The sequence below is a fragment of the Pseudomonas sp. GW821-FHT09D08 genome, from assembly GCF_059416305.1.
The window spans coordinates 57,672-113,427 of record NZ_JBWKOX010000012.1 but is presented as its reverse complement, the minus strand read 5'-3'; the positions used below and the strand labels follow the sequence as shown (position 1 = coordinate 113,427).

At 61.6% G+C, this 55,756-nt stretch carries 53 protein-coding genes and 1 pseudogene (2 of these 54 only partly in view); 25 read left to right on the top strand and 29 right to left on the bottom strand.

Annotated elements, in window-relative coordinates:
* Positions 1–499: the 5' end (the start) of a patatin-like phospholipase domain-containing protein gene (locus tag AC07OP_RS20290; protein ID WP_495102284.1), read on the bottom strand. The gene continues 581 nt to the left of window position 1, outside the view; 499 of the gene's 1,080 nt are visible here — the first part of the coding sequence; it begins with the start codon at positions 497–499; its stop codon lies off the left edge, out of view.
* A gap of 194 nt (positions 500–693) precedes the next feature.
* Here AC07OP_RS20290 and AC07OP_RS20285 point away from each other — a divergent pair, with 194 nt between their 5' ends.
* The 4 genes from AC07OP_RS20285 to AC07OP_RS20270 are packed head-to-tail and all read left to right on the top strand — an operon-like array spanning position 694 to position 3,291.
* A complete protein-coding gene (locus tag AC07OP_RS20285; protein ID WP_027603139.1) occupies positions 694–996 on the top strand; it encodes a PepSY domain-containing protein in 303 nt (100 codons plus the stop codon).
* Entirely contained in the window at positions 996–1,307 is a 312-nt protein-coding gene (locus AC07OP_RS20280; RefSeq protein WP_027603140.1) for a PepSY domain-containing protein, read from the top strand. Before AC07OP_RS20285 ends, AC07OP_RS20280 begins: the two co-directional genes overlap by 1 nt.
* Positions 1,307–1,975 carry a response regulator transcription factor gene (locus AC07OP_RS20275; RefSeq protein WP_027603141.1) on the top strand — a complete coding sequence of 223 codons (669 nt, stop codon included), beginning with the start codon at positions 1,307–1,309 and terminating at the stop codon, positions 1,973–1,975. The genes AC07OP_RS20280 and AC07OP_RS20275 overlap by 1 nt, the downstream gene beginning before the upstream one ends.
* Entirely contained in the window at positions 1,972–3,291 is a 1,320-nt protein-coding gene (locus tag AC07OP_RS20270; protein ID WP_115488755.1) for a sensor histidine kinase, read from the top strand. The genes AC07OP_RS20275 and AC07OP_RS20270 overlap by 4 nt, the downstream gene beginning before the upstream one ends.
* A gap of 67 nt (positions 3,292–3,358) precedes the next feature.
* Here the strand turns inward: AC07OP_RS20270 and AC07OP_RS20265 are convergent, their stop codons facing one another.
* Both AC07OP_RS20265 and AC07OP_RS20260 read right to left on the bottom strand, forming a co-directional pair.
* The gene (locus AC07OP_RS20265; RefSeq protein ID WP_371263343.1) at positions 3,359–4,114 is read right to left on the bottom strand and encodes a methyl-accepting chemotaxis protein; all 756 of its coding nucleotides are present in this window, start codon (positions 4,112–4,114) and stop codon (positions 3,359–3,361) included.
* A gap of 102 nt (positions 4,115–4,216) precedes the next feature.
* Positions 4,217–4,363: pseudogene (locus AC07OP_RS20260) on the bottom strand (HAMP domain-containing protein); the annotation flags it as partial.
* A 1,381-nt stretch (positions 4,364–5,744) separates the two neighbouring features.
* Between AC07OP_RS20260 and AC07OP_RS20255 the strand changes: the two are divergent.
* The 5 genes from AC07OP_RS20255 to AC07OP_RS20235 all read left to right on the top strand — a co-directional run bounded on the left by AC07OP_RS20255 (position 5,745) and on the right by AC07OP_RS20235 (position 11,436).
* The gene (locus AC07OP_RS20255) at positions 5,745–7,064 is read left to right on the top strand and encodes a Na+/H+ antiporter family protein (RefSeq protein WP_186296053.1); all 1,320 of its coding nucleotides are present in this window, start codon (positions 5,745–5,747) and stop codon (positions 7,062–7,064) included.
* Positions 7,065–7,125: 61 nt separating this feature from the next.
* Positions 7,126–8,805, top strand: a complete 1,680-nt coding sequence (gene ctpM / locus AC07OP_RS20250; protein WP_495102283.1) for a methyl-accepting chemotaxis protein CtpM — start codon at positions 7,126–7,128, stop codon at positions 8,803–8,805.
* Between the two features lie 101 nt (positions 8,806–8,906).
* Positions 8,907–9,575 (top strand): RraA family protein, encoded by a 669-nt coding sequence (locus AC07OP_RS20245; RefSeq protein ID WP_115488751.1) that lies wholly within the window; start codon positions 8,907–8,909, stop codon positions 9,573–9,575.
* Positions 9,572–10,231 (top strand): RraA family protein, encoded by a 660-nt coding sequence (locus AC07OP_RS20240; RefSeq protein ID WP_027603147.1) that lies wholly within the window; start codon positions 9,572–9,574, stop codon positions 10,229–10,231. Before AC07OP_RS20245 ends, AC07OP_RS20240 begins: the two co-directional genes overlap by 4 nt.
* Entirely contained in the window at positions 10,228–11,436 is a 1,209-nt protein-coding gene (locus AC07OP_RS20235; RefSeq protein ID WP_495102282.1) for a pyridoxal phosphate-dependent aminotransferase, read from the top strand. The genes AC07OP_RS20240 and AC07OP_RS20235 overlap by 4 nt, the downstream gene beginning before the upstream one ends.
* Here AC07OP_RS20235 and trhP read toward each other — a convergent pair.
* Positions 11,433–12,752 (bottom strand): prephenate-dependent tRNA uridine(34) hydroxylase TrhP, encoded by a 1,320-nt coding sequence (trhP, locus tag AC07OP_RS20230; protein ID WP_495102281.1) that lies wholly within the window; start codon positions 12,750–12,752, stop codon positions 11,433–11,435. The genes AC07OP_RS20235 and trhP overlap by 4 nt on opposite strands.
* Before the next feature lie 161 nt (positions 12,753–12,913).
* Here trhP and AC07OP_RS20225 point away from each other — a divergent pair, with 161 nt between their 5' ends.
* Entirely contained in the window at positions 12,914–13,981 is a 1,068-nt protein-coding gene (locus AC07OP_RS20225) for an AI-2E family transporter (protein ID WP_027603150.1), read from the top strand.
* A 3-nt stretch (positions 13,982–13,984) separates the two neighbouring features.
* Here AC07OP_RS20225 and AC07OP_RS20220 read toward each other — a convergent pair whose 3' ends face one another.
* From AC07OP_RS20220 to AC07OP_RS20210, 3 genes are all read right to left on the bottom strand, one after another.
* Positions 13,985–14,167 carry a hypothetical protein gene (locus AC07OP_RS20220; protein WP_027603151.1) on the bottom strand — a complete coding sequence of 61 codons (183 nt, stop codon included), beginning with the start codon at positions 14,165–14,167 and terminating at the stop codon, positions 13,985–13,987.
* Positions 14,168–14,258: 91 nt separating this feature from the next.
* Positions 14,259–14,453: a hypothetical protein gene (locus tag AC07OP_RS20215; RefSeq protein WP_027603152.1), complete on the bottom strand. Its 195-nt coding sequence runs from the start codon at positions 14,451–14,453 to the stop codon at positions 14,259–14,261.
* 233 nt (positions 14,454–14,686) lie between these two features.
* The gene (locus AC07OP_RS20210) at positions 14,687–15,040 is read right to left on the bottom strand and encodes a hypothetical protein (RefSeq protein ID WP_027603153.1); all 354 of its coding nucleotides are present in this window, start codon (positions 15,038–15,040) and stop codon (positions 14,687–14,689) included.
* 156 nt (positions 15,041–15,196) lie between these two features.
* Here AC07OP_RS20210 and AC07OP_RS20205 point away from each other — a divergent pair, with 156 nt between their 5' ends.
* Positions 15,197–16,015 (top strand): shikimate 5-dehydrogenase, encoded by an 819-nt coding sequence (locus AC07OP_RS20205; protein ID WP_115488747.1) that lies wholly within the window; start codon positions 15,197–15,199, stop codon positions 16,013–16,015.
* A gap of 60 nt (positions 16,016–16,075) precedes the next feature.
* Here the strand turns inward: AC07OP_RS20205 and AC07OP_RS20200 are convergent, their stop codons facing one another.
* Positions 16,076–16,726: a YceH family protein gene (locus AC07OP_RS20200; protein WP_115488746.1), complete on the bottom strand. Its 651-nt coding sequence runs from the start codon at positions 16,724–16,726 to the stop codon at positions 16,076–16,078.
* 116 nt (positions 16,727–16,842) lie between these two features.
* On the opposite strand from AC07OP_RS20200, the gene AC07OP_RS20195 reads away from it, so the two are divergent.
* Positions 16,843–17,352, top strand: coding sequence for a DUF1993 domain-containing protein (locus AC07OP_RS20195; protein ID WP_027603156.1), 510 nt, complete (start codon positions 16,843–16,845; stop codon positions 17,350–17,352).
* Positions 17,353–17,416: 64 nt separating this feature from the next.
* Here the strand turns inward: AC07OP_RS20195 and sstT are convergent, their stop codons facing one another.
* A complete protein-coding gene (gene sstT / locus AC07OP_RS20190) occupies positions 17,417–18,637 on the bottom strand; it encodes a serine/threonine transporter SstT (protein WP_027603157.1) in 1,221 nt (406 codons plus the stop codon).
* 232 nt (positions 18,638–18,869) lie between these two features.
* Here sstT and AC07OP_RS20185 point away from each other — a divergent pair, with 232 nt between their 5' ends.
* Positions 18,870–20,027: an MFS transporter gene (locus AC07OP_RS20185; protein WP_065939359.1), complete on the top strand. Its 1,158-nt coding sequence runs from the start codon at positions 18,870–18,872 to the stop codon at positions 20,025–20,027.
* Between the two features lie 4 nt (positions 20,028–20,031).
* On the opposite strand, the gene nhaR is transcribed toward AC07OP_RS20185, so the two are convergent.
* Positions 20,032–20,934, bottom strand: a complete 903-nt coding sequence (gene nhaR / locus AC07OP_RS20180; protein WP_141157237.1) for a transcriptional activator NhaR — start codon at positions 20,932–20,934, stop codon at positions 20,032–20,034.
* 134 nt (positions 20,935–21,068) lie between these two features.
* On the opposite strand from nhaR, the gene AC07OP_RS20175 reads away from it, so the two are divergent.
* The 4 genes from AC07OP_RS20175 to mnmH all read left to right on the top strand — a co-directional run bounded on the left by AC07OP_RS20175 (position 21,069) and on the right by mnmH (position 24,328).
* Complete coding sequence (locus AC07OP_RS20175) at positions 21,069–21,320, top strand: hypothetical protein (protein ID WP_027603160.1); 252 nt, start codon at positions 21,069–21,071, stop codon at positions 21,318–21,320.
* 29 nt (positions 21,321–21,349) lie between these two features.
* Positions 21,350–22,099: a TerC family protein gene (locus AC07OP_RS20170; protein WP_065926954.1), complete on the top strand. Its 750-nt coding sequence runs from the start codon at positions 21,350–21,352 to the stop codon at positions 22,097–22,099.
* 94 nt (positions 22,100–22,193) lie between these two features.
* A complete protein-coding gene (selD, locus tag AC07OP_RS20165; protein ID WP_027603162.1) occupies positions 22,194–23,228 on the top strand; it encodes a selenide, water dikinase SelD in 1,035 nt (344 codons plus the stop codon).
* Positions 23,228–24,328 carry a tRNA 2-selenouridine(34) synthase MnmH gene (mnmH, locus tag AC07OP_RS20160; RefSeq protein WP_495102280.1) on the top strand — a complete coding sequence of 367 codons (1,101 nt, stop codon included), beginning with the start codon at positions 23,228–23,230 and terminating at the stop codon, positions 24,326–24,328. Before selD ends, mnmH begins: the two co-directional genes overlap by 1 nt.
* Here mnmH and AC07OP_RS20155 read toward each other — a convergent pair.
* Positions 24,318–25,373, bottom strand: coding sequence for a permease (locus tag AC07OP_RS20155; protein WP_027603164.1), 1,056 nt, complete (start codon positions 25,371–25,373; stop codon positions 24,318–24,320). The genes mnmH and AC07OP_RS20155 overlap by 11 nt on opposite strands.
* Positions 25,374–25,418: 45 nt before the next feature.
* The gene (locus AC07OP_RS20150) at positions 25,419–26,120 is read right to left on the bottom strand and encodes a histidine phosphatase family protein (protein ID WP_065939354.1); all 702 of its coding nucleotides are present in this window, start codon (positions 26,118–26,120) and stop codon (positions 25,419–25,421) included.
* 253 nt (positions 26,121–26,373) lie between these two features.
* Here AC07OP_RS20150 and AC07OP_RS20145 point away from each other — a divergent pair, with 253 nt between their 5' ends.
* The 3 genes from AC07OP_RS20145 to hemB all read left to right on the top strand — a co-directional run bounded on the left by AC07OP_RS20145 (position 26,374) and on the right by hemB (position 29,008).
* Positions 26,374–27,072, top strand: coding sequence for a glutathione S-transferase N-terminal domain-containing protein (locus AC07OP_RS20145; protein WP_065926958.1), 699 nt, complete (start codon positions 26,374–26,376; stop codon positions 27,070–27,072).
* 3 nt (positions 27,073–27,075) lie between these two features.
* Positions 27,076–27,915, top strand: a complete 840-nt coding sequence (locus AC07OP_RS20140; RefSeq protein ID WP_495102279.1) for a PhzF family phenazine biosynthesis protein — start codon at positions 27,076–27,078, stop codon at positions 27,913–27,915.
* A 118-nt stretch (positions 27,916–28,033) separates the two neighbouring features.
* Complete coding sequence (hemB, locus tag AC07OP_RS20135; RefSeq protein WP_027603168.1) at positions 28,034–29,008, top strand: porphobilinogen synthase; 975 nt, start codon at positions 28,034–28,036, stop codon at positions 29,006–29,008.
* A 106-nt stretch (positions 29,009–29,114) separates the two neighbouring features.
* Here the strand turns inward: hemB and AC07OP_RS20130 are convergent, their stop codons facing one another.
* Together AC07OP_RS20130 and AC07OP_RS20125 are read right to left on the bottom strand one after the other, a co-directional pair.
* The gene (locus AC07OP_RS20130; protein ID WP_259244822.1) at positions 29,115–29,474 is read right to left on the bottom strand and encodes a hypothetical protein; all 360 of its coding nucleotides are present in this window, start codon (positions 29,472–29,474) and stop codon (positions 29,115–29,117) included.
* Positions 29,471–34,270, bottom strand: coding sequence for an RHS repeat-associated core domain-containing protein (locus AC07OP_RS20125; protein WP_495102324.1), 4,800 nt, complete (start codon positions 34,268–34,270; stop codon positions 29,471–29,473). Before AC07OP_RS20125 ends, AC07OP_RS20130 begins: the two co-directional genes overlap by 4 nt.
* Positions 34,271–34,602: 332 nt before the next feature.
* Between AC07OP_RS20125 and AC07OP_RS20120 the strand changes: the two genes are divergently transcribed.
* Positions 34,603–35,688, top strand: coding sequence for a DUF1615 domain-containing protein (locus tag AC07OP_RS20120; RefSeq protein WP_495102278.1), 1,086 nt, complete (start codon positions 34,603–34,605; stop codon positions 35,686–35,688).
* Here the strand turns inward: AC07OP_RS20120 and AC07OP_RS20115 are convergent, their stop codons facing one another.
* The 4 genes from AC07OP_RS20115 to AC07OP_RS20100 all read right to left on the bottom strand — a co-directional run bounded on the left by AC07OP_RS20115 (position 35,689) and on the right by AC07OP_RS20100 (position 39,445).
* The gene (locus AC07OP_RS20115; RefSeq protein WP_495102277.1) at positions 35,689–36,483 is read right to left on the bottom strand and encodes a DUF4349 domain-containing protein; all 795 of its coding nucleotides are present in this window, start codon (positions 36,481–36,483) and stop codon (positions 35,689–35,691) included.
* Between the two features lie 376 nt (positions 36,484–36,859).
* Positions 36,860–38,041: an acetyl-CoA C-acetyltransferase gene (locus tag AC07OP_RS20110; protein ID WP_141157243.1), complete on the bottom strand. Its 1,182-nt coding sequence runs from the start codon at positions 38,039–38,041 to the stop codon at positions 36,860–36,862.
* Between the two features lie 11 nt (positions 38,042–38,052).
* Complete coding sequence (locus AC07OP_RS20105; protein ID WP_027603173.1) at positions 38,053–38,712, bottom strand: CoA transferase subunit B; 660 nt, start codon at positions 38,710–38,712, stop codon at positions 38,053–38,055.
* Between the two features lie 34 nt (positions 38,713–38,746).
* On the bottom strand, positions 38,747–39,445 hold the full coding sequence (locus AC07OP_RS20100; protein WP_032886653.1) for a CoA transferase subunit A: 699 nt from the start codon (positions 39,443–39,445) through the stop codon (positions 38,747–38,749).
* A 133-nt stretch (positions 39,446–39,578) separates the two neighbouring features.
* Here AC07OP_RS20100 and AC07OP_RS20095 point away from each other — a divergent pair, with 133 nt between their 5' ends.
* A complete protein-coding gene (locus tag AC07OP_RS20095; protein ID WP_027603175.1) occupies positions 39,579–40,484 on the top strand; it encodes a LysR family transcriptional regulator in 906 nt (301 codons plus the stop codon).
* Between the two features lie 62 nt (positions 40,485–40,546).
* On the opposite strand, the gene AC07OP_RS20090 is transcribed toward AC07OP_RS20095, so the two are convergent.
* From AC07OP_RS20090 to AC07OP_RS20065, 6 genes are all read right to left on the bottom strand, one after another.
* The gene (locus AC07OP_RS20090; protein ID WP_025854475.1) at positions 40,547–40,876 is read right to left on the bottom strand and encodes a hypothetical protein; all 330 of its coding nucleotides are present in this window, start codon (positions 40,874–40,876) and stop codon (positions 40,547–40,549) included.
* 464 nt (positions 40,877–41,340) lie between these two features.
* On the bottom strand, positions 41,341–42,204 hold the full coding sequence (locus tag AC07OP_RS20085; protein ID WP_495102276.1) for an NAD-dependent protein deacetylase: 864 nt from the start codon (positions 42,202–42,204) through the stop codon (positions 41,341–41,343).
* Between the two features lie 8 nt (positions 42,205–42,212).
* Entirely contained in the window at positions 42,213–42,653 is a 441-nt protein-coding gene (locus tag AC07OP_RS20080; RefSeq protein ID WP_027603177.1) for a CBS domain-containing protein, read from the bottom strand.
* 119 nt (positions 42,654–42,772) lie between these two features.
* Positions 42,773–44,722: a DNA topoisomerase III gene (locus AC07OP_RS20075; RefSeq protein ID WP_495102275.1), complete on the bottom strand. Its 1,950-nt coding sequence runs from the start codon at positions 44,720–44,722 to the stop codon at positions 42,773–42,775.
* A 168-nt stretch (positions 44,723–44,890) separates the two neighbouring features.
* The gene (locus tag AC07OP_RS20070) at positions 44,891–46,513 is read right to left on the bottom strand and encodes an MFS transporter (RefSeq protein ID WP_495102274.1); all 1,623 of its coding nucleotides are present in this window, start codon (positions 46,511–46,513) and stop codon (positions 44,891–44,893) included.
* 113 nt (positions 46,514–46,626) lie between these two features.
* Positions 46,627–48,294 carry a GMC family oxidoreductase gene (locus AC07OP_RS20065; RefSeq protein ID WP_495102273.1) on the bottom strand — a complete coding sequence of 556 codons (1,668 nt, stop codon included), beginning with the start codon at positions 48,292–48,294 and terminating at the stop codon, positions 46,627–46,629.
* A gap of 128 nt (positions 48,295–48,422) precedes the next feature.
* On the opposite strand from AC07OP_RS20065, the gene AC07OP_RS20060 reads away from it, so the two are divergent.
* Entirely contained in the window at positions 48,423–49,319 is an 897-nt protein-coding gene (locus tag AC07OP_RS20060; RefSeq protein WP_495102272.1) for a LysR family transcriptional regulator, read from the top strand.
* A gap of 39 nt (positions 49,320–49,358) precedes the next feature.
* Here AC07OP_RS20060 and AC07OP_RS20055 read toward each other — a convergent pair whose 3' ends face one another.
* From AC07OP_RS20055 to AC07OP_RS20045, 3 genes are read right to left on the bottom strand one after another with little or no spacing between them, the layout of a single operon-like run.
* Entirely contained in the window at positions 49,359–50,456 is a 1,098-nt protein-coding gene (locus tag AC07OP_RS20055) for a DNA alkylation repair protein (RefSeq protein WP_495102271.1), read from the bottom strand.
* 14 nt (positions 50,457–50,470) lie between these two features.
* Positions 50,471–51,817, bottom strand: coding sequence for a glutamine synthetase family protein (locus tag AC07OP_RS20050; RefSeq protein ID WP_141157247.1), 1,347 nt, complete (start codon positions 51,815–51,817; stop codon positions 50,471–50,473).
* 11 nt (positions 51,818–51,828) lie between these two features.
* Positions 51,829–52,386 (bottom strand): helix-turn-helix domain-containing protein, encoded by a 558-nt coding sequence (locus AC07OP_RS20045; RefSeq protein WP_027603184.1) that lies wholly within the window; start codon positions 52,384–52,386, stop codon positions 51,829–51,831.
* Between the two features lie 355 nt (positions 52,387–52,741).
* Between AC07OP_RS20045 and AC07OP_RS20040 the strand changes: the two genes are divergently transcribed.
* Both AC07OP_RS20040 and AC07OP_RS20035 read left to right on the top strand, forming a co-directional pair.
* Complete coding sequence (locus AC07OP_RS20040) at positions 52,742–53,050, top strand: RcnB family protein (RefSeq protein WP_027603185.1); 309 nt, start codon at positions 52,742–52,744, stop codon at positions 53,048–53,050.
* A 76-nt stretch (positions 53,051–53,126) separates the two neighbouring features.
* Complete coding sequence (locus AC07OP_RS20035) at positions 53,127–54,320, top strand: MFS transporter (RefSeq protein WP_027603186.1); 1,194 nt, start codon at positions 53,127–53,129, stop codon at positions 54,318–54,320.
* Here AC07OP_RS20035 and AC07OP_RS20030 read toward each other — a convergent pair.
* Together AC07OP_RS20030 and AC07OP_RS20025 are read right to left on the bottom strand one after the other, a co-directional pair.
* Positions 54,283–54,555, bottom strand: coding sequence for a DUF1652 domain-containing protein (locus AC07OP_RS20030; protein WP_027603187.1), 273 nt, complete (start codon positions 54,553–54,555; stop codon positions 54,283–54,285). The two genes, AC07OP_RS20035 and AC07OP_RS20030, sit on opposite strands and share 38 nt — an antisense overlap.
* Positions 54,556–54,686: 131 nt before the next feature.
* Positions 54,687–55,756, bottom strand: partial view of a PAS domain S-box protein gene (locus tag AC07OP_RS20025; RefSeq protein WP_495102270.1) — the 3' portion only. It continues 427 nt past the right edge of the window; the window shows 1,070 of its 1,497 coding nt (coding positions 428–1,497); its start codon lies off the right edge, out of view; the stop codon is at positions 54,687–54,689.

The window sequence follows — 55,756 nt, the reverse complement described above, 5'->3', positions numbered from 1 at the left end:
CAATCACCGAGGACAGGCCCAAACCCAGGCGCCCGCGGTGGTCATCGGCGAGCAGGCCGTGGCTCTTGACCACCATGATGTTCAGCCGGTAGTCCGGGTTGTCCAGCACCCGCGCATCGCGGCCGGCCAGCAGGTCGTCGAGCATGCGCTGGCAACTGCGGCTGACTTCGGCCATGGTCACGCCTTTGGCAAAGCGTTGTTCGTTGTACAGGCGGCCGAGGTCCAGCAGGCCTTGCACCGGGTCGGGCAGGCAGGCGCTGGCAAACCGCCAGGAACCGATCGATGCGCCGATCAACGCCCGCTCCCGTGGCGCGCGCGGCAGCCAGTCGCCGAACAGCGCCAGGTCCAGGCCCTGGATCCCCAGCGCCTTGGGGCCGCCGGCCGCACCGGGAAGGGTGCCGACATCCGCAGGCTTGAAGCCCTGTTCGCGAATGCGCGCAAAGGCGCGTTTGCCGGCCTTGAGGGTCAGGGCGGGGAACTTGATGTGGATGGCTGTCATACCGGTCTCTGTTGAAGCGAGGTGCAGGCGCAAGCGTGCTCGCGAAAAACGTTAACGATACCGCGTGAATCCTGAATAAGCATCGTAGCCTGTCGCGGCTGCTGGAAATTGCCATGGTGGCAATTCAGTTTCAGTTAAGTTGCAGCCGCTACCGTGGCCGGTGTAGGAAAAACATCGTGTAACGGAGACTCATCATGAAACGCCTCACTGCTCTGGTCGCCGCCGCTATCATCGCCTCCACGGCGACCCAGGCCGGAGCCGTGGACCCCGACAAACCACTGACCGTGCCCGCCACTGTTACAATTGTTGCGTTCGACCAGCTCGAAGCCACAGCCCAGGCCCTGCACCCCGGTTCAACACTGCTGGACACCGACCTGGACGAGGCTTACGGCAAGTATGTCTATGAAGTCGAACTGCAAGATGCCGACGGCATTGAATGGGAGGTCGAATTGGACGCGCTCACCGGGCAGGTTCTCAAGAATCATCAGGATACGTAATGAAGGTAAATTTACGCGCCGGCAGTCGAGTGGCGTTGGTGCTGGTGGTGTTCTGCTCAGGCTTGCAGGCCCGCGACCTCAACCAGGACGAAGCCTTGGCGCTGCGCCAGCAGGGGGTGATCCTGCCTCTGGAGCAACTGTTGCAGCAGGCCATGGCGCGGTATCCCGGCTCGCGCCTGCTGGAAGCCGAGCTTGAGAAAAAGCACGGCCAATATGCCTACGAAGTGGAACTGGTGACCACCGACGGCGTGGTGCGCGAGATCAAACTCGACGCCACCAACGGTGTACTGATCAAAGATGAGGAAGACTGATGCGCCTGCTCCTGGTGGAAGACAACGTACCCCTGGCCGATGAACTGCTGGCCGGCCTGCAGCGCCAGGGTTATGCGGTCGACTGGCTGGCCGACGGCCGTGACGCCGCGTATCAGGGCCGCAGCGAACCCTACGACCTGATCATCCTCGACCTCGGCCTGCCTGGTTTGCCCGGCCTTGAGGTGCTGGCGCAATGGCGCGCCGCCGCGCTGGCCACCCCGGTGTTGATCCTCACCGCCCGCGATTCCTGGGCCGAGCGTATCGAAGGGCTCAAGGCCGGTGCCGACGATTACCTGAGCAAACCCTTTCACCCCGAAGAGCTGCACCTGCGCATCCAGGCACTGCTGCGCCGCTCCCACGGGCAGGCCAACCAACCCACCTTGCAGGCTGCCGGCCTGCACCTGGACGAAGGCCGCCAGTGCGTGCTGCGCGATGGCGACGAGATCCAACTGACCGCCGCAGAATTTCGCCTGTTGCGCTACTTCATGCTGCACCCCGAACAGATCCTCTCGAAAAGCCACCTGGCCGAGCACTTGTACGACGGCGAGACCGAGCGCGACTCCAACGTGCTTGAAGTGCACGTCAACCACCTGCGCCGCAAACTCGGCCGCAGCGTGATCGAAACCCGGCGCGGCCAGGGTTACCGGTTTGGCGCCAGCCCTGCATGAAGTCGATTCAGCGCCGCCTGAGCCTGGGCCTGATCAGCGTGATGGTGATCGTCGGCGTGGTGCTGGCGCAAACCAGCCTGTGGTTGTTCGAGGCCGGTTTGCAACGCTATCTGGAAGCCGGGTTGCGCAACGATGCCGAGAACCTGCTGGTCGCCCTGGTACGCGGGCCCAACGGTGTGCAACTGGATGAACAGCGCCTGTCGCCGGCCTACCAGCGGCCGTTTTCCGGGCATTACTTCCGCATCGATTTTGCCGACACTCACTGGCGCTCCCGTTCGCTGTGGGACCAGGAATTGCCCCGACTGCCGGAGGCCGGGCTCAAGGGCAACCTGCAATTGGGGCCCGAAGGCCAGCAATTGCTGGTGCTGCGTTCGGACTACAAGCGCTTTGGCCAATCGATTTCCATCAGCGTGGCCCAGGACTACACCCCGGTGCGGGAAAGTTTTCGCCTGATGCGTCGGATCGGCCTGGTGCTGGGGCTGGCGGCACTGCTGCTGGTGTTGTTTTTGCAGCGAGTCACCGTACGTCGCGCCTTGCGCCCGCTGGAAAACGCGCGTAACCAGATCGCCCAACTGCAACAAGGCCAACGCTCGCAACTCGACACCCAGGTGCCGCTGGAACTGGAACCGCTGGTCGCCCAGATCAACCACCTGCTGGCCCACACCGAAGACAGCCTCAAGCGCTCGCGCAATGCCCTCGGCAACCTTGGGCATGCGCTGAAAACCCCGCTGGCGGTGCTGTTGAGCGCCGCCTCGAGCGAGGCGCTCAAGGATCACCCCGAACTGAGCAAACTGCTGCGCGAACAATTGGAGCAGGTGCAGCAACGCCTCAACCGTGAACTCAATCGCGCCCGGCTGGCCGGCGAAACCCTGCCGGGTGCCTTGTTCGACTGTGAACAAGAACTGCCCGGCCTGCTCGCCACCTTGAACATGATCCATGGCGAACACCTGGACCTCAGCTACCACGTCGCGCCGGGCCTGCAATTGCCCTGGGACCGCGAGGATTTGCTGGAGCTGCTCGGCAACCTGCTGGACAACGCCTGCAAATGGGCGGATGCCGAGGTGCGCTTGACGGTCGCCGAGACGCCGCACAGTTACCTACTGACCGTGGAAGATGACGGCCCCGGCATTCCGGAGGCTCAACGGGACCAGGTCTTCAGCCGGGGCGCACGCCTGGACGAACAGATCGACGGCCACGGCCTGGGGTTGGGGATCGTGCGCGATATTGCCGAGGTGTGGGGCGGGGTGTTGCAGTTGCAGGAGAGCGAACTGGGCGGGCTCAAGGCGCTGATCGAATTACCCAAGCGCCATGGCTGACACACCGTAGATCAAAATGTGGCAGGGGGCTTTCTGTGGGCCCCCCACATTGGACTGCCTGCGACCCTCAGACGCGGAACTGGTCCATCAACCCCTGCTGCTGATTCGCCAGGCTGTTCAATGCCTGGCTCACCCGCGCCGACTCATTGGCCTGTTCCGACAACGACTCGGTCACATCGCGAATGGTCGCCACATTGTGGTTGATCTCTTCGGCCACCGCGCTTTGCTCTTCGGCGGCGCTGGCGATTTGCAGGTTCATGTCGCTGATGACCGTGACCGCATCGCCGATCTGGCGCAGGGCGGTAACGGCCTCGCCGACCTGTTCGACACTGCCCTGGGCCTGGCGATAGCTGTTGCCCATGGAACCGACAACCTCTTCGGTGCCGCTCTGCAATTGTTCGATCACCAGGCGGGTTTCCTCCACCGACTCCTGGGTCCGCCGTGCCAGGTTGCGTACCTCGTCGGCGACTACGGCAAACCCGCGGCCGGCCTCACCGGCGCGGGCGGCTTCGATTGCCGCGTTGAGCGCCAGCAGGTTGGTTTGCTCGGCGATGCCGCGAATCACTTCGAGCACGGAGCCGATCTTCTCGCTGTTGGCGGACAAGCCTTCGACCTGGGCCATGGCGGTGCTCATATCAGCCGCCAGTTGGCCGATGTTGGTGGTGGTGCGGTCGATCACTGTCAGGCCGTCGCGGGTAGCCTGGTCGGCATCCCGCGCGGCATGGGCCGCCTGGGCGGCGCTGCGGGCCACGTCTTGGGCGGTGGCGCTCATTTCGTGTGAGGCGGTGGCCACCTGGTCGACCTGGCGGTACTGCTGCTCCATGCCGGCGCTGGTTTCAGTCGCGATCGCGGCGGACTGGTCGGCGGTGCCACGGGCGTCCTGCACCGAGCGTTTGACTTCGGCAATGATGGGTTGCAGCTTGTCGAGGAAACGGTTGAACCAGCCGGCGAGCTGGCCCAGTTCGTCCTGTTTGTCATACGCCAGGCGGCGGGTCAGGTCGCCTTCGCCGCTGGCGATGTCTTCAAGCATATGGGCCACGCCGAGGATCGGTCGGGTTACGCTGCGGGCCATCAGCCAGACCAGGATCAGGCCGATCACGGCGGCCAGCAGGCCCAGGCCCAATTCCAGCAGGGTGCCGCGGGTATTATCGGCGTCCATCTGGGTCTTCAGTGCTTCAGCCGGCCCCACCAGGACTTTTTCCGGCACATCCAGCAACACGCCCCATGGCTTGCCGTCGGGAATCGGCGCGAACGGCGCCAGCACCTTGAGCTGATGGTCGGTGCGCAGGCTGCGGGTCTGTGTCCCTCCGGCCAGGGCGCTGATCAATTGCGCGCCGTTTTGCGTATCGACCTGATCCAGGCGTTTGCTCAACTGGCTGGCGTCCGCGCTGTAGCCGGCAAGCAAACCGGTGGGGCTGAGGATGCTGACCTGGGTCTGGCCGTCATACAGCTTCTGGCTGGCCTGCTGGCTCACGGCCTGCAGGCTGTTGAGGTTGATGTCCACCGACAACGAAGCGATCACCTTGCCATTGACCGTCAACGGAAACACGATGCTGGTCATCAGCACGTTTTGCCCGTCGATCACATAAAAGTACGGTTCGATCACACACGGCTTGAGGGTGCTGCGCGGGCAGGTGAACCAGGCGTTGGCCGGTTCGCCGCTGGGGCCGACGCGCGTGTCGGACATGTCGCTTTCCGGCAGTGCCATCGACGTCAGCGTGCCCGGCGTCGGCTGCGACCAGTACAGGGCGAAGCGGCCCTTGTCATTACTGCCCAGTTCGGCCTGGCCGGCGAACAACTCATCCTTGCCATCCAGCGCATTGGCTTCGAATACCAGGGACAGCCCCAGCAGTTCCGGGTTGGCCTGCAGGGCGGCCTTGACCTGGCGGGTCAGGTCTTCGCGGGTGTCAAAGGCGTCGAGGAAGCGTTTTTCGGCTTGCTCACGCAGGAACAGGACCTGGCGGGAAAACCCGTGCCCATATTGGTAGGCGTCCATGAATTGCCGGCGGATGCCCGCGGCCTGCACCTCACCTTGGGCCTCGATGCGAGCCTGGGCCGCTTCATCGAGCATCTGCATGCTGGAAGCCTTGACCTGCTCGGAACTCTGCGCCATGCGGTACAACGACAAACCCACCAGCAGGGTCACGATCCCCAGCAGGCACAGGCCGGCGAGCAGGGTGATTTTCCATTGAATGGAGAGCTGTCTGAGGGACATCGGCACATCCTTACCTGAAAACACATAGAGCCCGGTTATCGGCCGATCTGGCATTTTCTTTATTCAAACGATCAATTTAAACCTGAAAGCGGCGCCGCTTTTTGACATGGGGCGCGACCTGCTGCACAGTGCGCGCCCTCTAATAAGACCTCCTTCAAGCCTGCACGCCGGCTGCCATCCGATGGCCGCCCGGGCGCGGGCATGCCTGTTTTGTATGTTTCTGCTTGAGGTAACCATGATTAACGCAGTCATCGCCGCGGTCGGTACCATGCTGGTGCTCAGCCTGTCCCGCGTGCATGTGGTCATCGCCATCATTGTCGGCGCCCTGGTGGGCGGCCTGACCGGTGGCCTGGGCATCGAGGCCACGCTCAAGGCGTTCAACGGTGGCTTGGGAGGGGGGGCGACCGTGGCCTTGTCCTACGCCTTGCTCGGCGCTTTCGCCGTGGCGATTGCCAAGTCCGGCCTGGCCCACGCCCTGGCGGACAAGGCCTTGTTGCTGGTCGACCGTCAGCAAGCCAGCGGCGGCAACCACGTCAAATGGCTGCTGATCGGCCTGCTGTGGGTGGTCGCGATTGCGTCGCAGAACATCCTGCCGATCCATATCGCGTTTATCCCGTTGCTGGTGCCACCGCTGCTGTATGTGCTGACCAAATTGCAGTTGGACCGCCGCCTGATCGCCTGCGTGATGACCTTCGGCCTGATCACGCCGTACATGTTCCTGCCGGTGGGCTTCGGCAATATCTTCCTCAACCAGATCCTGCTGGCCAACGTGGCCAAGAGCGGCGTGGACATCAGCCAGGTCAACGTCACCCACGCCATGAGCCTGCCGGCGCTGGGCATGGTGGTCGGGCTGCTGGTGGCGGTGTTTATCAGCTACCGCAAGAAGCGCGTGTATGACCTGGAGAAAATCGAACGGGTCGAGCAAGTGGCGGTGCAGTACAACCCGCTGACCCTACTGGTGGCCGGCCTGGCGATTGCCTCGGCGTTCATCATCCAGTTGTGGCTGGACTCCATGATCATCGGTGCCCTGGCCGGGTTCCTGATCTTCTCGGTCTCGGGCATCGTGCGCTGGCGCGACACCGACGACCTGTTTACCGAAGGCATGAAGATGATGGCGATGATCGGCTTCATCATGATCGCCTCGTCAGGCTTTGCCGAAGTGCTCAAGGCTACCGGCGACGTGCGTTCGCTGGTGGAAACCTCGGCGGCGTTCATCGGCCATAGCCGTGGGGTGGGGGCGTTGTTGATGTTGCTGGTGGGGCTGCTGGTGACCATGGGCATCGGTTCGTCGTTTTCCACGGTGCCGATCCTGGCGGCGATTTTCGTGCCGCTGTGTGTGCAACTGGGCTTCAGCCCGCTGGCCATCGTGTGCATCGTCGGTACCGCAGGGGCGCTGGGTGATGCCGGTTCGCCCGCCTCGGACTCCACCCTCGGTCCGACCTCCGGCCTGAATATCGACGGCCAGCATCACCATATCTGGGACACCGTGGTGCCGACGTTCCTGCACTACAACCTCCCATTGCTGGCGTTTGGCTGGTTGGCGGCGATGACGCTCTGATCTACAGATTCACCGGCGCTGGCCGATAACCTCTCAAGTCGCCCAATAAGAGAGAAAAGCCATGCGTCTGAGCCTGAAGGCCAAAGTCCTGTCCCTCGCCGTTGTGCCGGTGTTGCTGTTCGCCGTGGTCATCAGCCTGACCACCGTGTGGATCCTCCAGGGCCAGGCGCGCAACGAGGTGGATGAAACCCGCCAGCGCCTGCTCAACGACGCCAAGGCCACCCTGCAAAGTTATGTGGAAGTGGCCATGACCACCATCAAGCCGCTCTATGACGCGGCCGCCCCCGGCGATACGGCAGCGCGGGCCGAGGTGGTCAAGCTGCTGTCCAACACCAGCTATGGCAAGGACGGTTACTTCTTCGGCTACGACTCCGAGACCATCCGCCTGTTCAAAGGCAACAGCCCCGACGGCGTGGGCAAGAGCTTCAAGGACAACCGTGATCCCAACGGTGTCTACGTCAACCGCGACCTGGTCAAGGTCGGCAAGGACGGCACCCACTACCTGCAATACAGCTCGACCCAGCCCGGCCAGACCGAACTGGTGCCCAAGATGGGCTACACCGAATACTTGCCCAAGTGGGACATGGTCATCGGCACCTCGGTGAACCTGGATGGCATCGAAGCCCAGGTGGCGGTGGTCGAAGCCAAAGTGAAAACACGCATGGAAGGCGTGCTGCTGAGTATCCTCGGCGTGGCCGTGGTGGTGTTGCTGGTGATCGCCGCCGTCGGCATGCTGCTGGCCAACACCATGCTGCGCCCGCTGCATCTGATGAAAGCCAACCTCGACGACATTGCTGCCGGAGAAGGCGATTTGACCCGCCGCCTGGCCATCACCAGCCAGGACGAACTGGGCGACCTGGCCGGCGCGTTCAACCGCTTTGTCGACAAGATCCACGGCCTGGTGCGCCAGATCACTGAAATGACCACCCAACTCACCGGCCTGGTGAGCCAGGTGTCCGACCAGGCCCAGCGCTCGGAGCTGGCCATGGAGCGCCAGCGTCACGAGACCGACCAAGTGGCCACGGCGATCAATCAGATGTCCTCGGCCGCTCAAGAAGTGGCGCGCAGTGCCCAGGGCGCCTCGGTGGCCGCGCAACAGACCGACGCCGAAGGCCAGGCCGCCAAGCGGGTGGTGGACGGCAGCATCGCGCAGATCCATGCGCTGGTGAATGACATCCGCAGCAGCGGTGTGTCCCTCGACAGCCTGCAGCAGGACGTGTCGTCGATTGTCAGTGTGCTGAGCGTGATCCGTTCCATCGCCGAACAGACCAACCTGCTGGCGCTCAACGCGGCGATCGAGGCGGCGCGGGCAGGGGAGGCCGGGCGTGGCTTTGCGGTGGTCGCCGACGAGGTGCGCGCCCTGGCCAGCCGCACGCAAACCAGCACCCAGGAAATCCAGGGCATGATCGACCGCCTGCAAAAAGGCACTGAAGCGGCCGTGGATGCGATGCGCCGCTCCAGCGATGCTGGCGATGGCACCTCGGCCCAGGCCAATGAAGCCGGGGCGTCCCTGGACACCATGGCCCAGTTGATCGGCACCATCAACTCGATGAACGCGCAGATTGCCAGCGCCGCCGAAGAACAGACCGCCGTCGCCGAAGAGATCAACCGCAGCGTGCATCAGATCGCCGTGGCGGTGGACAGCGTGGCCGATGAAACCCAGTTGGGCGCCCAGACGTCGCGCAGTCTGGCGGACCTGGGCCAACGCTTGGGCCAATTGGTCGGCCAGTTCAGGATCTGATTCTCATAGGTTGAGCGTATGGTTATCCACCGTTAATACGAATATACCTATCACCGCCCCTCAGTGAGACTTGAGCCCCACTCACCACAGGGGCTCACCTCATGCCACTTCCCGACCCGCTTCAGCGCCTGGCTGAACTCGACACCAATACGGTCTCCGACGCACTGGATTTCCTGCAACTGCCGGGGGCAGTGGTGGGCATCCGCCCATTGTGGGACTGCCCCAAGGTGGTGGGCCGGGCCAGCACGGTCAAGCTGGCGCCCAAGACTGACGCCGCGCCCGCCGTGCACCTGATTTCCCCGGTGATCGACGCGATCACCACCGACGACCGTGTGCTGGTGATCGCCGGTGGGCTGGAGGGGATCTCCTGCTGGGGCGACATCATCGCCAATGCCGCCGTGGCCAGGCGCATTCGTGGCTCGGTGATCGACGGTTGCAGTCGCGATATCGACGGCAGTGCGTCCATCGGCTACCCGGTCTATGGCCGTGGCGTGACCATGATCAGCGCGCGCAACCGGGTGGTGCAGGTCGATTCCGGCGTCACTGTCAGCGTGGGCGGTGTGAACGTGTCGGAGGACGACTTCGTGATTGCCGACCGCTGCGGCACGGTGTTCATCCCCGCTGCCGTTATCGAGCAGGTGTTGGACCTGGGTGAGCGCATCGCCGCCCGTGAAGCCGGCATGGTCGAGGCCGTGCGCAGCGGCCGCTCGGTGGCCGATGTGATGCACGACAGCCATTTCGAAGCCATCCGCGTGGAGCCTGCCCGATGAACGATCAACACCTTGTCGCCCTGTTTGCCGGGCTCGATACACCGGGTGTGTCGGATGCCATGGATAAACTCGGGATTGCCGGCCAATGCCTGGGCATCGCACCGCTGGATAACTACCGGGGCACCGTGGTGGGCCCGGCGTTTACCGTGCAATACGTCCCGGCGAGTATGCCGCCGGGCTCGGTCGGTGACTTTATCGAAGACGTGCTGCCGGGGGATGTGGTGGTTATCGCCAACGCCGGGCGCAGCGATTGCACGGTGTGGGGTGACATCATGACCCAGTACGCAGGCAGCCGGGGCATTGCCGCTACGGTGATCGACGGGGTGTGCCGGGATGTCAGCAAAGCCCTCGGCGATGGCTATCCGTTGTTCACCAAGGGCCGCTATATGCGTACCGGCAAGGACCGTGTGGAAGTGCTGGCGGTGAACCAGCCGGTGGCGATCAGCGGCGCGCGTGTGTGTGCAAGGGACATCGTGGTGGCCGACGCCAATGGCGTACTGGTGGTGCCGCGTGCCCGTGCCGAGGAGGTCGCGCGTACGGCCCGGCAGATCGAGGCGGTGGAAGCCCGGATCCGCGCGCAGATCGAGGCCGGCAGGACACTCAGGCAGGCGCGTGAGTCTTTGGGCTATCACACCTTGCAGAGGAAGGACGCATGACCATTGAACGCCTGAACACGCGCCTGGCCCAGGCCCGACCGTCTGCCACCTACCGTATCATCGACCGCGTGGCCGCACGCCGCGCCGAGGGCGCAAGCATCATCTCGTTGTGTGCCGGGGAGCCGGATTTCGACACCCCGGAACACATCCGCCAGGCAGGTATCGATGCGATCCGCAACGGCCATACGCGTTACACCCAGGTCGCCGGAGTGCGAGCGTTGCGTGAAGCCGTGGCGCAGAAGTTCCGTCGCGAAAACGGCTTGGACGTCACCTGGCAGGACACCCTGGTCAGCAACGGCGGCAAGCATGTGATCTACAACGCCCTGGCCGCCACCTTGAATGCAGGCGACGAGGTGATCGTGCCCGCGCCTTATTGGGTCAGCTACCCGGAAATGGTCGAATTGTGCGGCGGTACCGCAAGGATTTTGCCGTGCGCCGCCCAGCAGGGGTTCAAGCTGACCGCGGCGGCGCTGGAGCAGGCGATCACCCCCCGCACGCGCTGGCTGATCCTCAACTCACCGTCCAACCCGACCGGCGCCGTGTACAGCCGGCTGGAGTTGCAGGCCCTGGCGCAGGTGCTGTTGAAACATCCCCATGTGCTGGTGCTGGCGGACGATATCTACGAGCACTTGCTGTTCGACGGGCAAACCTTCCACACCCTGGCGCAAGTCGAGCCGCGCCTGGCGCCACGGGTGCTGACCATGAATGGCGTGTCCAAGGCCTATGCCATGACCGGCTGGCGCATCGGCTTCGCCACCGGCCCGCGCTGGTTGCTGGCCGCCATGGAAAAACTCCAGGGCCAGCAGACGTCGGGGGCCAGTGCGATTTCCCAGCAGGCCGCGATTGCTGCATTGACCGGCCCGCAGGACTTTATCCAGCAGTCACGGGCGGTATTCGAGCAGCGCCGTGACCTGGTGGTGGCCTTGCTGAACGCCAGCCCGGGGCTGGAATGCATGAACCCGGACGGTGCGTTCTATGCCTTTGCGTCCTGCGCCGGCCTGCTGGGCCGCACCACGCCGGCCGGCAAGCGGCTGCATACCGACGAAGACGTGGCCGATGCCTTGCTCGACGAAGCCCATGTGGCCGTGGTGCCCGGCAGTGCGTTCGGGCTGGCGCCGTACCTGCGCATCGCCTACGCGTTGGACGACGCCTCGTTGCGCCAGGCCTGCGAGGCGATCCACCTGTTCTGTGCTGCGACCCGTTAGACGTCGCGCATCAGCAAACCGAAGCGCAGGTCCATTTCGGTCGGCAGGGGCACATACACCGTGTGTCCATCTCCCGGCGCCACATCGATGGCTTCGCCCTTGGCGTTGTGCAGGCTGGCCAGGTCAAAGTGGAAGTTGCCGGCTGGGGTCATCAGCTCCAGGTGATGACCCACGGCAAAGCGGTTCTTCACCTTGACCTCAGCCAGTTCGCCGCGGCGCTCGCCGGTCAACTCGCCGACAAACTGCTGGCGCTCGGACACTGAGCTGCCGTTCTGGTAATTCTGGTATTCGTCGTGCACGTGGCGGCGCAGGAAACCTTCGGTGTAGCCGCGTTGGGCCAGGGATTCCAGATCGGTCATCAGGTTGCGGTCAAACGCACGGCCGGCCACGGCATCATCGATTGCCTGGCGGTACACCTGGGTCGTGCGGGCGCAGTAGAAATGCGATTTAGTGCGGCCTTCGATCTTCAGCGAATGCACGCCCATGTGGGTCAGGCGCTCCACATGCTGCACGGCGCGCAGGTCCTTGGCGTTCATGATGTAGGTGCCGTGTTCATCCTCGAAGGCGGGCATCTGTTCGTCGGGGCGGTTGGCTTCCTGCAGGAGGAACACCTGGTTGGTGGGCGCGCCGATCCCCAGTGTGGGTTCCGGTTGATACACCTGGACTATATCGCCCGTGGCGTTTTCCATCGCCGGGGTGGCCTGGTATTTCCAGCGGCAGGCATTGGTGCAGGTGCCCTGGTTGGCGTCACGTTTATTCATGTAGCCCGAGAGCAGGCAGCGCCCGGAATAGGCCATGCACAAGGCACCGTGGACGAACACTTCCAGCTCCATGGCCGGCACCTGCTGGCGAATCTCGCCGATTTCTTCCAGGGACAGCTCCCGCGACAGGATCACCCGGAAAATCCCTTGCTGCTGCCAGAACTCGACGCTGGCCCAGTTCACCGTATTGGCCTGCACCGACAGATGGATCGGCATCATCGGGAAGTGCCGGCGCACCAGCATGATCAGGCCCGGGTCGGACATGATCAGCGCATCCGGGCCCATGGCGATCACCGGGGCGAGGTCCTTGAGGAAGGTCTTGAGCTTGGCATTGTGTGGCGCGATGTTTACCACCACGTAGAACCGCTTGCCCAGCGCGTGGGCTTCCTGAATGCCGAGCGCGAGGTTGGCGTGGTCGAACTCGTTGTTGCGCACCCGCAGGCTGTAACGCGGCTGGCCGGCGTAGACCGCATCGGCACCGTAGGCGAAGGCGTAGCGCATGTTTTTCAGGGTGCCGGCGGGGGCGAGCAGTTCGGGGGCAAGGACGAGAGGCATGGGGATCGGATCGCAAAAGGCCGCGAGCGTAGCCCAACATGTGCCGGGCTTTATTGATCTGGGTCTACGCTTACCTCAACAAAGATGGCACTCCCGGGATTTGCGGTGGACTAAGCAGCTGGACGCACACGCGCGGCCTGCTTTTCTGACATGGATCGGACATGAATCAAACCAACCTGCAATTCAAGACCCTGCTGCTCCTGCTGGCCCTGGTGACCGTCGCCTTTATCTGGATATTGCTGCCGTTCTACGGTGCAGTGTTCTGGGCGGTGATCCTCGGCATCATCTTTGCGCCGATGCAACGTCGCCTGCAGCAGCGCTTCGGCTGGAACCGCAACCTGACGTCCCTGGCCACCTTGATGGTGTGCCTGGTGATCGCGATCCTGCCGGTGATCATTACCAGCGCGTTGCTGGTGCAAGAGGGCGCCACGCTGTACAAAAACGTCGAGAGCGGCAAGCTGGACGTGGCCGGCTATATCGAGCAGTTCAAGAACTTCCTGCCGCCGTACTTCCAGCACCTGCTGGACCGCTTCGGCATGGGCAACCTGGAAGGGCTGCGCGAGAAGATCGTCAAGAGTGCGATGCAGGGCAGCCAGTTCTTTGCGACCCAGGCGTTCAGCTTCGGCCAGGGCACGTTTGATTTCCTGGTGAGTTTTTTCATCATGCTGTACCTGCTGTTTTTCCTGCTGCGGGACGGCCCGGAACTGGTGCGCAAGGTCCGTACGGCGGTGCCGCTGGCCGAGCCGCAGAAGCGTCGGTTGCAGCTCAAGTTCAATCGGGTGGTGCGCGCCACGGTCAAGGGCAATGTGCTGGTGGCCGTGACCCAGGGGGCGCTGGGTGGTTTGATCTTCTGGTTCCTGGACATTCCCAGTGCGTTGCTCTGGGCGGTGCTGATGGCGTTTCTGTCACTGCTGCCGGCCGTGGGCGCGGGCATTGTGTGGGGGCCGGTGGCCGCCTACTTCCTGTTGAGCGGTTCGATCTGGCAGGGTGTGGTGCTGGGCCTGTTCGGCGTGTTTGTGATCGGCCTGGTGGACAATGTGTTGCGCCCGATCCTGGTGGGCAAGGACACCAAGATGCCGGACTACCTGATCCTGATCTCGACCCTGGGCGGCCTGTCGGTATTCGGCCTCAACGGGTTCGTGATCGGGCCGCTGGTGGCGGCGCTGTTCATGTCCAGCTGGGCGTTGTTTGTCGAGAGCAAGCCGCGGGTCAAGTTGCCGTTGCCTTGAGTCTCAGGCGTGCAGGCGGAAGTTCGAGGCTTGCTGCAGTTGTTTTTCGGCGTCAGACAGGGACGTGAGCGGGCCGCTGATGGCTTCGCCGTCGCGCACCACGTACCAGCACGCCAGCAAACCCAGCTCTCGAAGCGGGGCAGGGACGGCGCTGCCGATGACGGACATGATTTGAACAGTGGGCATAAGGACCTCCAATCGCTATGGAGGTCACCTTACGGGGCACAGGCGCTCAGGAAAAATCATCTGGCTCGATAGTCGACATCAACAAAAGGCTTCAGTCGACCACTTGATCGAGCATGCTCACCACTTCCTGCTCATTAAGCAGGCCTTTGTGCACCAGGTTTTCCGCCAGCAGCGCGAGGAACTTGGCGCTGCGGTGGCCTTCCAGGTGCTTGAGCTCCGTGAGCGCGCTGTAGACCTTGCTGGACGTACACAGGCCAGCGGTGCGGTGCGGATTTTGTGTGGGCATGGTCAGTCGTCCTTGTTGTTATGGAGTGGACAGGATTGATAGTGGGAGTGTGGCGTGACACAAACATGACAGCGTGAGCCCCGTTCGGGCAAGTAGACTTTCGACCTTAAGCATGTGGGATTGCAGCCCGGCCATTGTCCTCAGAGCGACCTTGGCAGGATAAATCCGGACGTTACCCACAAGAAAAGGCCCCGCGGGTGGGCGAGGCCTGTTGCATAGCTGACGGTTGAGACTTACCAGCCGCGGCGGTAATAGCCGTGGGGCGGGCCATAGTAGCCGCGCGGTGGGCCGTAGTAGACCGGCGCAGGGCGGTAATAGACCTCCTGCTGTACGTACACCGGTGGCGGTGGTGCGTAGTAGACGGGCGGCGGCGCGGCATACACCGGCTGCGGTTGCACGTAGACCGGCTGCTGCACATAGACCTCACGGGGCTGGCTGGCCACCACGGAGCCCACTACGGCGGCGCCGACCAGGGCACCCAAGACGGCTGGGCCACCCCATCCACCACCATGGGCGGAGGCTTGGCCTGCCATAGCGAGTGCACCTACCAGCAAGGCGATCTTGGGGATTGTACGAATCATGGTCATTCCTCGGTTAGCCCCTGCGCTTGTGGTCTGCAATCAATAGACTCAAGTAATGTCGCGGGGATACTTTTAAGACAACGTATTTCTGAAAAACAGCACGGCCGCTAGGTAAAGGTTGTGTAAGGTCTGTACCGATTTGCTTACTCAAAGGAGTTATCCATGCAGATGCACCCCAACAAGGACACCCAACTGTGCATGTCGCTGTCGGCCCGCCCTGGGAATTTTGGCTTGCGTTTTCATAACCACCTGTACGAACAGCTGGGGCTGAACTTCTACTATAAAGCCTTCAGCAGCCAGGATTTACCCGGCGCGATAGGTGGTATCCGCGCGTTGGGCATCCGGGGTTGCGGGGTGTCCATGCCCTTCAAGGAGGCCGCCATTGCCTTAGTGGACGAACTGGACGATTCGGTTCAAGCCATTGACTCCCTGAACACTATCGTCAATACCAATGGCCATCTCAAGGCCTACAACACCGACTACATCGCCGTCGAACAATTGCTCAAGACACACGCCGTGCCGCAGGATTCGACCTTCGCCTTGCGTGGCAGCGGCGGTATGGCCAAGGCCGTGGCGAGCGCCTTGCGGGATGGCGGTTACGCCAATGGTGTGATCGTGGCGCGTAACGAAGCGGCAGGCCGGGCGTTGGCGCAGAACCTGGGGTATGAGTGGCAGGCGGAACTGGGCGATTTGCGCCCACAGATGCTGATCAACGTCACCCCCATCGGCATGACCGGCGGGGCCGAGGCGGATGCCCTGGCGTTCGACGCGGATGCCGTGGATGCCGCGCACACTGTCTTCGATGTGGTGGCGATCCCCGCCGAAACGCCACTGATCGTGCGTGGACGGGCCAAAGGCAAGCGGGTGATCACTGGGCTGGAGGTGATTGCGATCCAGGCGTTGGAGCAATTCGTGCTGTACACCGGCGTGCGACCTACGGATGAACAGTTCCAGGCGGCAGTAGCCTTCGCCCGCAACTGAAGGCCGCTGCGGCTCTAAATGTGGGAGGGAGCAAGCCCCCTCCCACACTGGTTGACCGTGTCAGGCCTGTTCCAGCTGCGCCAATCGCTCTTCCAGAGCTGCAATTCGTGCTTCAAGCTCTTCGATACGATCCAGCGAGACTGCGCCGGCAGAGCGCTCCACCGGGCTTCCCCGCGCCGCGATAATCACCTCGATGTCCGCCGGATCCCCCAGCGCATGGGTATAGCGATCTTCCCGCTGCCCTGCCTGGCGCGGCACCAGCAGCGCCAGCCCGCGGGCGATCAGGCGCTCCAACTGATGCACCACCTGCTCGGCATCCTCGAAGTCATGCATGCGCCCGCTGCGGGTCAGCAGTTCGTTGACCGTCTGAGGCCCACGCAAGAACATCAGCCCGGTCAGGATCACCTGGGCCGGCACCAGTTCCAGCGCCTTGTCCACGCGATGCTCCCAGCGGTCGGCGCGGCTGCCCATCACCAGGCGCGTGAAGCCTTGGCCTTCCAGCGCACGCAGACTCTGGCCAACCTGGCCCTGGCTCAGGTTCATCACCGGCTCGCGGCTGGTCTTCTGGTTGCAGGCCAGGACCAGGGCGTTGAGGGTCAGGGGATAGGTTTCCGGGTTGGTCGCCTGTTTTTCGATCAGGCAACCCAGGACGCGAATTTCCGTGCTGTTCAGGCGCGGCTCAGGGGTGTCGGTGTCGTGCTCGTCGGTCATCGCGCTTTCCCTATGCAGTGAACGCACTAGCCTAAGCCGGAAAAAATAAAAGACAAGCGCCTGGCGTGTCTATAATCGCCGCTGGTTCCAACCCTGCCATTACCCATGAGACTGCCATGACTATTTCCCTGTACGCCGCCTCCATCCCCGTCTTCAAGCAAATGCTCAGCGCCCTGAGCGATGTGCTGAACAAAGCCGAAGCCCACGCCACCGCCAGGAACATCGAACCCAACGCCTTGCTGCAAGCGCGGCTGTTCCCGGACATGTTCCAACTGGTGCGCCAGGTGCAGATCGCCGTCGACTTCGCCAAGGGCGTTTCCGCACGCCTGGCTGAGATCGAAGTGCCGAAATACGAAGATACCGAAGTCACCTTCGCCGACCTGCAAGCGCTGATCGCCAAGGTGCTGGCGTTTGTCGACACCATCAAGCCCGAGCAAGTCGACGGCAAGGAAGGCATCGAGATCATTACCCGCCCCGGCACGCCGAAAGAGAAGCGCTTCAGCGGCCAGTCCTACCTGCTGACCTACGGCCTGCCGCAGTTCTTCTTCCACGTCACCACCGCATACGCCTTGCTGCGTCACAACGGTGTGGAAGTGGGCAAGCGTGACTACATGGGCGCTTTCTAAGGCTCGAAAAAAAGCCCGGGGTGGTTCATTCCTGAACCACCCCGGGCTTTTTTACGCCTGGCGCTTAAGCCGACTGCTCTTCCTTGCCCAGGCACGCGGCCGCGGTAAACAGCACATCGGTGGACGAATTGAGCGCGGTTTCCGCCGAATCCTGCAACACGCCGATGATGAAGCCTACGGCCACCACCTGCATGGCGATTTCGCTGGGGATACCGAACAGGCTGCATGCCAGGGGAATCAGCAGCAGCGAGCCGCCGGCCACACCCGACGCGCCGCAGGCACAGATCGCCGCGACCACGCTGAGCAGCACGGCGGTCGGCAGGTCCACGGCAATGCCGAGGGTGTGCACGGCCGCCAGGGTCAACACGGTGATGGTGATCGCAGCACCGGCCATGTTGATCGTGGCACCCAGTGGAATCGACACCGAGTAGGTGTCTTCATGCAGGCCCAGGCGTTTGCTCAAGGCCAGGTTCACCGGGATATTCGCCGCCGAACTGCGGGTGAAAAACGCGGTGATGCCGCTTTCGCGCAGGCACATCAGCACCAGCGGGAACGGGTTGCGGCGCAGTTTCCAGAACACGATGGCCGGGTTGACCACCAGTGCCACGAACAGCATGCAGCCGATCAGCACCACCAGCAGGTGGGCGTAGCCGAGCAGGGCGCCGAAGCCCGAAGTGGCGAGTGTCGAGGCCACCAGGCCGAAGATACCCAGCGGGGCGAAGCGGATCACCACGCGCACGATCAGGGTCACGCCGTTGGACAGGTCGTCGAGCACCGTGCGGGTGGTTTCGCCGGCATGGCGAATGGCAATGCCCATGCCGATGGCCCAGGCCAGGATGCCGATGAAGTTGGCGTTCATCAGTGCGCTGATGGGGTTGTCCACCACGCTCAACAGCAGGCTTTGCAAGACCTCGCCGATGCCGCCGGGAGCGCTCACGGTGGCGTCATGGGTAGCGAGCACCAGCGATGAGGGAAACCACATGCTGGCAATCACCGCCACCACGGCGGCGGCAAAGGTGCCCAGCAGGTACAGGAACAGGATCGGCTTGATATGGGTTTCCTGGCCGTGTTTATGGTTGGCGATCGACGCCATCACCAGCACAAACACCAGGATCGGCGCCACGGCCTTGAGCGCGGCAACAAATACCTTGCCGATAAACCCGGTGGCCTTGGCCGCCTCCGGCAAGAGCAGGGCCAGCAGGATGCCGGCGATCAAGCCGATGACGATTTGCGTGACCAGGCTGATGCGGGCCAGGCGTTGGAAAAGGGAAGGGGCAGCAGTCATATGAAGGTTGTCTCTAGTTTTTTTAAGGGCACAGCAATGCAGGCGGAAAGGGCTGTAGGAAGCGGGGCGCGAAGTCTAGCATGCCGCTGGACCTGTCCCGGCCGCTGCGGCATTGGGTCGCCGGGGCTTCGCAAAAGCCGGACATACTCTGTTAAGATTCTGCCCTCTCACCTTTCCTCTCCGTCAGCGGGCCCTTCGGGCTGTCGTTGATGTCGCCGTTTCTGGAGTTTTCATGCTGTTTCCCATCCTGCTGCTGTCGGCCGCCGGTTTTACCGTGCTGACCACAGAATTCGTTATCGTCGGCCTGTTGCCGTCCATTGCCCGGGACCTCAACGTCAGCGTGTCCCAGGCCGGCCTGCTGGTGACCTTGTTTGCGTTTACCGTGGCGGCCTTTGGTCCGTTTCTGACGGCTTACTGCGCCCGTTTCCCCCGCAAGCGTCTGTTTATCAGCATCCTGCTCCTGTTCGGCGTGGCCAATACCGTGGCCGCATTGGCGCCGAATATCTGGGTGATGGCGTTGGCGCGCTTGATCCCGGCCCTGGGCCTGCCGGTGTTCTGGGCCCTGGCCAGTGAAACGGCGGTGGATATTGTCGGTCCCGAATACGCTGGGCGCGCCATCGAAAAGATCGGCTTCGGCATCGTCTGCGCCACGGTGTTCGGGATTCCAGTGGGCACGCTGATTTCCGATATGTTCGGCTGGCGCGCCGCGTTTGCGATCCTCGCCGTGGTCGCACTGGCCAAGGCCTTGCTGCTGTTTATCTACCTGCCGGTGACCCAACCGAAGAACGACCAGGTGTCGTTGCGCTCGCAGTTCAAGATCCTGCGCAACCCGCTGATGCAAGGCCATATCCTGTTGTCGGTCCTGGTATTCAGCGGCATGTTCACGGCGTATACCTACCTGGCGGATATCCTTGAGCGCCTGGCCGGTTTCGACGGCACGCTGGTGGGCTGGTGCCTGATGGGCTTTGGCGCAGTGGGGCTGATCGGCAACGCCTTGGGCGGGCGTGCGGTGGACCGTCACCCGCTGATCGCTTCCATGGTGTTCTGCGGTTTCATGATCGCCGGCATGGTCGCGCTGGTACCGGCGATCCATTCCACGGTCGGCCTGGCGGCGGCGATGGCGGTGTGGGGCGTGACCCAGGCGGCGCTGTTCCTGGTCAGCCATGTGCGGTTGATGAAGGCCGCACCTCATGCCCCGGCGTTTGCGGCGTCGTTGAATATCGCCGGGGCCAACCTGGGCATTGGCCTGGGGGCCATGGTCGGCGGGCATGTGATCGACACCCTCGGCCTCGGCAGCCTGGGCTTTGCCGCTTCCGGATTTATCCTGGTGTCGATCCTGCTGGCGCTGTGGCTGATGACCGCCAGGCAAGCGGTCGCGTCCAACGCCTGAACGCTCAGGGCAGGGCGGTAAACAACTCTCGCCGTGCACCTTCGGTAATCGCCACGATGCCGGGGTGCTTGACCTTGCGTTCCACCGAGATCGCGTAGAACGACTCGGTGACGGCATCGGTCTGGCCAATCAACGCCACGCCGTACTGGCGCACTACTTCATCGGCGATCACGCTGGGCGCGATAAAGATCCCGCTGCCGGATTGGCCAAAGGCCTGCATCAAGGCGCTGTCATCGAACTCGCCGATGATCCTGGGTTGGATCTGCTGCTCGGCAAACCAACGTTGCAGGCGGCTGCGCACCACGGTTTCCGCGCCGGGAATCAACAGGGGCGCGCCGTGCAGGCACTGTGGGAAGTCACCGGCGTACCTGTCAGCCAATGCCTGGGTGGCGAAAAAACTGATGCCACATTCCCCCAGTTTCTGGCTGTAGCCCTTGATATCCAGGTGCGAGGGCATGGGGCTGTCGGAGATCACCAGGTCCAGGCGCTGGATCGCCAGGTCGGCCAATAAACGCTCGAGTTTGTCTTCACGGCAGGTAATGCGCAGGGGCTCGCTCAATTCCATGGTCGGCGCGATCAGCCGGTACACGATGGACTTGGGCACCACATCCGCCACACCGACCCGAAACAGGATCTGTTGCTCATTGGGCTGCGCGCGCAGCATCGCCTCCAGTTCATTGCCGGTCTGGAACATCTGTTCGGCATAGGGCAGGGCCTGGCGCCCGGCTTCGGTGAGTTCAAGCTGGCGGCCTACCCGCTGAAACAGCGCAATCCCGTAGGTTTGCTCCAGCAGGCTGATCTGCCCGCTGATGGTCTGGGGCGTGAGGTTCAACTGCTCGCAGGCGCGCACGATGCTACCGGTCTTGGCCACTACCCAGAAGTAATGCAACTGTCGGTAATTGAGCATGATGATCGTCACTTCGTAAAAACCGAAGTATACGCGAGAAAAATACGAATTTTCCTGAACTGTTTGCCTGCATAGAATGCCTCGCTATCGCGGGGCCACTATTTGGACCCAATGGTTCTAACGAGGAAGACATGATGAAACTCAATTCCCTGGGCGCGGCATCGTTGCTTGCGCTTTCATTGGTGATGATCAGCGGTTGCGATCAGGTCGAAAAAAGCGCGCAACAGGTCATGGGCAAAGCCACCGAGTCGGCCAAGCAAGCCATCGATGACACCCAGAAAGCGGCCGAGCAGGCATTGAGTGAAGCGACAAACGGCCTGATCAATCCACAGAAAAAGGACGATCAGGAAGAAAACGAGTCTGAATCGAACACCAAAGAAACCTAATCTCCCCAGCACAACGTCAGGACTGACCTATGGATTACCTTTTACAACTGGCCGCCAGCCCTACCGCCTGGATTGCCCTGGCCACCTTGATCGTGATGGAAATCGTGCTGGGCATCGATAACCTGATCTTTATCTCGATCCTCACCAACAAATTGCCCGAGAAGCATCGGGCCAAGGCACGACGCATCGGTATCAGCATGGCGCTGGTGTTGCGCCTGGGCCTGTTGAGTACCATTGCGTTTATCGTGCAATTGACCACCCCGGTGTTCGAAGTGCTCGGCCAGGCGTTCTCGTGGAAGGACATGATCCTGATCGCCGGTGGCCTGTTCCTGGTCTGGAAGGCCACCACCGAGATCCATCACAGCATGGACCCTGAGCCCGAAGAGAAGACCAGTACCGGCAATGTCGTGGCCATCGGCTTTGCCGCAGCCATCGGGCAGATCCTGTTGCTTGACCTGGTGTTCTCCATCGACAGCATCATTACCGCCGTGGGCATGACCGAGCACTTGCCGATCATGATCATCGCCGTGGTGACCTCGGTGATCGTGATGCTGGTGGCGGCCGAGCCGTTGGCCAAGTTCATCAATGACAACCCGACCGTGGTGATGCTGGCCCTGGGCTTCTTGATCATGATCGGCATGACGCTGATCGCCGAAGGCTTCGGTGCCCATGTGCCTAAAGGCTACGTTTACGCGGCCATGGCCTTCTCGGCCGCCATCGAGTGCCTGAACATCGCTCGGCGCAACCGTCACAAGCGTCTGCTCGCTGCCCGGCAGTAACGCTGCAACCCCAAAGGCCGGCTGTGCTCACAAGAGCCCAGCCGGCCTTTTGCTGTCTGTTAGAATCCGCCCACTTGATAGCTTGAGGTCCACCATGAACGAGCCGATTCGCCTTACCCAGTACAGCCACGGCGCGGGTTGTGGCTGCAAGATTTCGCCCCAGGTGCTGGAAGTGATCCTGGCGGGCAGCGGTGCGCAGAACCTTGACCCCAACCTGTGGGTGGGCAACGCCTCCCGCGACGACGCGGCGGTGTATGCCATCGACGATGAGCGTGGCGTGGTCTCTACCACTGACTTTTTCATGCCGATTGTCGATGATCCCTTCGATTTCGGCCGCATCGCCGCCACCAATGCCATCAGTGACATCTACGCCATGGGCGGCGACCCGTTGATGGCCATCGCCATTCTTGGCTGGCCGGTGAACGTGCTGGCGCCGGAGATCGCCCGTGAAGTGATTCGTGGCGGCCGCTCGGTGTGCGACGAAGCCGGCATTCCGTTGGCGGGCGGGCACTCCATTGACGCGCCCGAGCCGATCTTCGGCCTGGCCGTCACCGGCATCGTGCAAAAGCGCCATATGAAGCGCAACGACACCGCCACTGTGGGCTGCCGTCTGTACCTGACCAAACCGTTGGGCATCGGCATCCTCACCACCGCCGAAAAGAAGGGCAAGTTGCGTGAGGCGGATATCGGCCTGGCCCGTGACTGGATGTGCACCCTCAACAAACCCGGCAGCCGTTTCGGTAAGCTGGCCGGTGTGACGGCAATGACGGATGTCACCGGTTTCGGTCTGTTGGGCCATTTGGTGGAGATGGCGGACGGCAGCGCTGTGACCGCACGTATCGAATACGACAAAGTCCCACGTCTGCCCGGGATCGAGGACTACCTGGACCAGGGCTGCATGCCGGGTGGCACCTTGCGCAACTTCGACAGCTACTCGAGCAAGGTCGGGCGTCTGCAGGAATTGCACAAACGCGTGCTGTGTGACCCGCAGACCAGCGGTGGCCTGCTGATCGCGGTCACCCCTGAAGGCGACGCCGAGTTCCGCGCGACGGCGGCTGAATTGGGCTTGAGCCTTGAGCCGATCGGCCAATTGGTTGAGCGACAGACCCACGCGGTAGAGGTGGTTTGATGGCAACTGACATCACCGATTACCGCGACATTTTCCTCAACGACCGGCCGATGATGGATACCCGCGCGCCGGTCGAGTTCGCCAAGGGCGCGTTCCCTGGCGTGATCAACCTGCCGTTGATGACCGATGACGAGCGTCAGCGCGTCGGCACCTGCTACAAGCAGCAGGGCCAGCAAGCCGCGATTGTGCTGGGGCATGAGTTGGTGTCGGGGGCGATCAAGGCTGAGCGTATCGAACAATGGGCACGGTTTGCCCAGGCCAATCCTGATGGTTACTTGTATTGCTTCCGGGGCGGGCTGCGTTCGCAGATCGTGCAGCAATGGTTGAAGACCGAAGCCGGCATCGAGTACCCGCGGGTCGGCGGTGGCTACAAGGCCATGCGGACCTTCCTGCTGGATACCCTTGACCAGGCGGCAGCTCAATGTGATTTCGTGTTGCTGGGCGGCATGACCGGCACCGGCAAGACCGAGGTGCTGGGCCAGTTGCGCAACGCCCTGGACCTGGAAGGCCATGCCAACCACCGCGGTTCCAGCTTCGGCAAACGCGCCACGGCGCAACCCTCCACTATCGACTTCGAAAACCGCCTGGCGGTGGACCTGCTGAAAAAACGCGCGGGCGGTATCGAGCAATTCGTGGTCGAGGATGAAAGCCGCATGATCGGCAGCTGTGCGCTGCCGTTGCCGTTGCACAAGGGCATGCAGACCTTTCCGATGGTGTGGCTGGAAGACAGCGTCGAAGGCCGTGTCGAGCGCATCCTGCGCGATTACGTGATTGACCTTTGTGCAGAATTTATCGCGGTGTTTGGTGAACAGGGCCAGGCGTTGTTTGCCGAACGCCTGACCCAGGGCCTGGCCAATATCCACAAGCGCCTGGGCGGCGAGCGTTTCCAGCGGTTGCAGGCGATCATGCAGGATGCCCTGGCGGAACAGCTGCGCAGCGGCGCCGTGGACCTGCATCGCGCCTGGATTGAAGGGCTGTTGCGCGAGTATTACGACCCGATGTACGCCTTCCAGCGTGAAAACAAAGGCGCACGCATCGAGTTTGCGGGAGAGCAGGGCGCAGTCACGGCCTATCTGCGCGAGCGCGCCCTCAGAGGATAAGCGCGCCGATCAACCCGCACACCACGCCCACCAGCATGGTCAGCCCGGCCACCGTCACCAGTACCCGCGCATCGAAATCCTTGCGCAGCATCAACAGCGACGGCAGGCTCACGCTGGGCAGGGTCATCAGCAAGGCCACGGCCGGGCCGGTGCCCATGCCCAGGGTCATCATGGTTTGTACGATGGGGATCTCTGCCGCTGTAGGAATCACAAACAGCGTGCCGACAATCGCCAGGGGCACCAGCCACACCAGGCTGTTGGCCATGGCGCCGTCCACGTGGGGGAACAGCCACACCCGTGCGGCACCGAGCACCAGCACCGCCAGGATATAGATCGGTATGGTGCTCCAGAACAGCTGCCACAGGGTACGCAGCCAGCGACTGAAGAAGGGTTGTGCTTCGACCTGGCTGGCCTCGGCCACCGCGTCCAAGGCAACTTCCGGCACTTGGTCCGGCCGTGCGATGCGCTGTGCCACCAGTGACACGCCGACCACCAGCACAATGCCCGCCACCAGCCGCAAGGCGGTAAAGCCCCAGCCCAGCACAAAGCCCATGAACACCAGCGTGGCCGGGTTCAGCACCGGGTTGGCAATCCAGAAGGCCAGTGCCGCGCCCACCGACACCTGCTGGCGGCGCATGCCAGCAGCGACGGGCGCCGCGCAGCAACTGCACATCATCCCCGGCAAGGCAAACAGCCCGCCGCGCAAGGTCGAGCCGAGGCCGGCACGGCCAAACAGGCGCAGCAACCAGTCGCGGGGGATAAGCACTTGCAGCAGCGAGCCGAGGATCACCGCCAGTACGGCAGCTTTCCAGATCGCCAGGAAATACACCTGGGCGTAGGCCAGCGCTGCTGCCAATGGCGAGCTTTGTTGATCGTTGAGGATCGAGGCGCCGATGCTGTGGTTGTCCGCGGCAACAAACGCCTTGAAGTAGTAGGGCGACCACTTCACGTAGTAGAGGCCGACACAGGCTACCAGTAGGAAGAGGGCAGGTTTCCACCAGAACGACCAGCCCCGGACGGGCTGGGTGGAGGCGAGGTTGGGCATGGGGGAGGGTCCGCAGATGAGTCAATAGCGGTGCATCATACGCCCTCAGCTATCGGCACTCACCTGTGTTGGCTGCGGGCAGGTTTCTTCACCGTCGTTCAGGCCCTGCTTGTAGTTGCGGCTGAGCAGCGAGGCTTTGCCGTTGTGCCAGGTCAGCGTCAGTACGTACAGCGTGTCGTAGTCGCTGCCGGACCAGTCGTCGGTAATCGTATGTTTTTCGCCGGAGGCCTCACTGGCCACCTTGTTGATCAACTCCGGCAGGTAGCCGTGGGACCACGCGGTGTAGATGGTGGCATTGTGGTATTTGTCTTCCACCAGTTCGTCGGCCAGGTCGCTGGTGTCGTTGGCCGAGAACTTGATGTTCACCGGCAGGCCCAGCTTGATGGCGCTGGGGCTGATGGTCATCAACGGGCGAATATAGCTGTAGGAGTTGTCCAGCTCACCTTCCTCGACATTGCGCGTCGGGTTGGCGGCAAACACGAAGTTGGCCTTGCCGAATTTTTCCGGCAGCAGGGTGGCCAGGTTCATTGCTCGGTTCAACCCCTGGCAATTGAGTTGGCCCAGGCCGCCGGCCGGTTTCTCGGCGTGGCGCAGGAACACCAGGGTTTGCACGCCATCCACCGGTTGGGCACGGCTTTCCCGGGCGTCGAGGGCGGCAACCATGGCGCCGCTCACCAGCAAAAGGGGCAACAGGATGTAGGCGTAGTGTTTCAGTCGTTGCACAAGGCGCAGAGGCTTGATCGTCATTATGGGTTCGAGTCTTCGTGCGTCACGTTAAGGCGGACAAGCCTGGCCCCAATGACGCCTGGGGCGTCCTGCGGGTGTTCCGTGTCGGTATAGCGAGGTGCCTCCATTCACCGTTTGAGCGCACTTAAGAGTGCACGCGGGCGTATTGGTTCGCCCACGGGGGATAATAGCCCGCTGATGTTGCGCATTGATGACCCATGCAGGACGTGGGACAGATGATTATCATGGGGGCTTTCCGCCAGGGAGTTTCCCGATGAACCCGATCGCCGCGTTCCCGATCAACAGCAAATGGCCCGCCCGGCATCCGGAGCGCCTGCAACTGTACTCGTTGCCCACGCCCAACGGGGTAAAAGTCTCGATCATGCTCGAAGAGCTGGGCCTGCCTTATGAGGCGCACAAGGTCAGTTTCGAGACCCAGGACCAGTTTTCCCCCGAGTTCCTGTCCCTGAATCCCAACAACAAAATCCCCGCGATCATCGACCCCGACGGCCCGGCGGGTCAGCCGTTGGCGCTGTTCGAGTCAGGCGCAATCCTGATCTACCTGGCGGAAAAATCCAGCCAGTTGCTTTCCGAAGATCCGGCGACACGTTATGAAACGATTCAATGGCTGATGTTCCAGATGGGGGGCATCGGTCCGATGTTTGGCCAACTGGGTTTCTTCAATAAGTTCGCCGGCAAGGACTACGAAGACAAGCGCCCCCGCGACCGTTACGCCGCCGAATCCCGTCGTCTGCTGGACGTGCTGGAAAAACGCCTGCTCGGCCGCACCTGGATCATGGGCGACGACTACAGCATCGCCGACATCGCCACCTTCCCCTGGATTCGCAACCTGATCGGTTTCTATGAGTCGGGCGATCTGGTCGGCATTGCCGACTTCCCTAACGTACTGCGCGCGCTGGACGGCTTTGTCGCCCGGCCGGCGGTCATCCGTGGCCTGAATATTCCGAGCTGACACATGCCGACTTTCGATTTCAAACAACTGGATGTATTCAGCAGCGTGTCGCTCAAGGGCAATCCGCTGGCCGTCGTGCTGGGCGCCGACAGCCTCAGCGACCAACAGATGGCTGACTTCGCCAAATGGACAAACCTCAGTGAAACCACGTTTTTGCTGACACCGCGCGATGTTCGGGCGGACTACCGGGTGAGGATCTTCACGACCTTGCAGGAGCTGCCATTCGCCGGGCACCCGACGCTGGGCAGTTGCCATGCGTGGCTCAAGGCGGGTGGGGTGCCCCAAGGCGAAGAGATTATCCAGGAGTGTGAAATCGGCCTGGTGCGTATTCGGCGTCAAGGCGATGAACTGGCGTTTATTGCACCGCCGTTGATGCGCGCCGGCGCTGTGGACTCCGCGTTGCTGGAGCGCGTTCGCCTGGGGTTGGGCCTGGTGCCGGGGGCCATTGTGCGCAGCCAGTGGGTCGACAATGGCGCGGGGTGGCTCGCGGTGATGCTGGCTGACCGTGATCAGGTCCTGGCCTTGCAGCCGGACTATTCGCAGCTGCTTGGGCTGGCCGTCGGCGTGATTGCTCCTTGCAACCCGGCTGACGACGTGGACGCGCAGTTTGAGGTGCGTGCCTTTGTCGCAGGCGACGGGGCCCAGGAAGACCCGGCCACCGGCAGCCTGAATGCCGGCGTCGCGCAATGGCTGCTCAGCGAAGGACTCGCGCCTGAGTGCTACGTGGTCAGCCAGGGCACGGCCATGGGGCGTGCGGGGCGTATTCGCGTCGAGCGCCAGGGTGATGAAATCTGGGTCGGCGGCGCCGTTGCGGTGTGCATCGAAGGGCGTCTACAGCTCTAGATCAATACATTATTACGGCCCCGGCAATACACTGTTGGCCCCTGGGCATTTGTGCTGCCGGGGCCTTGGGGCATAAGCTTTCGCCCCAAAGATTTCCCGCCACTTTTTCAGGACAGCCATGACCAGCCAGTTCCCCCAAGCCCGCCCACGCCGCCTGCGCCGCTCCCCGGAGCTGCGTGGCTTGTTCCAGGAAACCGAGTTCACCCTCAACGACCTGGTGCTGCCGATTTTCGTCGAAGAAGACATCGACGACTTCGTGCCGATCACCAGCATGCCCGGCGTGCAACGCATCCCGGAAAAGAAGCTGGCTGCCGAGATCGAGCGCTATGCCCGTGCCGGTATCAAGTCGGTGATGACCTTCGGCGTGTCCCACCACCTGGACGCCAACGGCAGCGACACCTGGAAGGAACGCGGCCTGGTCTCGCGGATGTCCTCGATCATCAAGGACGCGGTGCCGGACATGATCGTAATGTCCGACACCTGCTTCTGCGAATACACCGACCACGGCCACTGCGGCGTGATGCACGGTGCCCATGTCGACAACGATGCGACCCTGGTCAACCTCGGCAAGCAGGCCGTTGCCGCTGCCCGCGCCGGGGCCGACGTGATCGCCCCCTCGGCCGCCATGGACGGCCAGGTCCAGGCCATCCGCCGTGCGCTGGATGAGGCCGGCTTCACCCATATCCCGATCATGGCCTACTCCACCAAATTCGCCTCGGCCCTCTACGGCCCCTTCCGCGAAGCCGGCGGCAGCGCGCTCAAGGGCGACCGCAAAAGCTACCAGATGAACCCGATGAACCGCCGCGAAGCCGTGCGCGAATCGCTGCTGGACGAACAGGAAGGCGCGGACGCACTGATGGTCAAGCCGGCCGGTGCCTACCTCGACATCATCCGCGACATCCGCGAAGCCTCGCGCCTGCCGGTGGCGGCGTACCAGGTCAGCGGCGAATACGCGATGATCAAGTTCGGCGCCCAGGCGGGAGCGATCGATGAGGATCGGGTTGTGCGGGAAACGTTGGGGTCGATCAAGCGTGCGGGGGCGGATTTGATCTTTACTTACTTTGCTATGGACTTGGCGTTGGCTGGGATCTAAGGGCAGTGCAAACCCTGTGGTGAGCGTGCTCGCCACAGGGGAGTGTGGTTTATCTGGGAGGCGGTGATTTGTTTTTAGATAACGCTTTAACGACCGGCCAATCGTTTCAATTTCTGAACGCTGCTTCGCTTTTATAAGTGTTGAGACATTTTAGTAACACTGTCATAAAGTGTCTTTTGTCAATTATGTCGTCCTCGAAATAGGTGTCGAACAAGTAAAAAACAGATTCGAAGTCTTCGTCTGTCGACAGATAATGCTCGATCGTTTCTATGAACCAAAGCTGCTCATCTTCTCGGTATGATAAAAACTCCGGCTTGGTTAAAATATCAAAAAGCTCTGAAAGCTCAGTTTCATCATTGATGTTTTTTGATGCTATGGTTTCTTCTCGCTCTAAATTTTTTGTATTTTCTATACAGTAAGTGAATAGCAGGCCTCTCAATATTTCCAAGTCTGGTTTCTTTTTCATTCTTCGAACTCCGTATAAGCAGTGATTGGTTTTCCGTCTCTGTTTAAATGCACAACGGCTTTTGACTGCTTTCCATATATAAGTCCCTCTCTTTTATACCCCTCACCGACAATTTTTCCCATGTCCATTGGTTTTGGGGATTGCGCTCTGCCATTCAGTTTGAATATTAAAATAGCTCGTTCAATTGCATTGAATTGATCTCTGTGACTAAGAAAGTGCGTAGCTGCGCTTGGTGGTCTGGGTTGTCCCGCGTTTCTCCCTCTATCGAAGGTCTCGATTTCGCCGGTGGTGGGGTTCCTAGCTGTTTCTACTCGTTCAAGTTGAGATATTAATGATGTTTGAGCTCCGTGTTTTTCTAGGAAGTGCGCTCCCGGAATTGACGTTTCCAACTCCGATAGATGTCGGTGAATATTTGACTCCGCAAGCTCATCAATTCTTGCCTGTCGTTCCGCACGTGTTAGTTGCGGTAAAGCGGGTTCTCCGTGATTGACACTTTCCGTGGGCGTCGGAACGCTCGTGCTTGGCTTACATCCATCCCCACCTGGGCATGTGCTCAAGCCTAACGGATCCACCCATCCCGTAGGATTGGGCACGTATTGGTAGGCGTTGATCCCACCTGCCAACTTCACCGGATCAGGCGTCAGGTAGCGACCAACATCCGGATTGTAGTAGCGATGACGGTTGTAGTGCAGTCCGCTTTCCTGATCAAAGTACTGGCCCTGAAAACGCAGCGGGTTGTCGATTTTGCCTTTGTCGAGACGGCTGATCTGGCCGTAGGCGCGGTAGTGGGCGGACCAGACGATTTCGCCCTCTGGGTCTGTCAGTTCCTGCGGTGTGCCGAGGTGGTCGAGTTGGTAGTGGAAGGCTTTGGTGTCTTGCGGTCCAAAGCCTTCCAACAGAACCAGAGGGCGGAAACTGTCCGGTTCATAGAGATAACTGCGATGGCGATCCGCATGGTGTTCGGCAATCAGCCTGTCGCTTTGCCAGAAAAACTCCGTCGTGATGCCGTCCACGGTTTTGCTGATGCGCCGCCCAAACGGGTCGTAGCGGTAACTGGCGGTTTGACCGTTGGGTTGGGTGATGCCGATCAGCCGATGCTGGCAGTCGTAGCGGTATTCGGTGATCAGCGCGTGCCCACGGCCACGCCGTTCGCGGATGAGGTTGCCGAAGGCGTCATAGTCGTAGTGGCGGTCGCCCTGGATCATCAGGCGGTTGCCGGCGACGATGTCGGGGCCGGGGCGGTCTTGCATCAGCAGGTTGCCGGCGCGGGTGTGGCCGAAGCGTTCCTGCAGGTCTTGGGAATGGTCGGCGCGGGTGAGGCGGCCTAACGGGTCGTAGTGGTAGTGGTGTTCGCCTTTGCGCGTGTCGAGCAGGCGGGTGAGGTTGCCGGTTTTGTCGTAGTCGTATTGGCGTTGGTAGAGGTGGTCCTGTTGCTGGGTGATCGCGTGGGCGTGCAGGCGGTGTTGGTCGTCGTAATGGTAATGGCTGAGGAGTTGGCCTTGTTGGCGTTGGTGTTCCTGGCCGGCTTTGAACAGATGAGAGGTCAGCAGCGTGCCGTTTAACTCGACGGTGGCGAGGTGGCCGCCTTTCGCATGATTAAAAACCAGCCGGTTGTTATCGGGCAGGCGCAGGTGTTGAAGCTGGCCGCAGGCGTCGTAGCCGTAGCGCAAGGTGCCCCAGCCCTGGTGTTCGGCGGTGAGGCGGTTTTGTGGGTCGTATTCGTAGGCCAGCGCCCAGTGGCCGTCGTCGACGCTGAGGAGGTTGCCCTGGCGGTCGTAGGCATATTCAACAAGGCTGCCGTCGGGCAGGGTTTTTCGTACGAGGCGTCCGGCGTGATCGCGCTCGTAGCGAGTAATGAGCTGACTGCCATCGTCACCGTGTTCGGTCTTTTCCTGCAGGTTGCCATTGAGGTCGTAGACGTAGGCGGTGCGCTGCCCGTCAAAGCCGACTTCCTGCTGGATCAGGCCATTGGTGTGGTAATCAAGTCGGTAGGTCTCGCCGACTTCGTTTTCGATCTCGGTCAGCAATAACCGCACGTTGTCGTAGCGGTACTTGACCTGAGTGCCATCAGCGTTGATGCGCCGACTGATCAGGTGCAACCCGTCGGCGTATTCGTAGCGGATGACGTGGCCCAGTTCGTCGCGTTCTGCGGTGATTTTGCCGTAGGGGTTGTAGCTGTATTCCCGACATGCACCGCCTGGTAATACGACGCGAACCAACCGACCCACGCTGTCCCACTGATACTGGGTCAGCGCGCCATGCTCATCCTCGCGCGCCACCTGCCGGCCAAGATCGTCATAGCGATAACGCTTGATCCCGCCATTCGGCAGTTGCTCTTCAAGCAACTGTCCGCGCTCATTCCACACCAGCCGCTGACAACTGTGATCCGGGTACCAAACCCCAACCAGTTGCCCGTATTGGTCGTAGCTGTAATCCGTAACATGACCATCGGGATCGATCTTGCGGATGACATCGCCCTGGTCATTACGCTCGTACTTCCAGACCGCCTCACCACGGCGCATAACCCGTACGAAACCATTGTCATGCTCGTAGGACGTCGGCTCATCATCCCCGGGAAACAACGCCACCAAACGTCCGGCTTCGTCGTACTGATACGCCGTCACCGCCCCCAGCGGATCCTGCTCAACCGTCAGTCGGCCTTTGGCATCGTAGGATTTGAAATGCTGGGCACCGTCCGGATCAATCCGCTGCACCAGCCGCGCCCGGTCGTCATGGACGTACACTTCCTGGCTACCATCGGCGTTATGCAGCGTGACCCGACCGTCGTCCCCCCAGGCATACCGCGTATCCATCTGGGAAAAACTGGCCCAATGCCGGACACATCGCGCGGCCTTGCCAGCCCGTTCCCACGCCCAGAAGAAACTCGCCCCACCGGCCAAGCCCCGCTCAAGAATGACGTGCTGATCGTCGTAGCGATAAACCTCGCTTTCGCCGACGGCATTGGTCGCCGAAACCAACCGTCCCAGGTCGTCATAGGCGTAGGAAACAACGGTCTGCTCGGTCACCCACTCGAAGGGTTCATGCCCCTTGGCGCGCTGGACCTGATAGTCCACCGCCACGATGTGGCCAAATGCATAGCGCAGGAACAGCGAACGCCCGACACCGTTATCCAGCCGCTCAATCCGCCCCAAATAATCTCGGGAAATCCGCAGCCGGTTGTCATACGCATCGCTGATGGAGACCAACACCCCGTCGCGAAAGTGATAGAACCGTGATGCCTGGGCCAACACCAATTCATCTGGCGACGTACCTAAATAGATCGCTGCTTCGGCCAAACTATTGGTGATGGCGGGTCGAGCAACAGTCGGCAGTGGAAACCCAATCGAGCGGTTCTCATGGTCCGTCCACACCACCGAATCGCCCGACACATCAAGCCGATGCGCCAGCGAATGACTCCAGCCAAACCCCAACCCGTCATCCACTTCCACCGCACTGGTGCGATACAGCCGGGTCCACTCGAATGGCAAGATCCCATCCAACGTGCCGTCGGTGAGGGTGAGCAATTCCTCCCCGGTAACCATCGACACGGGGCAGCCGTTGGTGACGGTATTATCCGAAGCCGCCGCCGCATCCCCGTTCGGGTTCTTCCCTGAAACCGGCACATCATCGACAGGCTCCTGCCTGACCAACACGGTCTTCTGTGTCTTGTTACGAACCGCCGACACCGGGTTCGAAACCACATGCTCCCCAACCTTCAACGGCGCAACCGGCACAGTCTTGATCGCTGTCGCGGGGCCACCGAGCAGCAAAGGCTTCACCGCTTCGACATGCGGCTCCAACCCCGGCTCTACAAGCTGCCTGGCCAGCAACTCCAACAACTCCCGCGCGCGCTTGGATTTGATAGCGCTCAGCACTTGAGCCCCCAGCCGCGCCACCACCCCCATCGCCCCCAATACACGAATCAACAGCAAATTGATCAGGACCTCGCCAGTGATCTCACCCCACAGTTCATTCATCTGCGGCGGTGGCAGCAGGCGCATCCAACTGACCATCGCCGACAGGTAGATAAACAGCAGCGGCTCATCGCTGAGCACCAGCAAACCGTTGGCAATCGTGTCGTTGCCGAGCTTCAACAGTTCATCGAGTTCGGCCTGGGAGAGGTAGACCAACAGCTTTTCGCTGTTGGGCTTGAGGTCTGCCAGCAGGTCATACAGCTGCGTAACGTTGTCCCACAAATTGAAGAGGGCTTTTCCAAGACCGCTGAAAAACGCTGCTTCCAGCATTCGGCGCCGATCGAGGGGCTTGGCTTCGGCATAGTCTTTCCACTGATCCTGGAAAGTGCGGGCCCACTCTTCACGCAGGCGCGCCTCCAACCCCGCGATCACCGACTGATAAGACCCATACAGCGCCTGGACGTGATCCCTGGAAACGTTGGGGTAGAAACTGATTCGGTACGGCTGGTTGCGATCACACTCGGTGATTTCGAGAAGGCCGCTGGGGCCGATGGTCTTGTGGATCGGCTCGCCCAACGGGCCGCCATTGGGATCGACGCGCTGCAGCATCACCGGCGTGTCGCCGATGGGCACGAAGCGCGTGCTTTGGAACATATGCACCAGCGTCAGGGTGCCATTGGCCGGGCACGTGGCGACGGTGCTGCTGGGGATGATTGAGCGATTGATCGGCGCGACCAGCGCTACCTCATCGCCGACCTTGAAGACCTGCTCGACCTCCAGCGCCGAGAAGCGCCAGAAGCTTTGCGCCCAGTCATCGAACGTATTCAGGCATTCGCGAAAGTCACGGAAGACGCTTTCAACGTCGACCGTCTTCACATCCATCGGGGTCAGGGCCAGCCTGCCGATGGCCGGGTTCAAGACGCCGCCCCTTCAACCGGGGCTTTAACGAAAACAACCATCTGCAATCCCTCGCACTGTGTATTCAGGCGAGGGACTTTGCAGCGGTTTTCAGGCTGGGGCTGTAGAGCTTATCTTGCCGTTACGTGGGAGCTTTCAGCGGCTATCGTCCCTTTTTGGCGACGTATCAAAAAGCCTTCAGCGCTGCGCGAACGCCAGGTCCAACCTTGGCCGGCGACAAGGCGAATCGTCGAACCCGCGTTAGACTTACCGGTCCATATCCGCAACGCCTGGCCCATCGTCCTCAAGGAAGCCCCATGTCCCCACGCTGCCTGATCCTCTGCCTCACCTCATTGGTGGTGCTGGCCGGCTGTTCCACGTCACGCGGCCCGCAGCAACCAGCGCGCAGCGAAGCCGAGGTGAAGGCCGAGATCGTGCGTTTGCTCCCGGCGAAGGTTCCAGACCGCAACGGCTGGGCCCAGGACATCTACACCGCCTTTGACACTCAAAAGATCTACCCCAGTACCGAGAATATCTGTGCCGTATTGGCGGTGACCGAGCAGGAATCCACCTATCAGGTCGACCCGCCCGTGCCCAACATGGGCAAGATCGCCCAGGATGAAATCCTGCGCCGTGCCGCCAAGGTGCATGTGCCCGCTTTTGTGGTGCGCAGCGCCCTGCAGCTGCGCTCGCCTACCGGCAAGTCCTATGCCGACCGTTTGAGTGCCGCGCGCACGGAGAAGGACTTGAGTGGCATCTTCGATGATTTCATCAGCATGGTGCCGTTGGGGAATACGCTGTTTGGCGGTTTCAATCCGGTGCACACCGCCGGTCCCATGCAGGTCAGTATCGACTTCGCCCAGAAACAGGCGCGGGGTTATCCCTACACGGTGGATGGCACGATTCGTCGGGAAGTCTTCACCCGGCGCGGCGGCATGTACTTCGGTATCGCCCATTTGCTCGGCTATCCGGTGAGCTATGACCAGCCGTTGTATCGCTTTGCCGACTTCAATGCGGGGTGGTACGCCAGCCGTAATGCGGCGTTCCAGGCGGCGGTCAGCCGCGCGTCGGGCACTGAGTTGGCGCTGGACGGGGATTTGATTCGCTACGGCTCATTGCTGCCCGGCACCACCGAACTGGCGGTGCGCTCATTGGGCGCGAAGCTGGACATGCGCAACCCCAGCATTCGCAGCCAGCTGGAACAGGGCGAACAGCTGGATTTTGAAGACACCACCCTCTACAAACGCGTGTTTGCCCTGGCCGACCAGGCCGCCGGCAAGCCGATGCCCCGTGCGATCCTGCCGGGCATCGTGCTCAAAAGCCCGAAGATCACCCGCAACCTGACCACGGCGTGGTTTGCCAAGCGCGTGGATGAGCGGTACCAGCGCTGCATGAAGCGCTGATCAGCTGCGGCGCCTGACAAATGTGCGCCACAGCCACACCCACAACCACACCACCGGAAACGCCAGGATCACGAACGGCAGCACATAGCTGGCGCGTTCCAGGGCGTCTGCGGTGCCGTCCACCAGGTTGGTCCCCAGGTTGCTGAACATCCGGCTGAAGCGTGACGGTTGGTTGGCGCCGTCGGCAGAGCGGAAGTTGAGGGTGACGCGGTTGGTATCCAGGCGACGCTGCTGGCCGGCGGCAACCTGGGCGAGTTCCTGCAGTTCGTTTTCAATGCCCGCCTGCTCCTTGCTCAAGGCAATCAGGTCGCTGACGCTGATGTCCTTGCGCTTGGCAAGTTCATCGAGGCGCTGTTGCTGGGCTTGCAGGCGATCCTGGCGGCGACGCACATCGGCGACCGCGTCGGCCAGGTCTTCGGCGGTGGTGATGCGCTGGCCGAGTTTGCCGCCTTCAGCGGCCATGGCGACCATCGGTTCGACCCCGGTGGGCGCGATCCGCAGGATGATCTCGCCGCCGTTGCTGTCTTCGGTGATGCCCAGGATATTGCACGCGCCAAACCGCGCCGACTCACAGGCCTCGCGGGTGGCCTGCATGCGCGGCGCGAGCAGGGCGCCGGGCAGGGCCAGGGTCAGTTCGTGCTCATAGGCCAGTTGCGCACCGGCCCGGCCTTGTTCGCCATTGATCACCGTGGCGCGGGAGTGGTCCTTGGGTGAACAGCCGAGCAGGGCCAGGCCGGCCAACAGGATCAACAGGGGCGCGCGAAGCGATTGAAGGGTGCCGTCCGGATGGCGCATTGCAGTTCCTTGAGGTGTGCGGGGGACATTGGTGGCGATTAAAGCGGGTCCGGAGAATTAACGCAAAGTATCGTGCAGGATTTGCAGGGCTGATGGTGGTCGCGGAGTGGATTACCGTGCGCCTAAAGAAGAACGCGGTGTATCTGACACTCTGTAGAGGCTGGTTTTGGGGCTGCTTCGCAGCCCAACGCGGGACAAGCCCGCTCGCCACAAAAGCCCTTTCTGCCGGGGGAGGCAGCGTTTAGACAAAGTTGTGTTGATACCCATGCTCATCGGGGGCAAGCCCCCACATTTGGACTGTGTTTCTTCAGGGAAACCGCATAAAGAAAAGGCCTGGCTTTTCGTGGAGCCGGGCCTTTTCCGTGTTGCTCTTTTATCAGCTGCGTTCGAGGGCCAGGGCTACGCCCTGGCCGCCACCGATGCACAGGGTCGCCAGGCCTTTCCTGGCATCGCGCTTGATCATTTCGTGCAGCAGGGTGACCAGCACGCGGCAGCCTGACGCGCCGATGGGGTGGCCGATGGCGATGGCGCCGCCGTTGACGTTGACCTTGTCCGCATCCCACTCCAGCTCTTTACCTACCGCCAGGGATTGCGCGGCAAAGGCTTCGTTGGCTTCGATCAGGTCCAGGTCGGCCAGGCTCCAACCGGCTTTGTCCAGGCAGCGGCGGGTGGCTGAGACCGGGCCGATGCCCATGATTGCTGGGTCGACGCCCGCGTTGGCGTAGCTGGCGATACGGGCCAATACCGGCAAGCCGAGGGCCTTGGCCTTGTCGGCACTCATCAGCAGCACCGCAGCGGCGCCGTCATTCAGGCTGGAAGCATTACCGGCGGTGACGCTGCCGTCTTTCTTGAACGCCGGCTTGAGCTTGGCCAGGGATTCGGCGGTGGTGCCGGCGCGAGGTTGCTCATCGACGGCGAAGGCAATCGGGTCGCCCTTGCGCTGGGGAATCAGGATCGGCGTGATCTCATCGACAAAACGCCCGGCCTCGATGGCGGCGGTGGCTTTCTGCTGGGACGCGGCGGCGAAAGCATCCTGGGCTTCACGGCTGATGCCGTATTTGTCCACGAGGTTCTCGGCGGTGATGCCCATGTGATAGTCGTTGAACGCATCCCACAGGCCGTCGGTGATCATGCTGTCGATCATCTTGGCATGGCCCATGCGCAAGCCCGTGCGCGCAGCAGGCAGTACGTACGGTGCCAGGCTCATGTTCTCCATGCCGCCGGCGATGATGACCTCGGCGTCACCGCAACGGATGGCCTGGGCGCCCAGGTGCAGGGCTTTCAGGCCCGAGCCGCAGACCTTGTTCAGGGTCAGGCTCGGCACGGCGTGGGGCAGTCCGGCGAGGATCGAGGCCTGGCGTGCAGGGTTCTGGCCGGAACCCGCGGTGAGTACCTGGCCGAGGATGACTTCATCCACTTCGGCTGGGTCCAGACCGGTCTGCTCCAGCAGGCGACGGATCACGGCGGCGCCCAGCTCCGGTGCTGGAATGGTGGCCAGTGAACCTTGAAAGCTGCCCACGGCGGTGCGGGTGGCAGCAACAATCACGACGTCTTGCATGGAATCTGTCCTCACTGGAAGTGCATTTCTGGAACGTGGTCCGGGACGATCAGTTTACCGGCGGTCTTGCTCACAATCTCTTCAACGCTGACGCCAGGTGCGCGTTCCTTGAGGACAAAAGCGCCATTTTCGATTTCCAGGTACGCCAGGTCCGTCAGTACACGCTTGATGCAGTTGGCACCGGTCAGCGGCAGGCTGCATTGGCTGAGCAACTTGGACTCACCGTCCTTGGAGGCGTGGGTCATGATCACGATGATGTTTTCCGCACCGGCCACCAGGTCCATGGCGCCGCCCATGCCCTTGACCAGTTTGCCGGGGATCATCCATGAGGCGATGTTGCCGTGTACGTCCACTTCAAAGGCGCCAAGCACGGTGAGGTCGACGTGGCCGCCGCGAATCATCGCGAAGGATTCGGCGGAGGAGAAGATCGAGGCGCCGATGCGCGCCGTCACGGTCTGTTTGCCGGCATTGATCATGTCGGCATCGATGGTGTCTTCGGTAGGAAACGGGCCCATGCCGAGCAGGCCGTTTTCCGACTGCAGCATGACTTCCATGCCTTCGGGGATGTAGTTGGCAACCAGGGTCGGAATGCCGATGCCCAGGTTGACGTAGAAACCGTCCTGCATTTCGCGGGCGACGCGTTGAGCCATTTGTTCGCGGGTAAGAGCCATTTTAGGAGTCCTTATTGTTCGGGCTGGGAGCGGATTATTTGCGCACGGTGCGCTGTTCGATGCGCTTCTCGAACGTGCCGCAGATGATCCGGTCGACGTAGATGCCAGGGGTGTGGATCTGCGCCGGGTCCAGCTCGCCCGGTTCGACGATTTCCTCGACTTCGACCACGGTGATCTTGCCGGCGGTGGCGGCCAGCGGGTTGAAGTTCTGGGCGGTGTGGCGATAGATGACGTTGCCGAAGTGGTCGGCTTTCCAGCCTTTGACGATGGCGAAGTCGCCGGTGATGGATTCTTCCATCAGGTACGGGCGACCGTTGAATTCGCGGGTTTCCTTGCCTTCTGCAACCGGAGTACCGACGCCGGTGGCGGTGAAGAAGGCGGGGATACCGGCGCCGCCTGCGCGCATTTTTTCCGCCAGGGTGCCTTGGGGGGTGAGGACCACTTCGATTTCGCCGCTGAGCAATTGTTTCTCGAACAGGGCGTTTTCACCGACGTAGGAAGCGATCACCTTGCTGATCTGCTTTTCTTCCAGCAGCACGCCCAGGCCAAAGCCGTCGACGCCGCAGTTATTGGAAACCACGGTGAGGTCACGGGTGCCTTTGCGCTTGATCTCATTGATGAGGTTTTCCGGAATACCGCACAGGCCGAAACCACCGGAGAGCACGGTCATGCCGTCTTCCAGGCCTGCCAGTGCTTCCTCGTAGGACGCCACGCGTTTATCGAAACCTGCCATATGCACCTCTTTTATTGTTTGTGGGCCAGCCAATGAATCGAGTGTTGCGCCGACGGATTGATTTGTTAAGTTGTTTTTTAAGGTTGATTGATTTAGAAAACAGCATAGTCAACCCGCCGCCCGGAGTAGCGCCATGACCGTTAAACAGATGCGTGCCTTTCTGGCCGTGGCCCAAAGCCTGAGTTTTGCCGCCGCATGCGAGCGCCTGCACCTCTCTCAATCGGCGTTGAGCCTGACCATCAAGGGCTTGGAGGAAGGGCTGGGCGGGCGCTTGTTCAGCCGCAATACGCGCAACGTGGCCCTCACGCCCGAGGGCGAATCCCTGCTGCCCCTGGCCCGTCGGCTGATGGCCGATTGGGACAATGCCGAGGACGAACTGCGTCAGCTGTTCACCCTGCAACGCGGGCGGGTGACCGTGGCGGCGATGCCGTCGTTTGCCGGCAACCTGCTGCCGCCGATCCTGAAGATATTCCGCGCCCGTTACCCCCAGGTGAACGTGACGGTGCATGACTTGATCAACGAGCAAGTGCTGGAGATGGTTCGCGACCGCCATGTGGAACTGGGCGTCGCGTTTGAACCCTCGGAAGGCTCGTCGCTGGCCTTTACGCCGTTGTACCTGGACCGCTTCATTGCGGTGGTGCCCGGTGATTCACTGCTGGCACAGTGTGCCGAGGTCGACTGGAAAACCTTGCTGGAGCATCCGTTTATCACGTTGCAGCGGCCTTCCACGGTGCGGGTGATGCTGGAGGAGCACCTGGGGGCCTTGAAGATGAAGTTGCCGGTGGCCTTGGAAAGCCATCAATTGGCAACCGTGGGCAAGATGGTCGCCAGCGGCCTGGGTGTCAGCGCCGTACCGGCCTTGTGTGCGCAGCAGATGCAGGAGGCGGGGGCGCATTGCATCACCTTGACCGATCCGGTGATCGAGCGGCCGATTGGCGTGCTGACCAAGCCTGGGCATGAACTGTCAGCGGCGGCGCAGGTGTTGTTTGATATTTTTCGGGATGAGGCGGGGAAGGGCAGGTTTCCGGCGGTGTTATAAAACAGGTATTAAAAAGCCCGCTCGAATAAACCAGCGGGCTTAAATTTAAAGGTGCACTGTTATCAGCAGTATCTATCAATCACTTTAACTTGCGATTGGCCTTTGAGGTTCTGCCATTCGGTATTAAGTGTGTGGAATACTTGCTCGATAAAGTTGCGATCGGCCGCGGCCTTCTTGCCGACATAACCCTGGCCACGGCGGTACATCTTCAGGCGCGCCGCCAGTTCACGGTTATTGCGGTCGAACTCGGCTTCTTCGGTGTGGGGCGCCAGGCAGTCGATTTGCACTTCGCCCGATTTGCCAATCCAAAGGATATGGTCGTCGAGTGTGTCTTTCTGCGCTGCGAACATCTCAGCCAATTCATCGATAGTTGGTTGGTTGTTCAGATTCATGTGTAAGCCCCTTGACCAGTTGGCGATCTATCAGTTGATTCCGTTAAAACTGCTTAGTTGTCTCCGGCTTGGAAAACCGGGCGTCAGTGACGGTCTGCCGAATACGGGCAGGGTCTTGAACCTGATGCATGTAGTCTTGCTGATGAACTGCTACGCAATGGTTTCATAACGAAGACAAGCCGCATTTGAGCGCCTTGTACCGATCCTTTCGGGTCGGTCAGCTTCATCAATCTGCCTTGTGGGCAGTGCACATCCGGAAAAAACAGCTCGGCGGTCAGACGAGCTTGTTCAAAACGCTTGTTACCAACGCTCCCGATCCGGGAGACGTCTAGATCATGCAAGGACAAAAAGGTTACGTCAACGCTTATGTAGTGATTATTTTTGATCACTACATAATTCGTCGTGGCTATGGGGAGATACGGCAAATACGTGACTCGAGCGTCATTTTTTGCGCTGGACGGTCGCTATGGCTGAGGTGGGGTTGACTGCAGGCGGTCTGCCAACAAGGGCAGAAGCTGTTCGCACGAGGTTTCGATCTTTACCTGCAACAGCTCATCACCCCGGGTCTTGCCCAGGTTGATGGCGAGTACCGGTTTGCCCTGTTCGATCATTGCCTTGCACAGGCGAAATGCGGAGTAAGCCATCAGCGATGAACCTACCACCAGCAGCCCCTCGGCATGCGCTACCGCCGCCATCGCCCTGGCCGCCGTCGCCGGTGCGACGTTCTCGCCAAAAAACACCACGTCCGGTTTCAGTCGCTCACCCTGGCAATGGGGGCAGCGGGGGACCTGGAAGCGCTCTTCAAACGCGGGATCAAGCAGGGTGTCACCATCAGGCGCCTGTACCGCATGGACTTGGGCCAGGTACGGGTTATCGATTTCCATCTGGCGCTGGATCAGGTCGCGGGTGCTGTGCAACTGGCAATCCAGGCACAGCACCCGGTGCAGGCTGCCGTGCAGTTCAATCACGTCATGGCTGCCGGCCTGGTCATGCAAGGTGTCGACGTTTTGCGTGATCAGGCCGCTGATGTGCTGGCGTTGTTGCAAGGTCGCCAGTGCCCGGTGAGCGTTGTTCGGCTGGGCGATACGTACCCTCGGCCACCCCAGCATCGCCCGTGCCCAATAGCGCCGCCGCGCCTGGGCGGTGGCGAGGAACTCCTGGTACATCATCGGCGCCTTGCCCCGGCGCACGCCTTCGCTGTCGCGGTAGTCGGGGATTCCCGAGGACGTGCTGATGCCCGCACCGGTCAATACCAGGAAGCGCCGTTCGGACATGGCGCGGTGCAGGGTGTCGAGGTGGTCCTGTTGATGTTCCAGGGTGTCGAGCATGGGGTCCCCTATTCGCCGCGGATGTACTGCTCCAACTGCTTGATCAGGTCTGCCTGTTCGGCGATGGCTTCCTTGACCAGGTCACCGATGGAGAGCAGGCCCAGCAGTTTGCCGTCTTCGACCACCGGCAGGTGGCGCAGGTGACTGTCGGTCATGATGTTCATGCACGCTTCGACACTTTTATGGGTATCGACGGTTATCACCGGCGAACTCATGACCTCATGGACCTTTGTAGTGACCGACGACAGGCCCTTGAGCATGATTTTGCGTGCGTAATCGCGTTCGCTGATGATCCCTACCACCGTGCCTTCCTTGACCACCGGCAAGGCGCCGACGTTTTTCTCCGACATCCGCACCAGCGCCTCAAACACAGTGTGGTCCCATTGGATGGTGTGGACGTCCTGGTTTTTCTGGTCCTTGGCTTTGAGCAATTGTGCGACGGTTTTCATGGCGGCCACTCCGGTGTTGTTGTTATCCCCTACAGAATCCTAGACGGCACTCGCCGGGGCAAGGTCCAATGCGGCGTTAAACCCGTCGAAAAACGTCATTCGCCGGTTTTTTTCGCCTTTCACCCGGTTTTTTTCGGTTTCCTGGCGCGCTCTGGGCCAGTGGCGGTCTTGCGAGGGGCCGCCTTGCGCTTCTTTTTCCACGGCGCAGCACCTCGGCCTGCCGGGCTGGCCGGCCCGGTGATGGTCATGCGCATGCCGTTGCAACGCGCCACTTGCTTGCTCATCCACGCCGCTTGCTTGGCGACGAATTCTTCCAGGCTCATCTCGCCGCTTTGCACCATGTCCAGCGCCTGCTCCCAGATCGCGGTGGTGCCGGGGTCGGCAATGGCGCGGGGTACCGCGTCGATCAGGCTGAAGGCTGCCGGGGTGGCCGACAGCGCCTTGCCGTTCTTCACCAGGTAACCGCGGTCGAGCAACCCCTGGATAATCCCCGCACGGGTGGCTTCGGTGCCGATGCCGGTGGTGTCCTTGAGCTTTTGCTTGAGCAGCGGGTCTTCCACCAGCTTGGCGACGTTTTTCATCGCCTTGATCAGGTCGCCCTCGGTGAAGGGCTTGGGTGGTTGGGTCCACAGGTCCTTGAGGTTGACCTTGGCCACGGCGTAATCCTGGCCCTGCACCAGTGTCGGCAAGGCCTGGGGTGCCGGTGCTTCACGGCCCTTCGCCGGAGCCAGGGCTTCGGGCAAGGCACGTTTCCAGCCTGGTTCGATCACCACTTTGCCCACCGCACGCAACGCCTGGCCCGCACAGTCGAAATCTGCCTGGGTGCGATCGTATTCATGGTTGGGCAGGAACTGCGCCAGGTAGCGCGCGCGAATCAAGGTGTAGACCGCACGGTGCTTTCCGGTGAGTTGGCCGACGTCCTTGCCGGCGCCGGTGGGAATGATGCCGTGGTGCGCGCTGACCTTGGCATCGTTCCAGGCCCGTGAGCGGCGTTGGGGATCGATATGGGGCATCAGCTCATGGACTGCCGCATCCCCACGGCCCAATGCGGCGAGAATCTTCGGCGCCTCGCTGTGCTGGCTCAATGGCAGGTAACCACAGTCACTGCGGGGGTAGGTGATGACCTTGTGGGTTTCGTAGAGGGACTGGGCGATATCCAGGGTTTCCTGGGCGCCGAGGCCGAGCTTCTTCGAGCAGATTTCCTGCAGGGTGCCGAGGTCGAAAGGCAGGGGGGCCACCTCGCGCATGCGTTCGGTGCGCAGCTTGATCAGGCGTGCGCTGGCGGCGTTGGTCATGGCGTCGGCAGCGTCCCGGGCCAATTGCGGGTTAAGGCAGCGGCCTTGGTCGTCACAGGCATCCTCGGTCGCGCGCCATTGTGCGGTAAACGTCATGGATTGGTGGCGCAGGTCCACATCAATGGCCCAGTACGCCACGGGCACGAAGTCGGCGATGCTGCGGTCGCGGTCCACCACCAGGCGCAAGGTCGGTGTTTGCACCCGGCCCACCGGCAGCACGCCCTGATAGCCGGATTGGCGCCCCAGCAGGGTAAACAGGCGACTCATGTTCATGCCGATCAGCCAGTCGGCGCGGGAGCGGCCCAGGGCCGAGTGGTACAGGCTGAAGGTTTCGGCGCCGGGCTTGAGCGCCGCCAGGGCCTTGCGGATGGAGGCATCGTCCAGCGCCGACAGCCACAGCCGCTGGATCGGCCCGCGATAGCGGCAATGCTCGACCAGTTCGCGGGCGATCATCTCGCCTTCACGGTCGGCGTCGGTGGCGATCACCAGTTCCTGGGCTTCCCCCAGCAGGCGCTTGACGGCCTTGAACTGGCTGGCGGTCTTGGGCTTGACCAGCATCTTCCATTTTTCCGGGACGATCGGCAGGTCGGCCAGTACCCAGCGTTTGTATTTGGCGTCGTAGGCGTCGGGCGGGGCGGTTTCCAGCAGGTGGCCGATGCACCAGGTGACGGTGACCCCATTGCCCAACCAGCAACCGTCGCCGCGGCGACTGGCGCCGAGCACGGCCGCAATATCCTTGGCCTGGGAGGGTTTTTCACAGAGGTACAGCCGCATGGTCAGCCCATTCGTTACACAGTTGAATGCAGAGCAGGATGGGCAAAAGAAGGGAATTGAGCAACTGTTATCTGTATGGATGTACAGTTTAAAGTTTCAAGCTGCAAGCTTCAAGAAAGAGCCGATTGGCTTTTACTTGGCGCTTGCAGCCTGCCCCTTGAAGCTTATTCAGTTGTTATCGATATCCACGTGCCGCGTTTCCTTGAGGCAGAACATCCCCACGATCAGGCTCACCCCCGTCACCACCACCGGGTACCACAAGCCATAGAAGATATCCCCGGTGTACACCACCAGCGCAAACGACACGGTCGGCAGGAACCCGCCAAACCAGCCGTTACCGATGTGGTAGGGCAGGGACATCGAGGTGTAGCGGATACGCGTTGGAAACAGCTCCACCATCAGCGCCGCCAGCGGGCCATAGCACATGGCGGCGATCAGGATCAGTACCACGATCAGCACCACCACCATCACCTTATTGACCTGTGCCACATCCGCCGAAGTCGGGTAGCCGGCCAGGGCCACTGCACCGCGCAGCGCTGCCTCGTCGAAGCCGTCGATGCGCACTTCACCCACGCTGACCTGCACCGGGCTGCCGGCCGGGGCGGCGGCACTGCTGTACGGCAGGCCTTGCTTGACCAGGAAGGTCTTGACCTTGTCGCACGGGCTGTCAAATTTCGCCTTGCCTACCGGATCGAACTGGAAGGTACAGGTGGCCGGGTCGGCCAGCACGGTGATCGGTGCCTGGCGGCTGGCCTGGTCCATCGCCGGGTTGGTGTAGTGCGCCAGGCCTTTGAAGATCGGGAAGTACAGTGCTGTGGCCAGCAGCAGGCCGAGCATCAGCACCGGCTTGCGACCCACCTTGTCGGACAGCCAGCCAAAGAAGATAAAGAACGGCGCGCCGATCACCACGCTGATAATCAGCAGCATATTGGCCAGGGCAGGGTCCATCCGCAGGAACTGCGTGAGGAAGAACAACACGTAAAACTGCGCCGCGTAGAAGGTCACCGCCTGGCCGCCGTTGATGCTGAACAAGGCGATCAACACGACCTTGAGGTTTTCCCACTTGCCGAAGGATTCACGGATGGGCGCCTTGCTGGCCTTGCCTTCCTCTTTCATCTTCAGGAACGCCGGCGATTCATGCAGGCTCATGCGGATCCAGGTGGAGATGCCCAGCAGCACGATGGAGAACAGGAACGGTATACGCCAGCCCCAGACTTCGAACTGATCGCCGGTGAAGTACCGGCATGCCAGCACCACCAGCAACGACAGCAGCAAACCGAGGGTCGCGGTGGATTGAATCCAGCTGGTGTTGAGGCCGCGTTTGCCGGCCGGCGCATGCTCGGCCACATAGGTGGCCGCACCGCCGTACTCGCCGCCCAATGCCAGGCCTTGCAGCATGCGCAGCACGATCAGGATGATCGGCGCCGCGATGCCGATGCTGGCGTAGGTTGGCAGCAGGCCGACGCAGAAGGTCGCCACGCCCATCAGGATAATGGTCACCAGGAACGTGTACTTGCGCCCGATCATGTCGCCCAGGCGGCCGAACACCAGCGCACCGAACGGGCGTACCACAAAGCCGGCCGCAAAGGCCATCAAGGCAAAGATAAACGCCGTGGTGTCGTTGACCCCGGCAAAGAACTGCTTGCTGATCACCGCCGCCAGGGCGCCGTAGAGGAAAAAGTCATACCACTCGAACACCGTCCCCAGGGACGAGGCGAAGATGACTTTTCTTGATTCGTTACCGGTGCTCGCGTTGGTGGCCGAGCCCAGGGTTTGAGCATGTTCTGACATCGGGAAGCCCTCACAGTGATTATTTATTGTTGTTCCACTGTCGGCGCCAGGCTCAGCGCCGCTATTTCTCAGTTCCTTGCAGGAGCGAGCTTGCTCGCGAACGTTGTCAACAATTACGCGGGAAACCCGGAGGGCAGCGGCGCTTTTGCGTTTTTCGCGAGCAAGCTCGCTCCTACAGTGTTCGGCGAAAGGATCAGCTGCGCGGCTTTTTCCGCGATCATCAGCGTCGGTGAACAGGTATTGCCGGAGGTAATGCGCGGCATGACCGAGGCATCGGCGATACGCAGGTCGGGCACGCCATGCACGCGCAACTGGGCGTCGACCACCGCGTCTTTATCGCTGCCCATGCGGCAGGTGCCGACCGGATGGAAGATCGTCGTGCCGATACGCGCAGCGGCTTCGTGCAGTTGTTCTTCGGTTTGCAGCGAATCACCCGGCAGGTATTCCACCGGCTTGAACTGGCTCAGGGCCGGTGCGGCGACGATGCGTCGGGTCAGGCGAATCGCGTCGGCGGCCACCCGCAGGTCCTCCGGGTGGCTGAGGTAGTTGGGCCGGATCAGCGGCGCATCCGCCGGATTGGCCGAGCGGATATCGATGCGGCCACGGCTTTGCGGGCGCAGGTCGCAGACCGAGGCGGTAAACGCCGGGAACCCATGCAGTGGTTCACCAAAGCGCTCCAGGGACAGCGGCTGCACGTGGTATTCGAGGTTGGCCGAGGTCTGTTCCGGGCCCGAACGGGCAAATGCGCCGAGCTGGCTGGGCGCCATCGACAGCGGACCGCTGCGGTCGTACAGGTAGCGCAGGCCCATGCCCATCTTGCCCCATACGGTACCGGCGATCTGGTTCAGGGTGCGGGCGTTTTCCAGCTTGTAGATCAGCCGCAGCTGCAGGTGATCCTGCAGGTTGCCGCCGACGCCTGGCAGTTCATGCCGCACGTCGATACCCAGCGGCTTGAGCACGCTGGACGGGCCGATGCCCGAGCGTTGCAGGATGCCCGGCGAGCCGACGGCGCCGGCGCACAGCACGATTTCCTTGCGCGCCTTCCAGCTCACTGGCTGGCCGTTTTGACGCCCGATCACGGCCGAGGCGCGGCCGTTTTCCAGGACCACGCGGTCTACCTCGACCTCGGTTAGCACGGTGAGATTGGGCCGCTGGCGGATCGGCTTGAGAAACGCCTTGGCCGCGTTCCAGCGCACCCCGGCCTTCTGGTTGACCTGGAAGTAGCCGCAGCCTTCGTTATCGCCCTGGTTGAAGTCGCTGATCGTGGCAATGCCGCTTTGCGCTGCGGCGTCCCGAAAGGCGTCCAGGATCGGCCAATGCAGCCGCTGCTGCTCGACTCGCCATTCGCCGCCGTCACTGTGGAATTCCGAGCTGCCGGCAAAGTGGTTTTCGCTCTGCTTGAACAGTGGCAGCACGTCTTTCCAGGCCCAGCCACCGTTGCCTGCCGCCGCCCAGCCATCGTAGTCCTGGGCCTGGCCGCGCATGTAGATCATGCCGTTGATGGACGAGCAGCCGCCGAGCACCTTGCCCCGTGGGTAACTCAACGCACGGCCTTGCAGGCCTTCCTGTGCTTCGGTCTTGAAGCACCAGTCGGTGCGCGGGTTACCGATACAGAACAGGTAGCCGACGGGGATATGGATCCAGGGGTAGTTGTCGCGGCCACCGGCTTCAAGCAGCAGCACGCGGTGGGCGGGGTTGGCGGACAGTCGATTGGCGAGCAGGCAGCCTGCGGGGCCGGCGCCTACTACCACATAATCGTATTCAGCAGCTGCAATGGGCATCTGAGGTCTCGCTTGTTTTTCTTATTGGCTCCATCCTAGTTGTTAGTTTTCGTCTTAAAAATGTTAGTTTTTACCCAGCTGCTGTGCGTTTTTAAACAGCGCTATCCGGGCCATGCAATGGAGGCGACATGTTCGACTGGAATGACCTGCGGTATTTTCTGGAGTTGCAGCGCAGCGGCCGCCTGCTCACCGCCGCGCAGCGCCTGAAAACCACGCACGCCACGGTGGCCCGGCATATCGAAGCCATCGAGAAGAGCCTCGGCACCGCGCTGTTCGTACAGCACGCCCAGGGCTACGAACTGACCCCCGCCGGCGAAGCCCTGCTCAAACACGCCGAGGCCATGGAAAACGTCGCGCTGCTGGCCGAGGACGAATTGACCCACGCCGCTGCACCCCTGGGCAAGATCCGCCTCGGGGTGGCCGAAGGGTTGGGGGTGATGTTCCTCGCCGGCCGCATGGGCGGGCTGTTCGAGCGCTATCCCGGATTGGAAGTGGAACTGGTGGCGGTGCCGCGCTTCGTCAGCATCCTCAACCGCGAGGCGGAAATCAGCATCCACCTCGAACGCCCCAGCGTCGATCAACTGGTCACGCGCAAACTCACCGATTACCGCCTGGCGCTCTATGCCAGCCGCGCTTACCTGGACCGCAATCCCCCTATCGAAAAACGCGAAGACCTCGCCGCCCACGCCTGGATCGACTACGTCGATGACCTGCTGTTCAGCCAGGAGCTGAAGTTCCTCAGCAGTTTCTGCCGTAACCCCAAGGTGGTGTTCCACAGCACCAGCGTCATCGCCCAGCACCAGGCCGCACGCTCCGGATTGGGGATTGCGGTGTTGCCGTGCTTCATGGCGTCGGGCGACCCGCAGCTGGTGCCGTTGCTGCCGGGGGAGGGGATCCAGCGCAGCTACTGGATCAGCTCGCGCCGGGAGTTGCACAAGTCGGTGCGGTTGCGGGTGCTGTGGGATTACGTGGTGGAATTGTGCGCGCGGGAGCAGCCACTGTTGCTCGGCGAATCCAACGGATGAAACCCTTCCACAGTGATCTGTGGTGTGGGTGACATCGGGTTAATCGCGCAATTCGAATTCGGCACTGCCCAATCGCTCTCCATTCACCAGCACATGCACCGCATGCCTGCCGGGATAGTGCTTGCGCGTGGTCAACGCGCGAATATGCTGCTCGCGGCGGATGCTCTGCCGTTCACCCGCGCCCAGCGTAAATGCCTTGAGCTTGAACACCTTGGTCGCGCTGTGCCCGGCGCTTTTGACGTAATCGATGGCATAGTCCACCACCAGTTTCTGTGCAGTGGCAGCGGTGGATTCCAGGCTGAATGACAGGTTGATCCGCTCGCCCAGGGTAATCACCGCCGGCGTCACGCTCAGGTGATGGAGCTTCACCTCGGCCTTGGCGCCTGCGCCCATGATCGTCAGCGCGCGTGTGTTGCCCTGCTTGATCAGGCTGCGCAGCGCATGGCGGGCGATCCAGGCGGTGTGCGGGTTATCCAGGTTCCAGCCTTCGATCAGGCTGAGCACCCAATCCGGGTGGTCCTTGGTGATGTCGTTGAGGTGGTTGGCCACGGATTTGCGTACGTAGAGGCTGCTGTCGGCCTTGAGGTTGTCGAGGATCGACGCGCACAGCTCGGGGTTGGCCTGCACCTTGGCCAGGCGAAACGACCACGGCAGGCGCGGGCGCGAGCCTTCGCTGGCGAGGCGGCGCACGTGATCGTTGTCATCCAGCGACCAGGTTTGCATGACCGCCAGGGTGCGTTCGAAGTCGTGGAGCAAGAAGGGTCTTATGGCGAACTCAGCCGAGCCGAAGGGGGTGAAGTATTTGAGCGCGGCCATGGAGCGCTTGAAGTCATCCAGGCCGTAGCTCGCCACGTAGTGCGGCAGGCACAGGCTGACAAACCCGCTGTTCAGGCGCGGGGCCAGGGCGTAGAGCAGCTTGAGGGTCTGGGCATAGTCCAGCGGGATCACTGCGTGCAGGCTTTCGCTGACTCGCGCCACACGTTGCATTACCGATAACTCGGCGAGCCCGGCCTTGGCGTGCTGGAGAAACCCCTTGGCGTCGAACGCCGGGTACACCGCCGTCATCTCGCTGGCGATGTGTTCCAGGCGTTCGACGTTGAAGATGTCCTTGAGGGCCGGGGCGCTTTGGTCGGTCATCGGTTATTCCGTCGTTAGAGAAACCAGCGGTATTCCCGCGCATGGATTTCTTGTTGAAAGGCCAGGTGATCCTGGCGTTTGTTCTCGCAGTACACGTCGACAAATTCGGCGCCCAGCTTATCGCGCACTACCGGCTGATGCTGCATGGCGCGCACGGCATCGAGCATTTCCACAGGGAAATCGGTGCCGCTATTGCGGTCCTCGTTCAGTGGCGCGATAGGTTCTTGCCTGGCTTCAAGGCCATGTTCAAGGCCGACCAGGATCGCCGCCAGCACCAGATACGGGTTGGCGTCGGCACTGGCCAGGCGATGTTCGATCCTCAGGTTGCGCGGGTCGGAGTCGGGAATGCGCACGCACGCATCGCGGTCTTCAAACCCCCAGCAGGCGCGGGTGGCCGCGTTGACCGTACCGCCCAGGCGGCGGAAGGCGTTGTGGTTGGGCGAGAAGATCGGCATGCAGTGGGGCAGCAATTCCAGGCAACCGGCCACGGCGTGGCGCAGGGGTTGCTGCTGGTGCGCCGCGAGCACATTGTTGCCCGCACCGTCGTACAGGCTGACATGCACATGCATGCCGCTGCCGGGAAATTGCAGGTAAGGCTTGGCCATGAAGCTGGCGCGGTAGCCGTGCTTGAGCGCCACGCCGCGGGTGCTGCGACAGAACAGGGCTGCCCAGTCGGCGGCGCGCAGGCCGTCGTCGAGGTGGCCGAAATTGATCTCGAACTGGCCGGGGCCGAGTTCGGCGGTGATCACCGTGATGTCGATGCCCTGGTCCTTGGCGGTCTGCGCCATGTCGTCCAGCACCTCGCTGAAGCGCGACAGCCGTTCGATATGCAGGTTGGGCTGGTCGTCGGTGTCATCGCTGAGCGGGTCGCGGGCGAATTGCGGCAGGCCGTTGTCGAGTTTTTTGTCGAACAGGTAGAACTCCAGTTCGAAGGCCACCACCGGGTGAATGCCTTTGTGGTGCAGGCGCTCCAGCACCTTGGCCAGGACTTCGCGAGGTTCGAATTCGATCGGCGCTTCGGTGCCGTCCGAGGTGATCAACATCTGTCCCAGCGGTTGCGACTCCCAGCTCACCGGCTTGAGCGTGCCCGGTACCAGGCGGCGGTTGGCATCCGGGTCGCCGTCGTGGAAGCAGTAGTCGCCGATCTTGAACAGCCCGCCCTGAACCCCCAGCAGCACGGCGTTCTGCGGCAGCTTCAAGGGGCTGCCGGCGGCGACTTTTTCCAGCATCTCGATGGGGTAGCGCTTGCCGTAGAAATGCCCGGGAATGTCCAGGGCGATCAGGTCGACATAGCGCACGTCGGGATGGTTCTGGCGAAAGGTCCGTACTTCGGCCAGTAACGTGGAGGCTTGGCTTTTCACGGGTGTTGCTCCTAGTTGTAAACCCACAGCACGCGGGCGGGCAGGTCGGTGAGGTTGGCGTAGCGGCAGTGGGCGAAACTGGCCAGGTGGAAGCTGTCACCGGGGCCGAGGGTGACTGAATCGGCCTCGCCCTCTACCCACAGGGTCAATTCCCCTTCCAGCACAAAACCGGCCTGCTCGGCGCGGTCGCTCATGGTTTGTTCACCGCTGTTGGCACCGGGTGCCAGCAGGCTATCGAGCATCGAGAAGGCGCCATTCATGCTGGGGGACACCAGGATGTCGGTGATGCCGTTGGCGTAATACACCGTGCGGCGTTCGTTGGGACGGGTGACCCAGCTCACGGCCTTGGGTTTGGACAGGCTGTAGAAATAGGTGGTGGGCACATCGAGGGCATGGCTGATGGCGGTGAGATCCGCCACGGTCGGACGCGACAAGCCCCGTTCCACCTGGGACAGGAAGCCCACCGAACGCTCGATCTTCTGTGCGAGTTGGGCGAGGGTGAGCTTCTTGTACTTGCGCAGGTCGTGGATAAGGATCGCCAGGGCGTCGAGTTCTTCTTGCTGGTTCATGAAATTTATATCTAATAATTTCATGAAAAATTACAGGATTTATTTCATGGCGGCAATGGGCGAGATGCGTAAGCCAGTGAATACCCTGTGGCGAGCGGGCTTGTCCCGCGTTGGGCTGCGTAGCAGCCCCATTAAAGAAGACGCGGTGTATCAGACACTCTGTAGCGGCTGGTTTTGGGGGCTGCGTAGCAGCCCAACGCGGGACAAGCCCGCTCACCACAGGGAGATTTGTCAGGGTCTGAAAAGTTGTGTAGATACCTATGCTCATCACAGGCGATCAAGGTTCAACAGGCTGAATGATTTCATGCGCCTGCGGTCGGAACCTGGGTACGCATCATTCATTGAAGGAGCACCCATGAAGTCCAAAACCCTAGCCGCCTGTGTCCTGGTCGCCGCCAGCCTGTCCACCGCCAGCTTTGTCGTGCAGGCCGGCGATACCCCCCAGGAAACCGTGCAGCCTTCGAACATCAATACCCGTGATTTGAAAGAAGGCGACCGTGCCCCGGACATCCTGATGCGCAAGGAGTCGGCGGTCAGCGACTGGAAGAAACGCGGTCTCAAGCAGCCTGAAGCCGACAGCCAGTGGGCCCGTGTGGGCGACAGGTTCGTGCTGCTCAAAACCACCAACGGCACCATCCTGGAGATCACGCCCGTCAAGAAATGACCCGCGTTTTTTTTCGGCTCTTGCGGTAAGGTAACCGGCCATCAAGACCGTGTTACCTTCAAAGAAAGAGAGCAGGATGCTTGCCACAATAAGAAACTACCCCCGCGCCGTGAACCTGCTGTTGTCCGCCACGTTGCTGCTGACGCTGGCCAAGGCGATTACCTTTCCCTACCTGGTGATCTACCTCACCCGCCAATTTGCCCTCGACATCACCCAGGTCGGGCTGGTGATCGGCAGCTCGTTGATCCTTGGCTCGCTGCTCAGCGTATATGGCGGTTTTCTGGTCGACCGCATCAACAGTTATCGACTGTTGCTGGGGTTGAGCGTGCTGTTTGGGCTGGGATTTATCGGTACGGTGCTGGCGCAGAACATCTGGGCGTTCTACAGCTGCCTGATCCTGATCAACCTGGCCTACGCGGTCATCGATATTGCGGTAAAGGCCGGTTTTGCCAGCTTGCTGCCGGAAGATGCGCGCAGTGAAGTGTTTTCCATCAAGTACACCCTGACCAATATCGGCTATGCCGCCGGGCCGTTCTTTGGGGCGATGGTGGCCAAGCTGGATATCAGCCTGCCGTTCATCCTGTCGGCGTTGTTGGGGGCGGGGTTTTTCCTGCTGTACTGGCGTTGGGGCGATCGCACCCTGGCGACCATCGATGTGACGCAAAAGCCGGTGCCGTTCCTGGCCGTCGGCCGCGTGCTGCTGCGTGACCATCGCCTGGTGTGCTTCACCCTTGGGGGTGTGCTCAGCGCCGTGGTGTTCGGCCAGTTCACCGCCTACCTCTCGCAGTACCTGGTCACCACCACCAGTGCTGAATACACCTACACCGTCATCAGCGCCGTGCTCACCACCAACGCGGTGCTGGTGATCGCCTTGCAGTACGTGATTGGTCGACGTATTTCCCACCGTTACCTCAGCCAATGGCTGATCGCCGGCCTGGGCATGTTCATGCTGGGCTTGATTGGTTTTGCGCTGTCCACCAGCGTGCTCTGGTGGGTGCTGGCGATGGCGGTCTTTACCGTGGGGGAAATCATCGTGTTCCCGGCCGAATACATGTTTATCGACCGGATCGCCCCGGACCACCTGCGGGGCATGTACTACGGGGCGCAGAACCTGTCCAACCTGGGGGCGGCGTTGGGGCCGGTGTTGTGCGGGCTGGTGCTGGCCAGCCTGCCGGCCCATTACATGTTCTACATGCTGGGGGCGTTCATCGTCGCGGGCGGGGTGTTCTATTTCATTGGTTCGTCGTTGAAGGCGCGTCTTCCAGCGTGACCTTGCCCATGTTGTTGCTTTGCAGTTCGTAGCGCAGTTCTTCCACCATCTTTTCCACGTCTTGCGGGGTCTGCAGCCGGTTGGTGCTGATCCCCGTCACCACCAGGTCCACCCGGCCGGTGTCGGCGTCGTAGACCTTGAGGGTCAGCGACGCATCCCGGCACAGGGTGAACTCGCATGTCAGCGGCGCGAGGCCTTCTTCGATGCAATTTCGCAGTTGAGAGAGCGTAAACATGTGGGTTCCTTCAGGGTGTCGTTTTACGACGGCACAGGTTGAAAGCCCTGTACTCACACCCTGAAGGTTAGGGATTGGGACTGCGCGGGATAAGGCGAATTCGCACTAACCGCACTAGTGCATTTGCACTTTTATCGGGTTTTCTTAACCCGCAGTTCACCGGCAAACAGCCCGCGTTCACGGGCCCAGACAATCGCTGCACTACGGCTATGCACCCCCAGTTTCGAGTACACCGTGGCCACATGGTTACGCACCGTGTTGGGCGCCAATTTCAGGCGTGAGGCGATCTCCTTGTCGGCCAGGCCCTCGCAGATCAAGCCGAGTACATCGCGCTCGCGGGCGGTCAGGTCGGTGAAGGCCACGTTCGGCAGGTTGGGGCTGTTGACGCTCTTGGCATTGGCCAGTTTCTCGATCAGGGTCTGGCTGAACCAGGACGCGTCCTGCATCACTTCCTCGATGGCCGCCACCAACTCCAGCTCCGAGCGCTTGCGTTCGGTGATGTTCATCATCACCAGCAGATAGCAGGGCACATCCTCAATGATCACCGTGTCTGCCGAGACCACGCAGTCGATGACCTCGTTACCTTTCTTGCGCACCTTGAGGTCCTGGCCATCGAGGTTGCCGGCTTTCTCCAGGGTGGCGAACAACTGAGCGGCCGCCTCCTGGTTGTCGATGAAGTTGATGTCTTCGATGGATTTACCGATCAGCTCTTCGCTGGTGTACCCGGTAATGGTCATGAACGCTTCGTTGACATCCACCACCTGGCGGTTGGCGGCGCTGCACACCAAGGTGGGCACCGGCGTCAGGCGAAACGACTTGGCGAAGCGCTCTTCACTCTGGCGCAGGGCGATTTCGGCCTTGCGGCGTGGCTCCAGGTCGGTGAAGGAAAACAGCATGCAGTCTTCCTCGTTCATGTCCAGCGGCTGGCCGGCGACGATCACCAGTTTGCTGCCGCCTCCGGGCAGTTTCAGCTCGGCCTGCATCTGCGGGATGGTCGCGCCTTCCCCCAGGCGCTGAACGGCCAGCTCCCTGCGTTCGGCATGCTCCAGCACGTCCAGTTCATACACGGAGCGGCCGATCACCTGGTCACGGTTATAGCCGGTCATCTCCAGGAAGCCCTGGTTCACTTTGATGTAGCGCAGGTCGCTCAGGCGGCAGATCACCGCCGGCGCCGGGTTGGCGTTGAAGGTTTTCTCGAAGC

Bases quoted from the DNA above. Each gene is read 5' to 3' on its own strand.
- AC07OP_RS20270 (WP_115488755.1), top strand. From the start codon at position 1,972: ATGAAGTCGATTCAGCGCCGCCTGAGCCTGGGCCTGATCAGCGTGATG.
- nhaR (WP_141157237.1), bottom strand. From the start codon at position 20,934: ATGCTCAATTACCGACAGTTGCATTACTTCTGGGTAGTGGCCAAGACC.
- AC07OP_RS20105 (WP_027603173.1), bottom strand. From the start codon at position 38,712: ATGGCTCTTACCCGCGAACAAATGGCTCAACGCGTCGCCCGCGAAATG.
- AC07OP_RS20275 (WP_027603141.1), top strand. From the start codon at position 1,307: ATGCGCCTGCTCCTGGTGGAAGACAACGTACCCCTGGCCGATGAACTG.
- AC07OP_RS20060 (WP_495102272.1), top strand. From the start codon at position 48,423: ATGTTCGACTGGAATGACCTGCGGTATTTTCTGGAGTTGCAGCGCAGC.
- AC07OP_RS20125 (WP_495102324.1), bottom strand. From the start codon at position 34,270: ATGGATGTGAAGACGGTCGACGTTGAAAGCGTCTTCCGTGACTTTCGC.
- AC07OP_RS20225 (WP_027603150.1), top strand. From the start codon at position 12,914: ATGAATCAAACCAACCTGCAATTCAAGACCCTGCTGCTCCTGCTGGCC.
- AC07OP_RS20285 (WP_027603139.1), top strand. From the start codon at position 694: ATGAAACGCCTCACTGCTCTGGTCGCCGCCGCTATCATCGCCTCCACG.
- AC07OP_RS20155 (WP_027603164.1), bottom strand. From the start codon at position 25,373: ATGCCCAACCTCGCCTCCACCCAGCCCGTCCGGGGCTGGTCGTTCTGG.
- selD (WP_027603162.1), top strand. From the start codon at position 22,194: ATGAACGAGCCGATTCGCCTTACCCAGTACAGCCACGGCGCGGGTTGT.
- AC07OP_RS20035 (WP_027603186.1), top strand. From the start codon at position 53,127: ATGCTTGCCACAATAAGAAACTACCCCCGCGCCGTGAACCTGCTGTTG.
- AC07OP_RS20045 (WP_027603184.1), bottom strand. From the start codon at position 52,386: ATGAACCAGCAAGAAGAACTCGACGCCCTGGCGATCCTTATCCACGAC.
- sstT (WP_027603157.1), bottom strand. From the start codon at position 18,637: ATGACTGCTGCCCCTTCCCTTTTCCAACGCCTGGCCCGCATCAGCCTG.
- AC07OP_RS20245 (WP_115488751.1), top strand. From the start codon at position 8,907: ATGCCACTTCCCGACCCGCTTCAGCGCCTGGCTGAACTCGACACCAAT.
- AC07OP_RS20215 (WP_027603152.1), bottom strand. From the start codon at position 14,453: ATGCCCACACAAAATCCGCACCGCACCGCTGGCCTGTGTACGTCCAGC.
- AC07OP_RS20070 (WP_495102274.1), bottom strand. From the start codon at position 46,513: ATGTCAGAACATGCTCAAACCCTGGGCTCGGCCACCAACGCGAGCACC.
- ctpM (WP_495102283.1), top strand. From the start codon at position 7,126: ATGCGTCTGAGCCTGAAGGCCAAAGTCCTGTCCCTCGCCGTTGTGCCG.
- AC07OP_RS20170 (WP_065926954.1), top strand. From the start codon at position 21,350: ATGGATTACCTTTTACAACTGGCCGCCAGCCCTACCGCCTGGATTGCC.
- AC07OP_RS20185 (WP_065939359.1), top strand. From the start codon at position 18,870: ATGCTGTTTCCCATCCTGCTGCTGTCGGCCGCCGGTTTTACCGTGCTG.
- AC07OP_RS20280 (WP_027603140.1), top strand. From the start codon at position 996: ATGAAGGTAAATTTACGCGCCGGCAGTCGAGTGGCGTTGGTGCTGGTG.
- AC07OP_RS20265 (WP_371263343.1), bottom strand. From the start codon at position 4,114: ATGGAGCAGCAGTACCGCCAGGTCGACCAGGTGGCCACCGCCTCACAC.
- AC07OP_RS20150 (WP_065939354.1), bottom strand. From the start codon at position 26,120: ATGACGATCAAGCCTCTGCGCCTTGTGCAACGACTGAAACACTACGCC.
- AC07OP_RS20030 (WP_027603187.1), bottom strand. From the start codon at position 54,555: ATGTTTACGCTCTCTCAACTGCGAAATTGCATCGAAGAAGGCCTCGCG.
- AC07OP_RS20220 (WP_027603151.1), bottom strand. From the start codon at position 14,167: ATGCCCACTGTTCAAATCATGTCCGTCATCGGCAGCGCCGTCCCTGCC.
- AC07OP_RS20080 (WP_027603177.1), bottom strand. From the start codon at position 42,653: ATGAAAACCGTCGCACAATTGCTCAAAGCCAAGGACCAGAAAAACCAG.
- AC07OP_RS20100 (WP_032886653.1), bottom strand. From the start codon at position 39,445: ATGGCAGGTTTCGATAAACGCGTGGCGTCCTACGAGGAAGCACTGGCA.
- AC07OP_RS20115 (WP_495102277.1), bottom strand. From the start codon at position 36,483: ATGCGCCATCCGGACGGCACCCTTCAATCGCTTCGCGCGCCCCTGTTG.
- AC07OP_RS20235 (WP_495102282.1), top strand. From the start codon at position 10,228: ATGACCATTGAACGCCTGAACACGCGCCTGGCCCAGGCCCGACCGTCT.
- trhP (WP_495102281.1), bottom strand. From the start codon at position 12,752: ATGCCTCTCGTCCTTGCCCCCGAACTGCTCGCCCCCGCCGGCACCCTG.
- mnmH (WP_495102280.1), top strand. From the start codon at position 23,228: ATGGCAACTGACATCACCGATTACCGCGACATTTTCCTCAACGACCGG.
- AC07OP_RS20240 (WP_027603147.1), top strand. From the start codon at position 9,572: ATGAACGATCAACACCTTGTCGCCCTGTTTGCCGGGCTCGATACACCG.
- AC07OP_RS20040 (WP_027603185.1), top strand. From the start codon at position 52,742: ATGAAGTCCAAAACCCTAGCCGCCTGTGTCCTGGTCGCCGCCAGCCTG.
- AC07OP_RS20085 (WP_495102276.1), bottom strand. From the start codon at position 42,204: ATGCTCGACACCCTGGAACATCAACAGGACCACCTCGACACCCTGCAC.
- AC07OP_RS20075 (WP_495102275.1), bottom strand. From the start codon at position 44,722: ATGCGGCTGTACCTCTGTGAAAAACCCTCCCAGGCCAAGGATATTGCG.
- AC07OP_RS20130 (WP_259244822.1), bottom strand. From the start codon at position 29,474: ATGAAAAAGAAACCAGACTTGGAAATATTGAGAGGCCTGCTATTCACT.
- AC07OP_RS20095 (WP_027603175.1), top strand. From the start codon at position 39,579: ATGACCGTTAAACAGATGCGTGCCTTTCTGGCCGTGGCCCAAAGCCTG.
- AC07OP_RS20200 (WP_115488746.1), bottom strand. From the start codon at position 16,726: ATGACCGACGAGCACGACACCGACACCCCTGAGCCGCGCCTGAACAGC.
- AC07OP_RS20055 (WP_495102271.1), bottom strand. From the start codon at position 50,456: ATGACCGACCAAAGCGCCCCGGCCCTCAAGGACATCTTCAACGTCGAA.
- AC07OP_RS20140 (WP_495102279.1), top strand. From the start codon at position 27,076: ATGCCGACTTTCGATTTCAAACAACTGGATGTATTCAGCAGCGTGTCG.
- AC07OP_RS20110 (WP_141157243.1), bottom strand. From the start codon at position 38,041: ATGCAAGACGTCGTGATTGTTGCTGCCACCCGCACCGCCGTGGGCAGC.
- AC07OP_RS20175 (WP_027603160.1), top strand. From the start codon at position 21,069: ATGAAACTCAATTCCCTGGGCGCGGCATCGTTGCTTGCGCTTTCATTG.
- AC07OP_RS20205 (WP_115488747.1), top strand. From the start codon at position 15,197: ATGCAGATGCACCCCAACAAGGACACCCAACTGTGCATGTCGCTGTCG.
- AC07OP_RS20145 (WP_065926958.1), top strand. From the start codon at position 26,374: ATGAACCCGATCGCCGCGTTCCCGATCAACAGCAAATGGCCCGCCCGG.
- AC07OP_RS20065 (WP_495102273.1), bottom strand. From the start codon at position 48,294: ATGCCCATTGCAGCTGCTGAATACGATTATGTGGTAGTAGGCGCCGGC.
- AC07OP_RS20195 (WP_027603156.1), top strand. From the start codon at position 16,843: ATGACTATTTCCCTGTACGCCGCCTCCATCCCCGTCTTCAAGCAAATG.
- hemB (WP_027603168.1), top strand. From the start codon at position 28,034: ATGACCAGCCAGTTCCCCCAAGCCCGCCCACGCCGCCTGCGCCGCTCC.
- AC07OP_RS20090 (WP_025854475.1), bottom strand. From the start codon at position 40,876: ATGAATCTGAACAACCAACCAACTATCGATGAATTGGCTGAGATGTTC.
- AC07OP_RS20210 (WP_027603153.1), bottom strand. From the start codon at position 15,040: ATGACCATGATTCGTACAATCCCCAAGATCGCCTTGCTGGTAGGTGCA.
- AC07OP_RS20120 (WP_495102278.1), top strand. From the start codon at position 34,603: ATGTCCCCACGCTGCCTGATCCTCTGCCTCACCTCATTGGTGGTGCTG.